Genomic DNA, 54,790 nt, shown 5'->3' on the forward strand with positions numbered 1-54,790 from the left:
GCCCGCCGCGACGGCGGGGCCGCGGTGGCGCCCCGGCGCCGGGCCTCCAGATAGGCCGGCCCCGCCCAGCCCAGCACCCCTTCGGCCAGCGCCTCGGGCAGTCCGCCGCCGAGCGGGGTCAGGCACACGGCCGCCCGCGCGCACTCGGCGCACCCGCGCAGGTGCCGGCGCAGGTCCCCGGGTGCCGCCTCGACGGGCATCCGGGTGGCCGCGTCCAGCAGCCGGGCGTACCCCTGGCACTCGTCGGAGGGCGGTTCCTCCTGGTGGGCACGGAGGCAGCGGTCGCGGAAGTCCTCGCGGGCCCGGTCGATCTCCCGCTCCACCGCGGTGACGTCCACGCCCAGCGCGTGTGCCGTCACGGCCGCGGGGCGGCACTCGACCTCGGTGGACCACAGCAGTGCCGCGTCCGGTTCCGCCATGGCGCGCAGTCCGCGCAGGGCCAGCGGTTCCGGGCGCGGTGCCCTGCCCCGGCGCGCGGCGCGTTCCGCGTTGAGCCAGATGCGGAACTCCGGCTGCAGGCTGTCGCCCTCGCCCCGGGCCTGCCAGGACGCGGCGGTGTCCCGTACGGCGGTCAGCAGCAGCGGCAGGGGCGGCAGCCCCGGTCCGGGTGCGCCGTCCGCCGCGTCGGGCGTCAGGTCCAGACCGCGGTCGAACGCGTCGGCGGCCAGTCGGCCGCCGTCCTCGGGGGAGAGCGAGCACAGCTGGGCGAAGCACAGCGCTTCCGCCCAGTACTCGGACAGCGGTACGGCCTCGGGGACCGGGGCTGGGGCAGTCATCGAGTGGTGAACCAACCCTTCGGCGTCGGGAGGCGGTTGCGCCTGCGCCTGGTGGTGCGGGGAGCCTTTCACGGTTTCCACACAAGTAGCAAGGCGCGACTTCGTTTGCCGAAGGGGTAGTTGGGGCGTGAGCGGTGATGTCCGCTTCTGCCCCCTTGTGAACGGCGGGATCAGCCGTGGTGGACGAAGCGGGCGGCGACCGAGAGGGTCGCGGCGCCCTTGATCATGCCCATCCGGTTCCAGGTGAGGCCGAAGTCGGCCCGGTCGACGACCGCATCGGCGGTGAGCACGACGGCGTCGGCGGAGGAGGACTCGACGCGTCCGGTGAGGGCGAGCGGGCGGGTGGTGCCGCGGACGGTCAGCTCGCCGTCGACGGAGAGGGCGCCGTCGGTGCCGGCGGTGACCCGGCGGGCGGTGAAGACGATCGCCGGGTGGGTCGCGACGTCGAGGAAGTCGGCGGAGTGCAGGTGGGTGTCGCGCTGCTTGTTGCCGGTGTCCAGGGAGGCGGCGCCCACGGTCAGGGTGCCCTGCCCGGTGCCGTCGGCCGCGAGTTCGCCCTCGCCCCCGACCTCGGTGAACGCGCCCTTCACGGTGGCCATGCCCCACATCGTCCGGTGCGTGAGCCGCACGGCCGAGCCCGCGGGGTCGAGGGCCCAGGAGCCCGTGCGCAGACCGGTGGGGGTGGTCGTCGAGTCGCTCATGGGGTGTCGCACCCTTCGATAGCTCGCCAGATATTAAGTAGCCAGTTAGACAATAACTGGCGTTGGTACCCTGGGCAATGTGACGGCGGAGATCCACGCGGAGACGGACGGCCGGTGCCCGGACACCGCCGACCTGCACCTGCTCGCGCGGTGGGACGCGCTGCAGTCGGGCTTCCGGCGGCTTACGGACCAGTTGCTGGCGGACGTCGAGGCGCGGTCGGGGCTGGCCCCGTCCTCGTTCCAGGCGCTGTGGTTCCTGATGACCACGCCGGAGCGGTCGGCGCCGATGTACCGGCTCGCGGGGACGCTGGGCTTCACCACGGCGGGCACCACCAAGGTCGCCGACCGCCTCACGGAGGCGGGGCTCATCGAACGCCGTCCCTGCCGGGAGGACCGGCGCGTCACCCTGGCGGTGCTGACCGAACGCGGCCTCCAGGTGGCGATGACGGCGGCGCTCACGCTGGCCGACGCGCTGCGTGAGCGCGTGGTCGGGCCGCTGGGCGGCGCGGAGCGGTTCGACGCGCTCGCGGTGGCGGTCACCGCCGTCGACCCGGAGCCGCCGTCCCGGCCCCCGTGCGGGGGCTGAGGCTCAGGCCCGGACGGTGACCGAGCGGGGGTCGAAGCCGTAGGGCAGTTCGAGGCGGTGGGCGCGCATCAGGGCGTCGTCGGCGAGGAGCTCCTGGGTGCGGCCGTCGGCGACGACGGTTCCACCGCTGAGGACGACCGAGCGCGGGCACAGCTCCAGGGCGTACGGCAGGTCGTGGGTGACCATCAGGACCGTGACGTCCAGCGAGCGCAGGATGTCGGCGAGTTCGCGGCGGGAGGCGGGGTCCAGGTTGGAGGAGGGCTCGTCCAGGACGAGGATCTCCGGCTCCATGGCGAGGACGGTCGCCACCGCCACGCGGCGCCGCTGCCCGAACGACAGGTGGTGCGGCGGCCGGTCGGCGAACTCCGTCATGCCGACCCGCTCCAGCGCCCTGCGGACGCAGGCCTCCAGCTCGGCGCCGCGCAGACCGGCCGCGGCCGGGCCGAAGGCGACGTCCTCGCGGACGGTGGGCATGAAGAGCTGGTCGTCCGGGTCCTGGAAGACGATGCCGACCCGGCGCCTGACCTCGGCCACGTTCTTGCGCTCGCCGACCGGGAGGCCGGCGACGGTCACCGAGCCGGCGCCCGCCTCGAGGATGCCGTTGAGGTGCAGCACGAGGGTGGTCTTGCCGGCGCCGTTGGGGCCGAGGAGGGCCACCCGCTCGCCGCGGGCGATGGTCAGGTCGACGCCGAACAGCGCCTGGTGGCCGTCGGGGTAGGCGTAGGCGAGGCCCTTGACCTCGAGCGAAGGTGTCACAGGAACCATCCCATCAGACGGACCAGCAGCGCCGCGGCCGGGAGCGCGGCGGCGTACGACCACTGGGCGCGCGAGGCCGTCACCTCGTCGATCACCGGCATGCTGCCGGCGTAGCCCCGGCTGACCATGGCCAGGTGGACGCGTTCGCCGCGTTCGTAGGAGCGGATGAACAGGGCGCCCGCGGACTTGGCGAGCACGCCCCAGTGACGCGGGCCGCGCGCCTCGAAGCCGCGCGAGAGGCGGGCGACGCGCATCCGGCGCATCTCGTCGGTGATGACGTCCCCGTACCGGATCATGAACGAGGCGATCTGCACCAGCAGCGCCGGCAGCCGCAGCCGCTGCAGGCCCAGGAGCAGTGCGCGCAGCTCGGTGGTGGACGCCAGCAGGACGGAGGCGGCGACGCCGAGGGTGCCCTTGGCCAGGATGTTCCAGGCGCCCCACAGGCCGTTCACGCTGAGGGACAGGCCCAGCACCTCGGTGCGCGGGCCCTCGGCGACGAACGGCATGAGGAAGGCGAAGGCGACGAAGGGCACTTCGATCAGCAGCCGCCGCAGCAGGAATCCGGCCGGGACGCGCGCCACGGTGGCGACCGTGGCCAGCAGCACCGCGTACAGGCCGAAGGCCCACATCGCCGTGCGCGGGGTGGAGACCACCACCAGGACGAAGCAGAAGACCGCGGCGATCTTGCACTGCGGGGGCAGCGCGTGCACCGGCGAGTGGCCGTGCCGGTAGAGCCGGTGGGCGTGCCCCGCTCCCACGGCTAGACCTCCTCCGCGCGCGGACGGCGGCGGACGACCCAGAAGACGCCGGTGCCGAGCGCGAGGGTGACACCGACGCCGATCACACCGGCGAGGCCGCCGGAGAGCCGGGCGTTGCCGACGTCCTCGGTCCGGTAGTCGGCGAGCGGGGAGTCCTTGGCCGCGTGGTCCTCGGCCTTCTTGTCGATGCCGTGGTCCGCCGCGACCTTCTCCAGGCCGTCCGGGCTGGCGGAGGCGTAGTAGCTGACGAATCCGGCGAGCAGCACGGCGGCGATGAGGCCGGCGATCCACAGCGGCCGTATGCCGCCGCGCTTGGGGGTGTCGGTCACGGCCGCCATCAGACGGTCGCCTCCTTGAGCTCCAGCGGGCGGCGCAGGCCACGGGCGCCGTGGACGAGGTCGGGGCGGACGGCGACGACGGCGCCCACCGTCGCCGCGGTGATCACCGCCTCGCCGATGCCGATCAGGACGTGCACGCCGACCATGGCGGTGAAGACCTTGCCGAGCGAGACGTCGGTCGTCCCGCCCAGCGCGTAGATCCCGGTGAAGGCGACCGCCGCCGCGGGGACGGAGAGCAGGGCCGCGACGAAGGCCGCGCCGGTCACCCCGCCGCGTCCGTTCGGCAGCACCTTGACCAGCCCACGGAAGACGGCGTAGGCGACGACCACGGTGACGATCGCCATGTCGGTGATGTTCACGCCGAGCGCGGTCAGGCCGCCGTCGGCGAAGAGCACGCCCTGGATCAGCAGGACGACGGACACGCACAGCACCCCTGTGTAGGGGCCGACGAGTATCGCCGCCAGCGCGCCGCCGAGGAGATGGCCGCTGGTACCGGCGGCCACGGGGAAGTTGAGCATCTGGACGGCGAAGATGAACGCCGAGACGAGTCCGGCCAGCGGCGCGGTGCGCTCGTCCAGCTCGCGCCGCGCACCGCGCAGGCTCACCGCTACGGCTGCGGCCGCGACGGCACCGGTCGCCACCGACACCGGGGCGTCGATGAATCCGTCGGGTACATGCATGGGGGAGCTCCAGGTCGGGTCCGGCCGGCGGCCGGTCGGGTCGGCGAATCAGGGCGCTCAATCATAGGGTCTTATTGCGACCTGTTTGCAAGAGCCTGTTCGCCGCTGGAGCGCACCCCGCTCAGCCCAGCGGGCGTCCCGCCCGCAGGTTCCAGCGTCCGGACCGCCCGCTGAATTCCGTCGCCGTCAGCGGGGGCACGTCGATCCGCCAGAAGGCGGCCTCGGGCGTACCCAGGACCCGTACCGCGCAGGCCCGGACGATCTCCGGCTCGACGACGGCGAGCACCCGCCCCGGCGTCGCGGCGAGCCCGTCGAGCCAGGCGCCGGCCCGGGCGCACAGTTCGCGCAGCGACTCGGCGTCGTGCGGTGCGGCGTCCGGGTCGGAGAGCCAGGCGGCGACGGCCTCCGGCTCCTCGGCGCTCACCTCGGCCAGTGTCCGCCCCCGCCAGCGGCCCAGCGCCCACCCCGCGGGGGCCGTCTCCCGCGCGGCGAGGCCGAGCGCCTCGGCGGTCGCGCGGCAGCGCACGGTGGGCGAGACGAGCACGGGCCCCGCGGAGGGCAGGGAACCGGCCAACGCGCGGGCGGCGGCGAGCGCGTGCTCGTCCGGCGGCACGTCGTCGTCGAAACGCGCCTCGCGCAGCGCCGCGTTCACCACCGGTGAGATCAACATCACCCGGGTCGTCATGCACCCTCCTCGCCCTGCGGCGACCCCTCGGAATCGCCAACTGCCGCCTCACACCTGGCCGGTCGGTCGCACGGAAGCAGCTCCCGCGCATGCCGGGGCGCATACACGCGCCCTTGGCCGGATCACCGGATCGCGGTACCGTCACGACGACATTCACGACGACACGGCGGAAGTCCGGTGCAAATCCGGCACGGTCGCGCCACTGTAAGCCCAGCCCAGCGCCAGGCGAGTCAGACCCGCAGTCGTCCGACAGAGCTCCACCGACCGGGACGCGAGTTCCCACCAGGAGGTCATGCCATGGCGCAGTCCGCTGTTCCGCCTGCCGTCGCCCCTTCCGCCGTCCCCGTGACGCTGCCGATCCGGGCGATCCTGCCCTGGGCGGCCTTCTTCGGCGTCCTGATGCTGGTCCTGCTCTACTTCGTGGGTGCCGAGCAGGGGGCGACGTCCCTCCTGTCCGGTGAGAACGTCCACGAGTGGGTGCACGACGGGCGTCACCTGCTCGGCTTCCCCTGCCACTGACAGGGGCGCCGCGCCGATGAACCCCGCCGCCTCCGCCACCCCCGTCAACTCCGTCACCGTCAGGCAACTGCTGGTGCGGGGCATGCTGGCCGGCCTCGCCGCCGGCGGGCTCGCCCTGGTCGTCGCCTACCTGCTGGGCGAGTCCCGGGTCGACGCCGCCATCGCGTTCGAGGAGTCGCACGCCCACGAGCACGGCGGCGCCGAACCGGTCAGCCGTGCCCTGCAGTCCACCGCAGGCCTGGCCACCGGCATCCTCCTGTATGGCGTGGCGCTGGGCGGCATCGCCGCCCTCGCCTACTGCTTCGCCCTCGGGCGGATCGGCCGCTTCGGTGCCCGGCCGACGGCGCTGCTGCTGTCGGCCGCCGCGCTGGTCGCGGTCTACGTCGTGCCCTTTCTGAAGTACCCGGCCAACCCGCCGGCCGTCGGCGACCCCGACACCATCGGCAAGCGCACCACGCTGTACTTCCTGATGATGCTGCTCAGCGTGCTGCTCGCGGTCGCCACCGTGATCCTCGGCAAGCGCCTCGCGCCGCGCCTGGGCAACTGGTACGCGACCGTGGCCGCCGGTGGGTTCTTCGTCCTGGCCGTGGGGCTCGCGTACGCCTTCCTGCCCGGGATCAACGAGGTGCCGGAGCACTTCCCGGCGGCGCTGCTGTGGCAGTTCCGCCTGGCGGCGCTGGCGATCCAGCTGACGCTGTGGACCTCCTTCGGGCTGGTCTTCGGCCACCTGGCCGGACGCCTGCTGGAACCGGGTCCGGCGGCCGCCCCCACGGGGCGCGACACCGTGGGCGCGGGCACGGCGGCCTCCGTCTAGGCCTCCGCCGCACCGGCCGTGACCGCCCGTACGACGCTCAGCGCGTCGTGCGGGCGGTCGTGTGTGCGTCGGTCCGTACGTCGGTCCGCGCGTCCGTCCGCGCGGAGATCAGCGTGTGCAGGCGCTCCGCCGCGGCACGGCCGAAGGCCGGGTCGTTGATGTGCGTGTCGTACTCGGCGAGTTCCACCCGGCTGCCGCGCAGCTCCTCGCGGAGGGTGCGGAACAGCACCCCGTCCACCGCACGGTCGTGGTACGGCCCGCCCGGCGCCCCGAGGGTGGACAGCCCGCGCAGCGGCAGCAGGAGCGCGGCCGGGCCGGTGGCCGCGCGCAGCTTCGCCGCGACCTGGCGGCCGAGTTCGGCGCACTCGGCGGCGGAGGTGCGGATCACCGTCACCGACGGGTTGTGGACGTGGACGTGCCGGGCCCGGAAGCGGTCCGGCAGCGAGGCGAGCGGGCCGAACTTGACCATGTCCAGCGCGCCGGGGCTCACCACCTGCGGCAGCCCGGCGCGCCCTGCGGTGCGCAGCCGGTCGGGCCCCGCGCCGAAGGCACCGCCGACCAGCTCGTCGGCGAGCTCGCTGAGCGTCAGGTCCAGCACCCCGCTGAACATGCCCTCCCCGGTCAGTGCCTCCAGGGAGCGGCCGCCGGAGCCCACGGAGTGGAAGACCAGCACCTCGTAACCGAGTTCGGTGAGCCGTGCGCGGGCGGCGTCGACCCCGGGGGTCGTCACCCCCGCCATGCTCGCCGCCACCAGCGGCCGGTCCCCGGCGGGCGCGGCGGGTGCCCCGGCGAAGCCCCTGGCCATCCCGGCGACGGCGTCCGCCGCGTTGGCCAGGATCGGCGCCGAGACCCGGTTGACGCCCGCGATGTCGACGACGCTGTACATCATGGCGATGTCCGTCGAGCCGACGTACGGGGAGACGTCGCCCGCGGCCATCGAGGAGACCATCAGCTTCGGCACGCCGAGCGGCAGCGCCCGCATCGCACGGGTCGCGATCGAGGTGCCGCCGCTGCCGCCGATGGCCAGGACGCCGTGCAGCCGGCCCTCGTCGTACAGCCGGCGCACCACCCGCGCCGCCCCCTCGGCCATGACCGTCACCGCGGCGCCGCGGTCGCCCGCCCTGCGCAGCCGTTCGGCGTCCGCGCCCGCGGCCGACGCCACGACGCTGCGGGGGATGTCCGGGGTGACCAGGGGCTCACCGGCCACGCCCGCGTCGATCAGCACGACCTCCACGGCGCCGCGCAGCAGGCGGTCCCGCAGCCAGCCGTACTCCGTGCCCTTGGTGTCCAGCGTTCCCAGCAGCGCGACGACCGGCATGGACAACAGTGTTGGGCCCGATCCGGGAAGTGACAAGGCCTCATGACGGGGGCACGGGGCGCAGCAGCAGGAGCGCGGTGTCGTCGGTGCGGTCGGTGGCGGGACCGTCGTGGTGCACGAGCACCTCGGCGAGTTCGTCCAGTGGGAGCCGGCCCCGGCAGGACAGGGCCACGGCCAAGGAGGCGATCGCCTCGTCCAGGTCGCGGCCGGGGGTCTCGATGAGCCCGTCGGTGTACAGCGCGAGCACCGCGCCGCGGGGCAGCGTCAGCGTGGTGGTGGGGTACTCGGCGTCCGGGTCGATGCCGAGCAGCAGCCCGGTCGGCAGGCTCAGGATGTCGGTGCGGCCGTCGGGGAAGCGCAGCAGGGCCGGCGGGTGGCCAGCGGAGGCCAGCCTCAGGGCGCCGTCGGTGAGCCGGAGGTGGGCGTAGAGGCAGCTGGTGAAGAGCCCGGTGTCGAGCTCGTCGAGCAGCCGGTTGGTGCGGGACAGCACCTGGTCGGGGGAGGCGCCGGCGGTGGCGTGCGCGTGCACCGCGGTGCGCACCTGGCCCATCAGGGCGGCGGCGTTGACGTTGTGGCCCTGGACGTCGCCGATGACGGCGGCCGCGCAGGTGTCGTCCAGCCGGATCAGGTCGTAGAAGTCGCCGCCGACCTCCATGCCGCTGGTCGCCGGCAGGTAGCGGGCGGCGACCTCCAGACCGGGCAGGGAGGGCAGGGTGTGCGGCAGCAGTCCCGACTGGAGGCTGTGCGCGAGGTGGTGCTTGGCGTCGTAGATCCGGGCCCGGTCCAGGGCCTGGGCGATCAGCCCGCTGAGCGAGGTCAGGGCGGCCCGTTCGTCGGCGGGGAAGGAGCGCTCCCGGGCGAAGGCGAGGATGCAGCAGCCCACGGGACGGCCGGAGGCGATCAGCGGCAGGAACGCCCAGGCCGCCATGCCCGACTGCAGGTCCAGGTCCGGGTAGGTCCGTATGAGGTCCTCGCGTGAGCCGAAGAAGCTGGGGACGCCGTTGGTGAGGGCCCTGGTCGCCGGGAGGCGCGCGGTGAGCGCGGTGCCGTCCAGGGCCGCCATGACCTCGGGCCGGTAGCCGCGGTCGCCGATGACGCGCAGCCGGCCGCCCTCCGCGACGCACAGTACGAAGGCGTCGGCTCCGATGGCGGCCGGGAAGAGGTCGGCGACCAGGCGGACGACGTCGTCCACGCCGACGGCCTCGGTGAGGGCCGTCGCGAGGTGCATGAGGTGGTAGATCGCCCCGATCCGGACCGGCACCGCGGCCTCGTCGTAGGGCGGGGCCGACGGGGCGGGGCCCGCAGCCGCATCGGTGGGGGAGATCCGCACGCTGACCCCGGTCGCGTCCGGGTAGAGCTGGACGAGCAGCCAGTGGTCGGGCGGCCGCAGGGCGGTGAACGAGACCGGCTGTCCGCTGAGCACGGCGGCGCGGTAGCGGTCCTCGTGGGCGGGATCGCGCAGCCAGCGCAGGCTCTCCCAGGGGAAGGTGCCCACGAGCCGCTCGACGGGCACGCCGACCAGCTCGGCCGCGCGGGGGGTGACGTAGGTGAGCCGCCCGTCGAAGTCGAGCGCACAGGCTCCCTCGGGCAGCCGCCGGGCCCAGTGCGCCGCGGCCAGTGCCTGGTCCGGGTCCACCGGGACCGCCCGCGCGGTCCGCAGCACGCGCGGCTCGGGCCCCGGCAGGATCGGCTCTCCGCCGGCGCCGGCCCGTGCGAGCCGGCCGGACAGGCGCTCGCGGGCGTGCTCCAGCAGCGCGCGCTCCGCGGGCGGCGCCTCGGCGGGGCGCGGCCGGGACCAGATCAGCACGAGCGTGCCGAGCACGGCCTCCCCGTCGGTGAGCGGGGCGGCCACCATGGACAGGTCGTACGGCATGACCAGGGCCGTGCGCGGATAGCGGTCGGCCAGTTCCTCCCGGGAGCCGATCCGGATCGTCCGGCCCTCCCGCACGGCGTCGGCCACCGGGGTCGAGCGCTCCATGGGCAGCCGCGACCAGGGCATCGACAGCTCCCGGGGTGCCCCGGTGATGACCTCCATGCCCAGTGCGCGGCCCCCGGGCATCACCAGGAAGACCGCACCGACATGGGCGCCCGTCTCACGCACCACTTCGGCGAGCACCTGGTCCAGCAGCTCCCGCGCGGGGGCAGTCACCACCATGTGTGGCTCCACCATCGGGCCGACACCACCTATAAGGGGACGATACGCCCCTCCCCGCCCCGCCTCCTCTTGCCGGAAGCGGCACCCTGGCGACGGGCGCGCCGCTCGGCCGGTGGGCCGGGGACGGGTGCCGTTGGTGCGCGGAGGTGTTGCGCCGCGGCGGGGCGACAGGCGGTCGCTCCAGGCCGCCGGGGTTGCTCGGGCCATGGGCCGCGCCGGGCGGGTGTTGTCGACGTGGCGGCCCAGGCGGGGCGGGATCGTCAGCCTCGGCGGCGCGCTCGCCCGTGTCCCCGGCTGCCGCCGCGCGGCGCACGATGCGGCGGGCGACGGTGCGCGGCAGCAGAGCCGACACGTGCGACGAGGCGGGTGGGCCCGACACCGGGCCGTCCCATGGCGGCGTGGTCTGCCCAGGGGCGACAGGCGGCCTCCCGGCGCCCTCCGGGGCCGCGCTGGGCGGGGGTGTGCGGGACCGGGTGGTCGCCCCCGCGGAGCGGGTCAGCGGGCCGGGGCGGCCGGGGTGGCGGCGATCGCGCCGCCGGCCTGGTCGGCGAGGGTGACGGCGACCAGACGGGCCTGGCGGGAGGGGACGGTGCCGGGGGTGGGGAGCAGCATGAAGCGGCCGTGGAAGTGGCCGTTGTGGAAGACGCGGAGCTCGACCTCCTGTTCCGGCAGTCCCAGCGTGTCCGCGTCCCAGGGGCGGCGGCCCCGCACCACGGTGCCGTCCTGCTCGATCCGCGGCGGGTGCCCGACGAGGGTGCCGTACTCGAAACGGCAGCCGCGCAGGTGGAGCAGGCTGACCAGCTGGTCGCGGACGTGCTCGACCACGACGTGCGGGGAGACCGCGGACTGGGCCAGCCGTGCGGTCTCGTGGATGCGCGCGAGGTGGTCGGCGTCGGTGATCGCGATCACCGCGAGCCGCCTGGTGCGGGCGGCGAGCTGGGAGACGGCCAGGCCCACGGCGAGCAGCAGGACCGCCGTCGCCACGTCGCCCGGCCCGCTGATGGTGAACCGCTCGTAGGGCGGGGCGAAGAAGAAGTCGAACCAGGCCGCCGCGGACAGCGCGGCGAGCGCCCCGGCGCGACGGCTGCCGAGGACGGCGACCGCCACGACGGCGACCACCAGCACCAGGGCCACGAGCGTGTTCGACACCTGGGTGCGGAAGGGGACGAGCACCAGGCACACCAGCGGCGGCAGGAGGAGCGCGGCGGGCAGGGCGAGCCGCGTCGGGTGGGGGAACGGGAAGGAAGGGCGCGTCATGGTCATCGCCTCCGTCGAGGGGGCCTGCCGGGCCCCCGTGGTCACCGCAGTGGCGTGGCGGCGTGCAGCGGCAGCCGCCAGGCGTTGCGGCGGTGCACGTCGTCGAGGACCTCGTGGAGCGGGGAGCGGGGTACGGCGAGCACCGGGCAGGCCGCGTGGACCAGGCAGTGCCGGGCCACCGAGGGGCTCAGCAGGCGGCGCAGCCGGCCGCGGCGTCCGGCGCCGACGACCAGCAGGTCGTCCGGGCGGTCCGCGACGTGGGTCAGCGCCCATCCCGCGGGCCCGCGCACGAGGAGCGCGCGCATGGGGAGGTCCGCCGGGAGGCCGCCGAAGGCGGACTCGACGGCGCCGACCAGCTGCTGCCGGGCCCGGTCCTGCCATTCCCGCAGCATCGGCGGGCAGGGGGAGCGCCGGTAGGCGAACTCCCCGCCCGGCGGTTCCCAGGCGAGCACGGTGACCAGCACCGCGCCCGTGCGGCGTGCCTCGGCGGCGGCCCGGTGCAGCGCCGTGAGGCTGCCGAGGGAGCCGCTCACCCCCACGACCACGCGGTGGTTTCCGGCGTCATCCATGCCTTCCATGGAACGACCCGGGCGGGGTGCCGCGGGGGCTTCTTGTCGTCCTCTTGTCGCCGGGCGGCGCACCCCTGACGCCGCCCTGACCCCGCCGGTCCCGACCCGCCGGTCCCGACCCGTCGGCCCTGACCCGCCGGGGTTCAGGCCGGATAGGCGTGCGCCTGGGCCGCCTTGACGGTGGCCCACACCTCGGCGCCGGGGTGCAGTCCGAGTTCGGCGGTGGCCACCGTGGTGAGGTCGGCGGCGAGCGGGAGTTCGCCCCGGACGTCGACGCGGATCTGGTCGCCGTGCGACTCCAGGCCCGCGACCCGGCCGTGCCACAGGTTCCGGGCGCTGGAGCCGGTGGGGCGGTCCCGGTGGAGGGTGACGGCGCCGGGCGGGAAGGCCACGAAGGCCGGGCCGGAGAGTTCCTCGGTGGTGGTGATGGCCGGTCCGCCGTCGATCCGTACGGTGTGCCCCTCGGCGCGGCCCCGGTAGAGGTTGAGGCCGACGAGGTGCGCGATGTAGTCGGTGCGCGGGCGGCGGGCGATCTCGGCGGGGGTGCCCTCCTGGACGGAGCCGCCGTGCTCGATGACCACCAGCCGGTCGGCCAGCACCATGGCGTCCAGCGGGTCGTGCGTGACCAGGACGGCCACCGCCTCGAAGTCGGCCAGGTGGCGGCGGAGCTGGGAGCGGACGTCCAGGCGGGTGCGGGCGTCGAGCGCGGCCAGCGGCTCGTCCAGGAGCAGCAGGCGGGGCCGGGTGGCCAGCGCCCGGGCGAGGGCGACGCGCTGCGCCTGGCCGCCGGAGAGCCGGCGGGGCCGGGCGGCGGCGTGCTCGGCCAGGCCCATCCGCTCCAGCCACGCGGCGGCCTCGGCGCGGGCCCGCGCCTTGGGCACGCCGTGGCAGCGCGGGCCGAAGGCGACGTTGTCCAGCGCGGACAGGTGCGGGAAGAGCAGGTAGTCCTGGAAGACCACGCCGACCGGGCGGGTCTCGGGGGGCGTGCCGTCCAGGGCGGCGCCGTCCAGCCGCAGGTGGCCGGCGGTGAGCGGGGTCAGCCCGGCCAGGGCCCGCAGCGCGGTGGTCTTGCCCGCGCCGTTGGGCCCGAGCAGGGCGAGCACCTCGCCGGGGGCGGCGGTGAGCGTCACGTCGAGGCGGAAGGCGCCGCGGTCGACGACCAGCCGGGCGTCCAGGCCCTCGGGGGCCGGGCTGCCGGAGGTCGCGGGTGCTTTGTCCAGGGAGGTCATGGCGTGGTCATCCAGCGGTCGCGCAGCCCGGCCAGGACGGCGATCGAGACGGCGAGCAGCACCAGGCTGAGCGCGATGGCGGCGGCCGGGTCGCTCTGCAGGGCGAGGTAGACGGCGAGCGGCATCGTCTGCGTACGGCCGGGGAAGTTGCCCGCGAAGGTGATGGTGGCGCCGAACTCGCCGAGCGCCCGTGCCCAGGCCAGGACGGCCCCGGCGGCGATGCCCGGGGCGATCAGCGGCAGCGTCACCCGGCGGAAGGCGGTGAAGCGGGAGGCGCCGAGGGTGGTGGCGGCCTCCTCGTAGCGCGGGTCGGCGGCCCGCAGGGTGCCCTCGACGCTGATGACCAGGAACGGCATCGCGACGAAGGCCTCCGCGACGACGACGCCCGCCGTGGTGAAGGGCAGCGTCACCCCGAACCACTGGTCCAGCCACCGCCCGGCGATGCCGTTGCGGCCCAGCGCCAGCAGCAGCGCGACACCGCCGACGACGGGCGGCAGCACCAGGGGCAGCGTCACCAGGGCGCGCAGCAGCCCGCGCCCGGGGAACTCGGTGCGGGCCAGCAGCCAGGCCAGGGGCACGCCCAGCACGAGGGTCAGCGCGGTGGCGAGGGTGGCGCAGATCAGGGAGAGCCGAAGCGCCTGCCACACCCCGGGACTGGTGAGCTGCGCGGGCAGTTCGCTCCACGGGGTGCGGACCAGCAGTCCGGCGAGCGGCAGCACCAGGAAGACGAGACCGAGCAGGGCCGGCAGCAGCAGCGGCAGGGGCACCGGGGAACGGTGACCCTGCCGGCGGCCGGCGCGGCGCGGCCGGGACTCCAGGAGTTCGGGCGCGCCGCCGCTGTGGTCGGTCATGGGTTGAGGAAGCCCGCCTCGCTCAGCACCTTCGCGCCCTGTTCGGACCGGACGAAGGCGATGAAGGCCTCGGCGGCCCCGGCGTTGGGCGCGTCCTTGAGCAGGACGATCGGGTAGTCGTTGACGGCACCGGCGGACTCGGGGAACTCCACGCCCTCCACCTTGCCGGCGGCGGCCTTCACATCGGTCCTGTAGACCACGGAGGCGTCGACCTCCTTGAGCTCCACCTTCGTCAGGGCGCTCTTGACGTCCTGCTCGTAGGAGACCGGGGTGAGCTTCAGGCCGGCGCCGTCCAGCGCCTTCTGCGCCGCGGCGCCGCAGGGCACCTCCTTGGCGCACAGGGCGACCTTGATCCCGGAGTTGGTGAGGTCCTTGAGGGACGTGACGTCCTCGGGGTTGCCCGGGACGACGGCGATCTCCAGCTGGTTGCGCACGAAGGTCGCGGGCTCGCCGGCCGCGTCGTTGGCGTCGGTGACGATCTGCATGGTCTTGGGGGAGGCGGCGGCGAAGACGTCGGCGGGGGCACCGGAGGTGATGCTGGCGGCGAGCGCGTCGCTGCCGCCGAAGTTGAAGGAGACCTTGGTGCCGGGGTGGGCCGCCTCGAACTCCGTGCCCAGTTCGGTGAAGCTCTCCTTGAGGGAGGCGGCGGCGAAGACGGTGACCGTGCCCTTCAGGTCGCCCGCGGAGGAGGTGCCCGCCGAGGGCGAGGACGACGCGGAGGCGCCGGCGGAGTCGTCCGAGGAGGAACAGGCGCTCAGGGCCAGCAGCACCGCGGTGCCTCCGACGGCCAGCTGAAGGGTCCGGCGGTGCGTGAGACGGGTCATCACAGGGCTGCTCCTCCGAGTCTCTACGGTCTCTCGACGACCACGTTGGTCGACTTGATGACGGCGACCGCCGGGACGCCGGGCTCGAGCTCCAGCTCCTCGGCCGACTCCCGGCTGATCATGGACACCACGCGGAACGGGCCGGCCTGGATCTCCACCTGGGCGGAGACGTCGCCGAGGATCACCTCGGTGACGATGCCCGCGAAGCGGTTGCGGGCCGAGGAGCCGGTGTGCTCGCGTTCGGTGCGGTTGAACTCCCGGGCGAAGGCGGCCAGATCGGGACCCTCGATGATGCGCCGGCCCTGCTCGTCGCGCTCCGCCCGCAGCCGCCCGCCGTCGACCCAGCGCCTGAGGGTGTCGGCGCTCACGCCCATGACTGCGGCCGCCTCGCCGATCCGGTAGGTGTGCATGACTCGATCATAGTGACGCAGATGCGAGCGGGAAGCCCATTGTCGGATTGCATCAGCCGGATCACGGCGCGTGGAGGGTCGCATGTGCGTTTCCGCGACCGCCGTGCGTGGGTACGGTGACCGGGGGAGGTGGAAGCCCGTGACCGTGTCCGTTCCCGCGCCGCCGCCGGGGCTCGCCGGCTTCAGCCTGAGCGGCGACCTGGCCCGCCCCGCGCCGCTCACGGTGCCCGACCTGCGCGCCTGGCCCCAGCACACGGCCCGGGTGAGCTTCGAGTGCCGCACCAGCGGTGTGCAGCACCACCGTTTCGAGGGCCCGTTGCTCCACGAGGTGCTGTGCTCGGCCGGTCCCGGCTTCGACCCCGGCCGCCGCAAGGACCGGTTGCGCTTCCTCATCGCCGTGACCGGGGCGGACGGTCACCACGCGTTGCTGTCCTGGGCCGAGATCGACCCGGACTTCGGGCACGCCCCCGTGCTGCTGGCCACCCGCATCGACGGCACCCCGCTGGACGCCTGCGGCCCGCAACTGGTGCTGCCCCAGGACCGCTGCGGGGCCCGGCACATCAGCGGCATCACCGCCATCCGGGTGGACGGGGGCTACGGCGGCGGGCCGGCGGCGGGGGGCGACCAGGGCGTCTGAGCGGACACTACGATCGGCGGAATGCGATCCTCCCCCGCCGGCCTGGTCCGTGAGTTCCACACCGCCTTCGGCCTCGACGTCCGCCCCCGTCCGACCGAGATCACGCCCGAGCACGCGGCGCACCGTCAGGACCTGCTCGCCGAGGAGGTGGCCGAGGTCGCCGAGGCCTCCGGGACCGGTCCCCTGGACCACCTCGCGCACGAACTGGCCGACGTGGTCTACGTCGCGTACGGCACCGCGCTGGTGCACGGCATCGACCTGGACGAGGTCATCGCGGAGATCCACCGCGCCAACATGAGCAAGCTGGGCCCCGACGGCCGGCCCACCCTGCGGGCCGACGGCAAGGTCCTCAAGGGCGAGCACTACCGGGCGCCCGACGTCGCAGCGGTGCTGCGCGCCCAGGGCTGGACGCCCGCCGGGGAGTAACGCGGCAGCGCGGCGTGTGCAACCGTGAGCCATGCTGCTTCGCCAACTGGAGTACCTGGTGGCGCTCGCCAGGGAACGGCACTTCGCCCGCGCCGCCGACGCCTGCTTCGTCTCGCCGCCTCGCTGTCGGCCGGCATCCGCAAGCTGGAACGCGAGCTGGACGTGCCGATCGTGCGGCGGGGCCGGCGCTTCGAGGGGCTGACCCCGGAGGGCGAACGGGTACTGCTGTGGGCGCACCGCATCCTGGCGGAACGGGACGCGCTGCGGCAGGAACTCGCCGAGATGCGCGGCGGGCCGGCCGGCACGCCGCGGCTCGGCGCGATACCCACGGCGCTGACCGCCGCGTCCCTGCTGACGACGCCGTTCTGCGAGCGGCACCCGGGGGTGCGGGTCAGCCTGGAGTCGCTGTCCTCACGGGAGATCAGCGACCGGCTCGCGGAGTTCGAGCTCGACGCGGCGATGACGTACCTGGACGACGACGCCTGCGCCACGTGCGCCGCTTCCCGCTCTACGAGGAGCGCTACCTGCTGCTCGGCCCCGCGGACGCGCCGCCGGCCGGGCTGCCGGTGGCGCGTTGAGCGCAGGCGGCCGCGCTGCCGCTGTGCCTGCTGTCGTCGCGGATGCGCAACCGCCGGATCATGGACGAGTGCTTCGCCGCGGACGGGGTCACCGCGTCACCGGCCGTCGAGACCGACTCGGTCTCAGGGCTGTACGCGCACCTGGCGGGCTCGGGCGGGCGTTGGTCGAGCGTCATCTCGCACGCCTGGCTGCACATGTTCGGGGTGCCCGCGGGGATGCGCGTGGTGCCGTTGGAGGGGCCCGCGCACGGTCCCCGGGCGGGGCTGGTGATCGCGGACCGGCGGCCCGGCCGGCGCACGTCGCCCCCGCCCACCCCGCCCTTCCCGCCCCGGGCCGGCGGGAGGGAGAATCGACCCCATGACGGAGCGCAAGCCACCGGGCGTCCCCTTCGAGTCCTGGGTCGACAAGCAGATCCGGGAGGCGGCGGAGCGCGGCGCCTTCGACAACCTGCCCGGCGCGGGCAAGCCGCTGGCCGGTCTGGACCGGCCCTACGACGAGCTGTGGTGGATCAGGGAGAAGATGGCCCGTGAGGGGCTGTCCCACCTCCCGGCCAGCCTCAGGCTGCGCAAGGAGGTGGAGGACGCGATGGACGCCGCCTCCCGTGCCCCCTCGGAACCCGAGGTGCGCCGCATCGTCGAGGAGGTCAACGACAAGATCCGCACGGGCCTGCGCACCCCCATGGACGGCCCGCCGCTCAACCTCGTCCCGTACGAGGTGGAGGACGTCGTCGCGCGGTGGCGCGCGGAGCGGGGCTGAGGGCGCACACAGGCGGCCGCCCGCCGGTGGCCCGGGGCGCGGACAACTCGCGGCGGCCCGCTTCAGGTTCGCCCGGGCGGTCGGCGGGCCGGCGCCGGCGCCCCCGGTTGCGGGGCCCGGCGGGCTGAAAAATAGTCGGACTGTGAAAGGGCGGCCACGGGTCAGGTTCCCGGAGGGGCTCCGTGCGCGGTTCGCGGACCTGCCGGGGCGGGTGCGCGCCCTGCGGGCCGACACGGAGCGGCGGTTCCCCATCATCACCCGGCTCGCCGCCCGGCTGCTGAGCGTCAACGTGCTGGACGCCGCCACCCGGCTGGCCGCCCAGGCCTTCCTGACCGCCGTGCCGCTGCTGTTCGTCATCGCGTCCCTCGCGCCGGAGGGCGTGCGCAAGGAACTCCTGGACTCGCTGGTGCGGGTGCTGGGGCTCTCCGGTCCCGCCCGTGACCAGCTGCGCTCGGTCTACGAGTCCGATCCCGGGAACCTGCGGGGGACGGTGGGCGTGGTGGGCACGCTGATGGCCCTGCTGTCGGCGACGGCCTGCAGCCGGGCGATGCAGCGGGTGTGCGAACGCGCCTGGCACCTGCCGAAGTCGGCGGCGCGGATCGCGGCCTGGCGCTGGTTCGCCTGGGTGTGCGCGGCACTGCTCTACCTGGCGGTCCAGGGGCCGCTGCGGGAGGGCTTCGGCGCCGGCCGCTGGCTCGGCGTCCCGCTGTCCCTGGTGAGCGCGGTGGGCCTCTGGTGGTGGACCCAGCACCTGCTGCTGGGCGGCCGGATCGGATGGTGGCCGCTGCTGCCGGGTGCGGTGCTCACCGCGGTGGTCCTGGAGACGGCCGTCTTCGCCGCGCCGCTGTACGTGCCGACGGCGCTCAACCGCAGCCTGCAGACGTACGGCTCGCTGGGCTCGGTGTTCACCCTGCTGTCCGGGCTGATCGCGTTGTGCGTCGTGGCGACGGTGTGCCTCACCGTGGGCGCGGTGTTCCACGGCGACCAGCCCGGGGGCGGCGGTCAGGCGGCCGGTGAGCGCTCCGGCCGGTAGTGGGCGAGCGCCCAGATGATGAAGATGTCGAGCGCGATCAGGATGACCGACCAGAACGGCAGGTAGGGCAGGTACAGGAAGTTCACGATGATGCCCAGGCCCGCCAGGACGACACCCATGATGCGTGACCAGAGCGCGGCGCCGCTGAGCAGCCCCGTTCCGGTGACCACCAGGAGCACTCCGAGGACCAGGTGGATCCATCCCCACCCGGTCAGACTGAACTTGTAGACGTAAGTGCCGACGCGCGCGTACACGTTGTCGGCGGCGATCCCCGAGATGCCCTGGAAGATCGCCAGGACACCGTCGACCAGCAACAGGACGCCGGCGAAGGTGACCCCGCCGCTGACCCAACCGTTGCGGTGGTTGCCGGTCCTGGGTGTCGTGCCGGTGGCTGCCATGGCTGCCTCCTCGCGGTGATGGTGCTTCAGTGCCGCAGCGCCCGCTCCACCTGGGCCTTGACCGTGCCCGTCAGGTCGCGGTTGCTGCGTACCGTGGCCTCGCCGGACTTCTGCGGGGCCACGTCGGCGACGTTGACCACGGCGGCGTCGAGGAGGTTCCCGCTGGTGTCGCGGAAGGTCACCTCGACGGTGTACGTGGCCTGCTTGTCGCCGCTGTTGGTGGCCGTGACCTTGGTGGTGGCCTTGCCGCCCTCGACGGTCACGGGGTCGAGCTTGACGTCGTCCTTCGCGTTGACACCGTTCTTGATCTTCGCCAGCTGGGACTGCGCGGCGGCGGTCGCCGAGGCGACGGCCTCCGCGCCCTCGGACACCAGCGAGGACGCGGCGGACGCGGCCTTCGACGCCTTCTCGGCGGGGGTGCTGTCGTTGTCCGAGCAGGCGCTCGCGGTGAGCGCGACGGCGGACAGTACGACCGCCGCGCACACCGCGCGGCCCCGGTACGGCCTCGTCATTGCCTACCTCCACAGACTCATGCGCCTCAAATGGCACATCATTCACCATACGTATTAAATTGCCGTGTCGCGTGGTGAAGGAGAGGCGGCGGTGGCATGGCGGATTCAGCGCCCCGGAGGCGTGACGATCTCGCCGAACTGCGTGCCCGGCTGTCGGCACTGGAGGCGCGGGAGACCGTTCCCGCACACGCCGGACCGCAGGCCCCGCCGCCTCTCCGACGACGGCCGGTGCGGGCCTTCTTCTCCGCCCTGTTCATCGTCGTGGCCTGCGTCCTGGTGCCGCTGAGCGCGCTGGCGGTCTGGGTCGACTCCGAGATCGGGGACACCGACCGCTACGTCGCCACCGTGGCGCCCCTGGCGAGCGACCCCGCCGTCCAGAACGCCGCCGCCAACCGCATCACGTCCGTGGTGATGCAGCAGATCGACGTCAAGAGCCTCCTGGACGAGGTCGCCCCGCAGGACCGCCCCCGCCTGGACGAACTGCTGGGCCGCGTCTCCGGCCCCCTGACCAGCGGCATCCAGAGCCTGGTGCACTCGACGGCGGACAAGGTCGTGCGCAGCGACGTCTTCGAGAAGGCCTGGACCGAAGCCAACCGCAGGATCCACGACTCGCTGGACAAGGCGCTGACCGGCCAGGGAGGCGGCGCGGTCAAGCTCACCAACGACACCGTGGCCATCGACCTCGCCCCGGTCATCGACCGGGTCAAGCAGCGGCTGGTCGACGCGGGCCTGACGATCGCCGCGAAGATCCCCGAGATCCACACCGACTTCACCGTCGTCCGCTCCGACAAGGTCGGCAAGATCAGGACCGCCTTCCGGCTCCTGCAGCTCGCCGGTTTCTGGCTGCCGATCGTCGCCGTCGTCGTCGCGGCCGCGGGTGTGCTGCTCGCCGTCCGCAGGCGGCGCGCCCTGGTCGCGGCCGCGCTGGGCTTCTCGGCCGCCGCCCTCGTGCTCGGTGCTGCGCTGACCGTCTTCCGGGCGATCTACCTCGACGCGCTGCCCGCGAGCGTCGACCAGCAGGCCGCGGGGACGGTCTACGACACCCTGATCCGCTTCCTGCGCGGGACCGTCCGCGCCGTGTTCGTGCTGGGCGTCGTCGTCGCGCTGGGCGCCTGGCTGAGCGGGCCCGGGCGGTACGCCCGCCGCACCCGCGGGGTGTGGGAGTCCGTGCTGGGCGGCGCGGGCGACGCGGCGCACCGGGTGGGGCTGCGGACCGGTCCCGTCGGCCCCTGGCTCGTCCGCCACAAGGTGCTGGTCGGCTGGATCGTCGTCGCCGCAGGGGCCCTCGCGCTCGCCTTCTGGTCCTACCCGACCGGCTGGGTCGTCCTGGGGCTCGCCCTCGCCGTCGTGTTCGTCCTCGCCGTCGTGGAGTTCCTGGCCCGGCCGGACTGACCGCTCACCCGATCGGCCGCTCCGCGCTGCGCCGGGAAGGCCGCCGCCGGAGGCTGACGGGAGAGCCCGCCGGCGGAGGAGACCAGCCATGAGCCAGACGCAGCCGGCGGGCGGGCGATGACCTTCGGCCTGGCACGCGGCCAGGAGCGGCCCAGGGTGCCGCTGCGGCACGGCGAGGGGGACCGCTCCCTGCTCACCAGCGTCCAGGGGCTCGCCGCGCTGTCGCTGGACGCCCTCAGCTCGGTGGCGTACGGCCCCGAGGCCATCGTCCTCGTGCTGATCGCCGCCGGCACCGCGGCGCTGACCGTGACGCTGCCCGTCATGCTGGTCATCGCGGGGCTGCTGGTCGTCCTGGTCATCTCGTACGGGCAGGTCATCGCGGTGCACCCGGACGGCGGCGGCTCCTACGCCGTGGCCAAGAAGGACCTCGGGAGGCGGGTGAGCCTGCTCGCGGCGGGCAGTCTGGTCGTCGACTACGTGCTCACCGTCGCCGTCAGCCTGGCCGCCGGCGCCGCCAGCCTCGCCTCGGCGTTCCCCTCGCTCACCCCCTACCTGCTGGAGATCTGCCTGGGCGGGCTGGCCCTGCTCACCCTGGTGAACCTGCGCGGCGTCGCCGACAGCGCGCGGGTGCTGATGCTGCCCGCCGCGCTGTTCGTCCTGTCCATCGCGGGGATCGTCGTCGCCGGCCTGCTGCGCGACCACCCCGCGGCCGTCGTCGGCACCCCGCAGCCCGTCCATGTCACCGAGGCGCTGAGCGTCCTGCTGATCCTGAAGGCCTTCTCCTCCGGCTGCTCCGCCCTGACCGGGGTGGAGGCCATCGCCAACGCCGTGCCCTCCTTCCGGCCGCCCAAGGTGCGCCGCGCCCAGCGCACGGAACTGATGCTCGGTGCGCTGCTGGGGCTGATGCTGATCGGGCTGGCGTTCCTCATCCGCCGGGACGAGGTCGCCCCGCGCGGCGGCGTGACCCTGCTGGCCCAGCTGACCGCGGGCTCCTTCGGCACCGGGTGGCCGTACTACGTCAGCAACCTCCTGGTCACCCTCGTCCTCGGGCTGGCCGCGAACACCAGCTTCGGCGGCCTGCCGGTGCTGATGAGCCTGCTCGCCCGGGACAACCGGCTGCCCCACGTGTTCGGGCTGCGCGCAGAGCGGCCCGTCTACCGCTACGGCGTGGTCGCCCTGGCCGTGGTGGCGGCGCTGCTGATCACCGCCGTCGACGCGCAGACGCAACGTCTCATCCCGCTCTACGCCATCGGGGTGTTCACCGGCTTCACCATCAGCCAGACCGGGCTCGTCCGGCACTGGGCGGGGGCACGCCCGCGCGGCTGGGTGCGGCGCGCGGCGCTCAACGGGCTGGGGGCCCTGCTGACCGCGCTGGCCGGGGTGATCCTGGTGACCACCAAGTTCACCGAGGGCGCGTGGATGGTCGTGGTCGTGGTGCCCCTGCTGATGCTGCTCTTCGCACGCATCGAGCACTACTACGCGGAGGTCGGCAGGGAACTCGGCCTCGGTACCGTCCCCGACCGGCCGCGGCGCACCAACAGCCTGGTCATCGTGCCCCTCGGCGGGGTCAGCAGGCTCGCCCGGCACGCGCTGACCGCCGCCATCGCCCTCGGCGACGAGGTCGTCGCGGTGACCGTCGAGCCCGACCAGGACAAGGCGCGCGACCTGCTCGACACGTGGGCCCGCTGGCAGCCCGGCGTCCGCCTCGACGTCATCGAGAGCCCGCACCGCTCACTGGTGCTGCCGATCCTCTCCTACGTCCGCCGCATGTCGCAGGACGGCCGGCAGATCGCCGTCCTCATCCCCGAGATCCAGCCGCGCCACGCCCGGTACCGCATCCTGCAGAACCAGCGCGGCATCCTCCTCGCCACGATCCTGCGCGCCCGCACCGACGCCGTCGTCTGCCTCCTTCCGTACCGGCTGGACATCTGACCCGGCGCCCGCTCCCGGGGCCTGCTCGTGGCCGGGCGGTTGCGCCTACCATCGCGGCCGTGAGAACCGATGCGCACACGGGTGGCCGGGTCCTGGTCGCCGACGACGACGCGGCCATACGCCGGTCGCTGCAGCGGGGGCTGCGGCTGGACGGCTTCTCGGTGAGCCTGGCCGACGGCGGCAGGGCCGCGCTCGCCGCCGTACGCGAGGGGGCGCCGGACGTGGTGGTGCTCGACATCTCGATGCCCGACCTCAGCGGGATCGAGGTGTGCCGCGCGCTGCGCGAGGAGGACAACGACGTCCCGGTCCTGATGCTCTCCGCCCTGGACGAGGCGGCCGACCGGGTCGCCGGGCTCCAGGCCGGCGGGGACGACTACCTGGTCAAGCCGTTCGCGCTGCAGGAACTGGTGCTGCGGTTGCGGGCGCTGCTGCGCCGCCGTCCCCCCGCCGCGGGCGGGCGGGTGCGCGCCGGGGGCCTGCTGGTCGACCCCGCGACGCGGGAGGCCCGGCTGGACGGGGAGCCCCTGGCGCTGACCCGGCGGGAGTTCGAGCTGCTGGAGGTCCTCGCGCGCAACGCCGGGCTGGTGCTCACCCGCGACCAGTTGCTGGACCGGGTCTGGGGCTACGACTTCGACGTGCGCACGGACGCCGTGGACACCTTCGTCAGCTATCTGCGGCGCAAGATGGAGGCGGGCGGGCGGCCGCGGATCCTGCACACGGTGCGCGGCGTCGGCTTCGTCCTGCGGGACGACCGGGACGACCGGGGTGACCGGTCGTGAGGCTGTCCACGCGGGTGGCGCTCGCCGTGGGCGTGGTCGTCCCGCTGCTCGTCCTCGCCTCCGGGGCGCTGCTGATCCGGCTGGTCGCCGCCGACCTGCACGCCCAGCAGGACGCCCATCTGCGGGAGCGCGCCACGGCCGTCGCGACGGACGCCAAGGCCCTGCTGCGGGCCACCGCCGCGGACCGTCCGGCCGCCGAACAGGCCCGCACCCGCAGGCTGTTCAGCTCCGCCCTCGACGTGGGGATCCGGCTGACCGGTCCCGAGGGCACGGTGTCGGGCGGCCCCCAGCCGGACGCGTCGGCGCCGCTGCCCGCCCGCGCGTCCGCACCGGTCACGATCCGGGCCGGGGGTGCCCGCTGGCGCGTGCTGTCGGTACCGGTGAACGGCGGCCGCAAGGGGGTCCGGGGCACCTTGTGGCTGTTCTCGCCGGACGCCGCCACGAAGACCCAGCTGCAGCAGGTGCGCCGCCGGGTGGTGACGGTGGCGTTGCTGGCCGCCCCCGTGTCCGGGCTGCTGGCCTGGACCGCGGCGGGCCGCGCCGTCCGCCCGCTGCGCCGGCTCCAGCAGCGCGCGAGCGGCCTCGACCCGCGCGTCAGCGCCGTCCGCCTGGACCACACCCCGGCCCGGATCACCGAGGTCGACGACCTGGCGCACACGCTGCAGACCGTGCTCGCCCGTTACGACGAGCAGGCCGCCAGGACCGGCGAGGCGCTCGCCACCGCCCGCTCGTTCGCCGCGGTCGCCTCCCACGAGCTGCGGAACCCGCTGATGAGCATGGGCACCAACCTCGACATCCTCGCCGGCCACCCCGGCCTGCCGGACGACGAACGCCAGGAGGTCGTGGACGACCTGCGCGCCGAACACGCCCGCGTGCTGGGCCTGCTGGTCATGCTGCGCGCCCTGGCCCAGGGCGACCTCGTCGAGGAGGACGCCTTCGGCCCGGTCGACGCGGCCGAACTCGTCGACGCCTCCGCGGCCGGCCTGAGGCGCCGCCACCCCGAGGCGCGGGTCGAGGTGACGGCCGCGCCGGGCCTCCTCGTCCACGGCTGGGAGCAGGGGCTGCGCTCGATGACGGACAACCTGCTGGCCAACGCCGCCGTCCACGGCCGCGCTCCGGGAGGGCGGCCCGACGTGGAGGTGCTGCTGCGGCGCAGCCGCGACGAGCGCGCCCCGGCCGTCGTCCTCACCGTCGACGACCACGGCCCCGGCATCCCGCCCGAGGCGCGGGCCGCCGTCTTCGCCCGCTTCCACCGGCGTCCCGACAGCCCCGGTTCCGGGCTCGGACTGACCCTGGTCGCCCAGCAGATCGCGCTGCACCGGGGGACGATCGCCGTGCTGGACCGGCCCGACGGCACGCCCGGCACCCGTTTCGAGGTGCGGCTCCCGCTCAGCGGCGTCCGCGACCCGGAACCGACCCTGCCGCTGCCGCGCCGCGACTGGCTGTCGGAACGCTCCGGGGAGCCACAAGGTTTCCACAAAGACGGTCCCTAGCTTCCGTGGTGAAGGCGCTTCGCGCTTCCGACCCGAGGGAGGACCTCATGCGAGCCCGCACCACCGTCGTGGCCCTGGCCACCGTCGTCACCCTGCTGGGCCTCGCCGGCCCGGCCACCGCCGACAGCGGCAACCCGTCCCCGGCCGCCGCGCCCACCGGGGACGGCGCCAAGGGCCTGTGCAAGCGCGCCGGGAAGATCGACGCGCGCATCGACCGCGCGCTCAAGCGGCTGAACGGGCCGGTCACCCGGCGCGGTTCGGTCGAACGGCTGGAGAAGCGGGTCGCAGGCGCCAAGGCCGCCGGGCACGACGAGATCGCGACCTACCTCAACGACCGGCTGACCTTCCGCAAGTCCCTCGTGCCGACCCTGGAGAAGCGCCGCACCGACCTCGCGCGGGTCCGCAGCTGGTGCGCCTCCCACGACAACGGGGCCGCCTCGTGACCCGCCGCCTCGCGGCACTGGCCGTGGCCGCGGCGGCCTGCGCGGGACTGCTCACCGCCTGCGGCCCGTCCGGCGGTTCCTCCTCGGCCCCGACCGCCCCGGCAGCTCCGTCGGCTCCGGCGGCTCCGGCGGCTCCGTCCGGTTTCTCCCGCATCGTCGACGGCGCGGAGAGCGCGGCCGCCGCGGCGGACGCCGACGCGGCGCGCGGGGACGGCTGATCAGGCCGGGTCGAACAGGGCGCTGACCGACTCGCCGTCGTGGATCCGCCGCACGGCCTCGGCCAGGGCGGGCGCCACGGAGAGCACCCGTAGCTTCTCGGTGTGCTGCTCCTCCGGCACGGGCACCGTGTTGGTGCACACGATCTCCAGCACGTCGGGCTGCTCCGACAGGCGCTTGAGGGCGCCCGCCGCGAACAGGCCGTGCGTGCAGGCGACGCGGACCGAACGGGCGCCGAGCTCCCGCAACCGCGCCAGCAGTTCCAGGACCGTGCTGCCCTTGGCGATCTCGTCGTCCAGGACGATCACGTCCCGGCCGGCGACCTCGCCGATCACCGATCCGATGCTGACCCGGTCGCCGGCGAACCGCTGCTTGGCCCCGGCCGCGACCTGCACCCCCAGCATCCGGGCGAAGGCGGCCGCCTCCTTGGCGTTGCCCAGGTCCGGGGAGACCACCGTGGTGCGCGACAGATCGTCGCCGCGGAAGTGGGCGGCCAGCTCGCGCAGCGCGTGCAGGTGGTCGACGGGGACGCTGAAGAAGCCGTGCACCTGCGGGGAGTGCAGGGTCATGGTGAGCACCCGGCTCGCGCCCGCCGCGACCAGCAGGTCGGCGACGAGACGCCCCCCGATCGAGATCCGGGGGGCGTCCTTCTTGTCCGAGCGTGCGTAGGCGTAGTGCGGCATGACGACGGTGATCCGGCCCGCGGAGGCGCCCCGTGCGGCGTCGCACATCAGCAGCAGTTCCACCAGGTGCTCCTGGACCGGGGCGACCAGCGGCTGGATCAGGAAGACGTCCCGTTCACGGCAGTTGGCCTGCAACTGCACTTCCAGGCAGTCGTTGGCGAAGCGGCTGACGCGCGCCGGGCTGAGCGGCACGCCCAGATGGGCGCAGAGCTCCGCGGCCAGTCGGGGGTGGGCACTGCCGCTGAAGACCGCGATGTCGCGCACGGGGTCATCCTAGGGGCCGGGCTCACCCAGACGGCGCAGCACCGTGTCCCAGTCGGGGGCGGGCGGCGGCACGCGCAGGGTACCCACTTCGATGTCCTTGAAGCCGCTGGACGTCGACACGCACACCACGGGGCCGTCGAAGCGGTCCGCGCCATACTGGCGGAGCCCGGCCAGCCCGGCCGCGGCGGACAGCTCCGTCCACAGGCCCGCGCGGGCCAGCTCGGCGCGCGCCGCGGCCAGTTCGGCGTCGGTGACGAGCAGGGCCTCGCCGCCGCTGTCGCGTATCGCCGGGACCCCGCGGTAACTCCCCACCTGGCAGGCGATGGAGTAGGCGCCCGTCGGGGCGACCGGCACGGTGACCGCGGGCAGTCCCCGGCGGAGGGCGGCGGCGAGCGGGCCGCCCGCGGCAAGTTCGCAGCTGAACAGGCGCGGGACGGCGGAGGTGAGGCCGAGGCGGCGGAGTTCGGCGAAGCCCTTGGCGATGCCGAAGAGCAGCTCCCCGTAGCCGGTGGGAACGAACACCGCCGCGGGGACGCCGACGTCGCCGAAGACCTCGTACGCGACGGTCTTGTAGCCCTCCGCGCCGAAGGGGTGCCCGGTGTGCGTCGGGGTCAGGTTGCTCACCGGGTGGAGGCCGTACTCCACGCTGATGCGGCGCACCAGCGGCCGGCGCGCTTCCACGGGCACGGGCAGCACCTCGGCACCGTAGGCGTGCAGGAAGGAGACGACCGCCGGGGGCGCCTGCGGGGAGGTGAGGACGACGCAGCGCAGTCCGGCCCGGGCGGCGTACGCGGCGGCGGAGGCACCGTGGTTGCCGGAGGAGGCGACGACGACGCCGGGCGCGCCGCAGGCGAGGGCCGCGCTGACCGTGCAGCGGTTGAGGCGGTCCTTGTGGCTCCAGGTCGGATTGCGCGACTCGTCCTTGACCAGGACGCCGCCGCCCAGGTCGATCAGTGGGGTGCCGCCCTCGCCCAGTCCCGGCGCCGCGAGCGGCGGCAGCAGGGGCGCCCAGCGGTCCAGGCCGTGCCGGGGGGCGGTGCCCGGGGTGCCGAACAGGCCGTCCGGGACGCGGTCGTAGGCGTAGTCGACCTCGACGGGGTAGGAGACGGTGTCCGTGCTGGTCCGCGGGCAGCCCTCCGTCAGCGGCGGCCACAGGGGGTAGCCGACGGCGGGGTCACCGAGCGAACGCTGGCCGACGGCCAGGGAGTCCGTTGCCACGCGTCCGAGGGTATGCCACAGGGAACGCCCCGGGCCCGGGGCCCACCTGGCACTTCACGTAGAGTGCGGCTGCTGTGCCCGACCGTTCCCGCCGACCTCCGAGGTGACCGTGATGGACGACGACGCGTCCGCCCCCGTGGCCGTCGTCGGGATCGGCGCCGACGGCTGGCCCGGTTTGCCCGGGGCGTCGCGCGAGGCGCTCACCGGGGCCGGGGTCGTCCTCGGCGGCCCGCGCCAGCTGGAGCTGCTGCCCCCCGAGGTGACCGCCGAGCGGGTCGCCTGGCCGTCGCCGCTGCGGCCGGCCGTGGCGGGGCTGATCGCGGCGCACGCGGGGCGGCGGATCGCGGTGCTGGCCAGCGGTGACCCCATGTTCCACGGCATCGGCCGGACCCTCACCGAGGTGCTGGGAGCGGACCGCCTCCGGGTGCTGCCCCAGCCCTCCTCGGTGTCGTACGCCTGCGCGCGGCTCGGCTGGGCGGTGGAGGACACCGACGTGGTGAGCCTGGTGGGGCGGCCACCGGCCACGCTGGCGGGCGCGCTGTACGACGGGCGCCGGGTGCTGGTGCTGAGCCGGGACGCGGACACCCCGGCCGTGGTGGCCGGGCTGCTGCGCGAACGGGGCTACGGCGCCAGCCGGTTGCGGGTGCTGGAGCAGCTGGGCTCGCCCCGCGAACGGATCCTGGACGGCACCGCCGGCGACTGGCCGCACCCGTCCGGCGATCCGCTGAACGTCGTCGCGGTCGAGTGCGCCGCGGAGCCGGCCTCCGCGCCGCGTCCTGGCCTGGTCCCCGGGCTGCCCGACAGCGCGTACGAGCACGACGGGCAGCTCACCAAGCGCCACGTACGGGCCGCGACCCTGGCCGTGCTCGCGCCCGCGCCCGGCGAGCTGCTCTGGGACGTGGGCGGCGGCTCGGGCTCGATCGCCGTCGAGTGGATGCGGGCGCACCGCACCTGCCGCGCGGTCACCGTGGAACGTGACGCCGTCCGCGCGGAGCGCATCGCCCGGAACGCGGCCGCGCTCGGCGTCCCGGCGCTGCGGGTGGTGACCGGCGCCGCCCCGGCCGCGCTGGACGGACTGCCCGTCCCCGACGCCGTCTTCGTCGGCGGCGGGCTCACCGCGCCCGGCCTCCTGGAGGCCTGCTGGGCGGCCCTGCGGCCGGGCGGGCGGCTGGTCGCCAACACCGTCACGCTGGAGTCCGAGGCCCTGCTCGCGCGGTGGTACGCCCGGCACGGGGGCGATCTCGTCCGGCTCGCCGTCGCGCACGCCGCCCCGGTCGGCGGCTTCACGGGCTGGCGCCAGGCCATGCCCGTCACCCAGTGGTCCGCCGTCAAACCCGCGGGAGTGCAGCCATGACCGTCCACTTCATCGGCGCCGGACCCGGCGCCGCCGACCTGATCACCCTGCGCGGCCTGCGGATCCTGGCGGCCAGCAAGGTGTGCCTCTACGCCGGGAGCCTCGTCCCCCGCGAACTGCTCGCCGAGTGCCCGCCGGACGTCCGGCTCGTGGACACGGCCCAGCTCACCCTCGACCAGATCACGCAGGAGCTGGTCCGCGCCCACGAGGAGGGCCACGACGTGGCCCGGCTGCATTCCGGCGACCCCTCCGTGTTCAGCGCCGTCGCCGAGCAGATGCGCCGCCTCGACGCGGCCGGCGTCCCGTACGACGTCGTCCCCGGCGTCCCCGCCTTCGCGGCGGCCGCCGCGGCCCTGAAGCGGGAGCTGACGGTGCCGACCGTCGGCCAGACCGTCATCCTCACCCGCATCGCGCAGCAGGCCACGCCCATGCCGCAGGGGGAGGACCTGGCGACGCTGGGCCGCAGCGGTGCGCTGATCGTGCTGCACCTGGCGGCCCGCTACGTCGACCGCGTGGTGGCCGAACTCACCCCGCACTACGGGGCCGACTGCCCGGCGGCCGTCGTCGCGATGGCCTCGCGCCCCGACGAACTGGTGCTGCGCGGGACGCTCGACGACATCGCGGAGCAGGTCAAGGCGGCCGGTGTGGTCCGCACGGCGGTCATCATCGTCGGCCGCACGCTGGGCGCGGAGCAGTTCCGCGACAGCCACCTGTACTCGGCCGAGCGCGTCCACCGGCACGCGGCGGACTGCGGCGCATCCTCCTAGGGTTCCCGCCCGGGGCCTCGGCCGAGGTCGTAGTCGAACCAGATCCGGTGGGTGCCGTCCTCATCGACCGCGAGCCCACCGGTGCCGGTGATGCCGGTCAGTGCGGCGGTGCCGCTCGTGGGGACGATGACGAAGAACTCGGCGGCGCGGTCGCTCCCGGAGGTCGTCGCCGAGTGCGCGAAGTTGAAGGTGCCCTCACGGCCGTTCAGCGTCCCCTCGAAGGACTCCATCGCCACGTACGTCCCGATGCCGCTCGCCTGGTCGTATGCGGCGGTGAACAGGGTCGACGAGCGGCCGGTGACCTCGCCCTCGAAGGTCTTCCCGATCGTGGCGACCCCGACCGGGGTCCCGGTGGTCACGGCCGGCTCCGGCACGAGCTCGGTCGGCACGAATGCCGTGACGGTGAACGTTCCCGCGGCTCTCATGCGCCGAGCCTAGCGACGGGTCCGGGCCCGCGCGGCGGGTCAGCCGGCGCGGCCGACGATCGTCCCGGCGCGGTCGACGCAGATGACGTCGACGCCGACGGGGGCCTCGCGCAGGACGCCGACGGCGGTGCGGCGGGCGGCCTCGGCGACCAGGTCGCCGAGGGGGACGCCGTGGGCGAGGCACGACTGGACCGCCTGGAGGCCGGTGTTGGCGGTGGCGACGGCCTCGGCCAGGGCCTCGTCGGCGCCGCCGCGGCGGGCCAGGTCCGCGAGGAAGGCCTTGTCGACCTGGGAGCGGGAGGAGTGCAGGTCGAGGTGCCCGGCGGCCAGCTTGGACAACTTGGCGAAGCCGCCCGCGATGGTGAGCCGCGGCACCGGGTGGCGGCGCAGGTACTTCAGCACGGCGCCCGCGAAGTCCCCCATGTCCAGCAGCGCGTCCTCGGGCAGCCCGTGCACGGCGACGGCGACCTTCTCCGACGTCGACCCCGTGCAGCCCGCGACGTGGGTGCGGCCCGCCGCCCGTGCCACGTCCACACCGCGCCGGATGCTGTCGATCCACGCCGAGCAGGAGTAGGGCACGACGATGCCCGTGGTGCCGAGCACCGACAGCCCGCCGAGGATGCCGAGCCGTGGGTTCCACGTGCTGCGCGCCAGCTCCTCGCCGTCGTCGATGGAGACGGTGATCTCGGCGTCGCAGGCGGCGCCGTGGCGGGCCGCGACCTCGGCGAGGTGGTCGCGCATCATCGTGCGCGGGACGGGGTTGACGGCGGGCTCGCCGACGGCGAGCGGGAGCCCGGGCCGGGTGACGGTGCCGACGCCGGGGCCGGCACGGAAGACGACCCCGCTGCCGGGGGCGCCGTGGCGCACGGTGGCCCGGACGAGCGCGCCGTGGGTGACGTCGGGGTCGTCCCCGGCGTCCTTGACGACGCCCGCGGTGGCCCAGCCGGGGCCGCGCTCCTCCACCGCCAGGGCGAAGGCGGGGCGCTGCCCCTTCGGCAGGGTGATCGTCACCGGGTCGGGGAACTCGCCGTCCAGCAGGGCGGTGTACGCGGCCGTGGCGGCCGCCGTCGCGCAGGCGCCGGTGGTCCAGCCGTGCCGCAGCCCGGTCCGCTCCAGCTGGGCGCTCCGGCCGCCGCTCACGGCGCACCGTAGGGTGCGGGGGTGACCGGCAGACAGCAGCACGTCCTCGTCCTGGGCGGCACCACGGAGGGACGCCGCCTCGCGGAGGCGCTGGCCGCCGAACCGGCGGCGTGGCGGGTCACCAGCTCGCTCGCGGGGCGGGTGGAGCGGCCGCGGCTGCCGCCGGGCGAGGTGCGCACCGGCGGCTTCGGCGGCCCGGCGGGGCTCGCGGCGTGGCTGCGCGCGCACGCGGTCGACGTGGTCATCGACGCCACCCATCCTTTCGCCGGGACGATGTCCTTCAACGCCGCCGAGGCGGCCTCGGCCACCCATGTTCCCCTGCTCGCGCTGCGGCGCCCCGGGTGGGTCGCCGGTCCCGGCGACCGCCGGCACCCGGTGGCCTCACTGGCGGAGGCGGCCCGGGTGCTGCCGGAGCTCGGCCGGCGGGTCTTCCTCACCACGGGCCGTACGGGGCTGGCGGCCTTCGCGGGGGTCACGGACCTGTGGTTCCTGGTGCGTTCGGTGGACGCCCCGGAGCCGCCGCACCCGCCGCGGATGGAGGTGCTGCTGGACCGCGGCCCGTTCACCCTGGACGGGGAGCTGGAGCTGATGCGCCGGCACCGCGTCGACGTGCTGGTCACCAAGGACAGCGGCGGCACCGCCACCGCGCCCAAGCTCGCGGCCGCCCGCGAACTGGGCCTGCCCGTGGTCGTCGTGGAGCGCCCGCCGGTCCCGGCGGGCGTCCCCGTCGTCCCGGACGTGCCGGGCGCGCTGGAGTGGCTCCGCGCGCGCACGGCCTGAACGGGGTCCCGGGCGTCAGGCCGGGTAGCGCCGCGGCGTCCACACCACCGTGGTGCCGTCGCCGCGCCGCACCGCCCTCGTCTGCGACGAGCCGACGAGCAGCACGCACCGCATGTCGACGGTCGCCGGGTCCAGGTCCTCCAGCGTCGTGACCCGTACGGCCTGCTCGGGTCCACCGACGTCCCGGGCGACGACCACGGGCGTCCCCGGCACACGGCCCTCGCGGAGCACCTTCAGCGCGGTCTCCAGTTGCGTCCTGCGGCTGTGGGAGGCCGGGTTGTACAGGGCGAGCACGAGGTCGGCGGCCGTGGCGGCGCGCAGCCGCTCCTCGACGACCGTCCAGGGCTTGAGCCGGTCCGACAGCGACACGACCGCGTAGTCGTGACCGAGGGGCGCGCCCGCGAGCGCCGCCGCCGACTGGGCGGCGGTGATGCCCGGCACGACCCGTACGCGGACGCCGAGGTAGGGCTCGGCGGAGGCGGCCTCCAGCACCGCCGTGGCCATGGCGAAGACGCCCGGGTCGCCCGAGGACACCACGGCGACCCTCCGCCCGCGCCGGGCGAGGTCGAGGGCGAACTCGGCGCGTTCGGCCTCGACGCGGTTGTCGGAGGCGTGCCGGGACTGCCCGGGGCGGACCGGGACGCGGTCCATGTAGGTGGTGTAGCCGACGAGTTCGTCCGCCCCGGCGAGCGCGGCCCTCGCCTCCGGCGTCAGCCACATCGGCCCGGCAGGGCCGAGGCCGACGACCACGACCTCGCCGTCCGCCGGGGACGGGTCGGGGGCGGGCCGTTCGTCGACGCGGCTGGGCAGCACGGCGACGGCGAAGTAGGGCACCGACTCCGGGTCGACGTCGGCCAGCATCTCCAGGCGCTCGGCGTCCATCGTGGCCCGCTCGACGTAGTGCGCGTCCGCCAGCCGCCCGGCGGTCCCCAGGGCCCGGCGCACGGCGGGGAACGTGCGGCCGAGCTTCATCACGGCCGCCGCGTCGGCGGTCGCCAGCCGGGCCGCCAGCTCCTCCTCCGGCAGCGTGCCGGGCAGGATCGTCAGGACCTCCTCGCCCTCCACCAGGGGCCGCCCGATGCGTGCGGCGGCGGCGCTGACGGAGGTGACGCCGGGGATCACCTCGGCCGGGTAGCGGTCGGCGAGCCGCTTGTGCATGTGCATGTACGAGCCGTAGAAGAGCGGGTCGCCCTCCGCGAGCACGGCGACGGTGCGCCCGGCGTCCAGGTGCGCGGCGAGCAGCTCGGCCGACTCGGCGTAGAAGTCGTCCAGCGCGCCGCGGTAGCCGCCGGGGTGGTCGGTGGTCTCCGTCGTGATGGGGTACATCAGCCGCTCCTCGATCTGCTCGGGGCGGATGTGCGCCGCGGCGATGGAGCGGGCGATGCTGCGGCCGTGCCGGGCGCAGTGGTACGCGATGACGTCGGCGGAGCGGATGACCTCCACGGCCCGCACGGTCATCAGGGAGGGGTCGCCGGGGCCGAGGCCCACTCCGTAGAGACGGCCGGTGGTCATAGGATTTCGCTTTCGGTCGCAATGGCGTTGAGGGCGGCCGCCGCCAGGGCGCTGCCGCCGCGCCGGCCCCGCACCACCAGGTGCTCCAGGCGCGAGGGGTGCGCGGCCAGGGCGTCCTTGGACTCGGCGGCGCCGACGAAACCGACGGGCACGCCGATGACCGCCGCGGGGTGCGGGGCGCCCGCCTCGATCATCTCCAGCAGGCGGAACAGGGAGGTCGGGGCGTTGCCGACGGCGACGACGGCGCCCTCCAGCCGGTCCCGCCACAGTTCCATCGCGGCGGCGCTGCGCGTGGTGCCGAGTTCGGCGGCGAGCGCCGGGACGGCGGGGTCGGAGAGGGTGCAGACCACCTCGTTGTCCGCGGGCAGCCGCTTGCGGGTCACGCCGCTGGCGACCATCTGCACGTCGCAGAGGATCGGTGCCCCGGCGCGCAGCGCGGCGCGCGCGTCCGCGACCACTGAGGGGCTGTAGGCCAGGTCCCGTACGAGGTCGGTCATGCCGCAGGCGTGGATCATGCGGACGGCGACCTGCGCCACGTCCGGTGGCAGGCCGTCGAGTTCCGCCTCGGCGCGGATGATGGCAAAGGACTGACGGTAGATCTCCGGTCCGTCCTTCTCGTACGCGGTCACGTCGTCCTCGGGGGTGGTGGGGTGCTGGTGCTGGCGCGGCGGGCGGTGTGCAGGGCGGCGGGCAGGTCCGCGGTGACGTCGGCGGGTTCGGCGGAGGCGGCGCCGGCCACGGCGACGCGGTAGCGGCCGTCGGCGCCGGCGACCGCGTCGACCCACGAGCCGTCCGGGTGGCCGCAGCGGCGTTCACAGCCGGAGAAGTGCACGGGCAGCAGGCGGTGCCCCGGTTCGGGGGCGGCGTCGCGCAGCGCGGCCCCGGCGTCGGCGCGTACGTCCGCCAGCGACTTGGCGCACCCGGGCCGCCCGGCGCAGGCGGTCACCCCGCGCCACGGGGAGTCCTCGCCCGTCAGGAACCCGGCGGCGGCCAGGCGTTCCAGCGCCTCGGGGGCCGCGTCAGCCGGGAGTCCCGGCAGGACGGCGCCGCGCCAGGGCGTGATCCGCAGCTCGCCTTCGCCGGAACGTGCCGTCTCCGCGAGGAGCCGCCAGGCCCCGGTGGTGAGGCGGCCCAGGCGTACGCTCACGGACAGCGCGCAGGTGGTTCCGCCCGGGTGAGGGACGGGACCGAGCCGGGGAGGGCCGCCCGCGGTGGCGTCCGAGGGGCCTGCGGGAGGGGCGCCCGCCGCGTGCAGCAGCACGGCGAGGGCGGTGCCGTCCGGGTCGATGTCGGTGACGCGCCAGGCACGGGCGCCGCGTTCGGCGGCGAGGGTGAGGAAGGTCTCCGCGGTGCGTACCGCCCAGCGCGGCGCGTCGTCGGCCGGTACCTCCGCGACGGGCCGCCCGGCGATGCGGAGTTCGGCCGTGGCGGTGCCGGACCGCGCGATCAATGTCACATCGGCGCCGAGCGCTGCGGTGTCACCGCGGCCGTCGTCGAGGGCGAACAGGAAGCGGCCGGAGAGTCCCGCGGCGGCCGGTGAGGCGCACAGCAGGGCGTCCAACTCGCTTATCCAGCCCCGCAGGTCGCCGTGGCCGCGGCCGTCGAGCCCGGCGAGCGGCGAGGCGACGACGTTGCGGGCCCGTTCGTGGGCCCACGAGGGCAGCAGTCCCACCGCGCCGAGCAGCGCCGCCAATTCCGTCCCCGCGCCGGGATCGCGCAGCCCGCGCACCTGCAGGTTCCCGCGGGAGGTGAGGTCGATGCGGCCGTCGCCGAGGCGGTCCGCGGCGGCCGCCAGGGCCTCGGACTGACGTACCGTCAGCAGCCCGCCGGGGATGCGGATCCGGGCCAGCGCACCGTCGTCGGCGGCGTGCAGCCGCAGTGCGCCGGGGCAGGCGTCGTCGCGTCCGCGCCCCGCCGTCGCTGCGGCGAAGGCGCCGCTCACGGGGGGATCGGAGGGCGACGGCATGGCCGCGAGCATACCCGCGGGGTACTCGGGGACCTACGGGCCGCGGGGCCCGTGCGAGCGGCCCAGCGCTTACTATGCTGCGCGGGCAGGTCACCCAGCCGCGCCCACGCCATCGACGGCATCAGCGGAGGAAACCGGTGCGATTCCGGTGCGGTCCCGCCACTGTCACCGGGGGCCGGCGCACGAGCGCCGGGCCTCGGGAGCCAGGAACTCCCGCCGTCCTCCACCGGCCCGGGGCGCGGACCCCGAGGAAGGCACGCCTGACGTGATCCTGCTGCTGTCGACCTCCGACACCGACCTGCTCAGCGCCCGCGCCGCGAACGCCGCCGGCGGTGCCGTCCCGTTCCGCTTCGCCAACCCCGCCCGGCTGGGGCCGGAGGACCTGCCCGGCCTCCTCGACGGCGCCGACCTGGTCGTCGTACGGCTCCTCGGCGGACGCCGCGCCTGGGAGGAGGGCCTGGACGCGCTGCTCGCTGGGCCCCGGCCGGTGGTCGTGCTCACCGGTGAACAGGCCCCGGACGCACAGCTGATGGAGCTGTCCACCGTGCCCGTCGGCATCGCGGCCGAGGCCCACGCGTACCTCGCGCACGGCGGCCCGGCCAACCTGGAGCAGCTGGCCCGCTTCCTGTCCGACACGGTGCTGCTCACCGGGCACGGCTTCGAACCCCCCGCCTCCGCCTCCTCCTGGGGCAGGCTGGAGCGCGCCGCGACCGTCACCGACGGCCCGCTGGTCGCCGTCCTCTACTACCGGGCCCACCACATGAGCGGCAACACCGCGTTCGTGGAGGTCCTGTGCACCGCGATCGAGCAGGCCGGCGCCCGGGCGCTCCCGCTGTACGTGGCCTCGTTGCGCGCGCCCGAACCCGAGCTGCTCGACGCCCTGCGCGGTGTGGACGCCGTCGTCACCACCGTGCTGGCGGCCGGCGGCACCCGCCCGGCCGACGCCTCGGCGGGCGGCGACGAGGAGGCCTGGGACGCGGGGGCGCTCGCCTCGCTGGACGTGCCGGTGCTGCAGGCGCTCTGCCTGACCTCCTCCCGTGGGACGTGGGAGGGCAGCGACGAGGGCCTGTCCCCGATGGACGCCGCGACGCAGGTCGCCGTCCCCGAGTTCGACGGCCGGCTGATCACCGTCCCGTTCTCCTTCAAGGAGGTCGACGAGGACGGCCTGCCCATCTACGCCGCCGACGCCGAGCGCGCCGCCCGCGTCGCGGGCATCGCCGTCCGCCACGCGCGGCTGCGGCACATCCCGGTCGCGGAGCGCCGTCTGGCGCTCGTGCTGTCCGCGTACCCGACCAAGCACTCCCGGATCGGCAACGCGGTGGGCCTCGACACCCCCGCCAGCGCGGTCGCGCTGCTGCGCCGGCTGCGCGCGGAGGGCTGGGACTTCGGGCCCGGGCACGAGATCCCGGGCCTGGTCTCCGGTGACGGCGACGAGCTGATCCGGGCCCTGATCGACGCGGGCGGCCACGACCAGGAGTGGCTGACCGAGGAGCAGCTGGCCGCCAACCCGGTGCGCATTCCGGCCGCCGACTACCGCCGCTGGTTCGCCGCGCTGCCGCAGGAGCTGCGGGACGCGGTGACGGAGCACTGGGGCCCGCCGCCCGGCTCGATGTTCGTCGACACCAGCGCCGATCCCGAGGGCGACATCGTGCTGGCCGCGCTGCGCCGCGGCAACCTGCTGATCCTCATCCAGCCGCCGCGCGGCTTCGGCGAGAACCCGATCGCCATCTACCACGACCCGGACCTGCCGCCCTCCCACCACTACCTCGCCGCGTACCGCTGGATCGCCACCGCGCAGGCCGACGGCGGCTTCGGCGCCGACGCGATGATCCACCTGGGCAAGCACGGCAACCTGGAGTGGCTGCCCGGCAAGAACGCGGCCCTGTCCGCCGCCTGCGGCCCCGACGCCGCCCTCGGCGACCTCCCGCTGATCTACCCGTTCCTCGTCAACGACCCCGGCGAGGGCACCCAGGCCAAGCGCCGCGCCCACGCCACCCTCGTCGACCACCTGGTCCCGCCGATGGCCCGCGCGGACTCCTACGGCGACATCGCGCGCCTGGAGCAACTGCTCGACGAGCACGCCGCGATCGCCTCCATGGACCCGGCCAAGCTGCCCGCCGTGCGCGCCCAGATCTGGACGCTGATCCAGGCCGCGAAGCTCGACCACGACCTGGGCCTGGAGGACCGGCCGCACGACGCGGAGTTCGACGACTTCCTGCTGCACGTCGACGGCTGGCTCTGCGAGATCAAGGACGCCCAGATCCGCGACGGCCTGCACGTGCTGGGCCAGGCCCCCACCGCCGCCGCGCGTGTCAACCTGGTGCTGGCGATCCTGCGTGCCCGGCAGATCTGGGGTGGCACCACCGCGCTGCCGGGGCTGCGCGAGGCCCTGGGCCTCGACGAGTCCGCGGCCACCCGCGTGACCGCGGACGCGGCCGAGGAGCAGGCCCGCGCGCTGGTGCAGGCCATGGAGGACGCGGACTGGGCGCCGGAAGCCGTCGCCGAGACCGCCAAGGGCCTGCCAGAGGACGTGGCCCGCGTGCTGGAGTTCGCCGCCCGGCAGGTCGTGCCGCGGCTGGCCCGTACGACGGACGAGACCGATGCCGTCGTGCACGCCCTGAACGGCGGTTTCGTGCCCGCCGGCCCGTCCGGCTCGCCGCTGCGCGGCCTGGTCAACGTGCTGCCGACCGGCCGCAACTTCTACTCCGTCGACCCCAAGGCCGTGCCCAGCAGGCTCGCCTGGGAGACCGGCCAGGCCCTCGCGGACTCCCTCCTCGCCCGCTACCGCGAGGACAACGGCGGCACCTGGCCGGAGTCGGTGGGCCTGTCGCTGTGGGGCACCAGCGCGATGCGCACCGCGGGCGACGACGTCGCCGAGGCGCTGGCGCTGCTCGGCGTGCGGCCGGTGTGGGACGACGCGTCCCGCCGGGTCACCGGCGTCGAGGCCGTTCCCGCGCAGGAGCTGGGCCGCCCGCGCGTCGACGTCACCCTGCGCATCAGCGGCTTCTTCCGGGACGCGTTCCCGCACGTCGTGGGCCTGCTGGACGACGCGGTACGGCTGGCCGCGGGCCTGGACGAGCCGGACGAGGTCAACTTCGTGCGCGCCCACACCCGCGCCGACCTCGCCGCGCACGGCGACGAACGGCGCGCCACCACCCGCATCTTCGGCTCCCGGCCGGGGACGTACGGGGCGGGTCTGCTGCAGCTGATCGACAGCCGCGACTGGCGCAGCGACGCCGACCTCGCCGAGGTCTACACGGTCTGGGGCGGCTACGCCTACGGGCGCGGCCTCGACGGGCGCCCGGCCCGCGAGGAGATGGAGACCGCCTACCGGCGGATCGCGGTGGCCGCGAAGAACACCGACACCCGCGAGCACGACATCGCCGACTCCGACGACTACTACCAGTACCACGGCGGCATGGTCGCCACCGTCCGCGCGCTGACCGGCCGTTCCCCCGAGGCGTACATCGGCGACTCCACCCGCCCGGAGACGGTGCGCACCCGCTCCCTGGCCGAGGAGACCTCCCGGGTCTTCCGCGCCCGGGTCGTCAACCCCCGCTGGATCGAGGCGATGCGGCGGCACGGCTACAAGGGCGCCTTCGAACTGGCCGCCACCGTCGACTACCTCTTCGGCTACGACGCCACGACCGGTGTCGTCGCCGACTGGATGTACGACAAGCTCGCCCGCACCTACGTCCTGGACCCGGAGAACCGCGCCTTCCTCCAGGAGGCCAACCCCTGGGCGCTGCACGGCATGGCGGAGCGGCTGCTGGAGGCGGAGTCGCGCGGCATGTGGGCCGAGCCGGACCCGGAGGTCGTCGAGCAGTTGCGGCAGGCCTTCCTGGAGACCGAGGGCGACCTGGAGGGCGGGGAGTAGGGCGCCGCGGGCGTCACCCGACGGTCGGCGCCGCCGAGGCCGGGGGCGGCGCGGCCGAGGGGTTGACGATGAGCGTCGGCTCGCCCGGGACGGGTGTCGGCGCCATCAGGTCCTTGGGGTCCGTGGTCGGACTGGCGGTGGTCTGCGCGACGATCGTCGGGAAGTCCACCAGCCCGGTCCGCTCCATGACGGTGATGTGGTCCAGCACGGTGTCGTTGGCCTGGTCGGCCAGCTGCCGTACGAGGCTGTTCATGGTCGTGGAGCGGACCTTGGCGATCGTGTTGAAGATCTGGCCGTGGGTCAGCCGCAGGATGTTGGCGAGCTTGCTGTCGAAGTCGCCCCCGGAGGCGGAGGACAGGGTGCCGAGGAAGCCCATCTGCTGCGGCGTGGGCTGGTTGGGCAGCGGTATGCCGAGCTGCGCGGCCACCGTGCGGTCGGCGCTGTCCAGTGCCGTGTGCCCGTCGATGAGGTGCCGCCCGGCGGTCTTGACCGCCTGGGTGGTGCCCTTCTGCTCCGCCATCTGCCCGGCGGGGAACTCCCACAGCCCGGCGAGCCGCACCTTGACGACGAATTCCCGGTCGAGGGGGGTCAGCGGCCCGTACGGGGTGGTCACCGCCTGCGCCTCGGGGGAGGACGCCGCGACGTTCGCCCCGGACATCGCCGGGTACACGAGCGCGGCGATCGTGCACACCAGCGCTCCGGCGACCAGGGCGGTCCCCGCCGTGAACCGGTTGGCCTTCATCGCGCCTCCTGGGTGGGTCGGGATCCGTACGCGCTTCCGGACGGTAGGGCCCGTCGCGGCGCGGTGGTACTCCTGCGCGATTTCCCTGAGCGCGGGCGGTGGTTGTTGGTACGGTGCAATCTTTCGCCTGTGCAACGGAAAGTGCCCGGGGCGGCGCGGGCATGTCTCCCCCCGGTCTTGGGCGGGGCGACGGCCCCCCGTAACGCGGACGTCGGCCGGGGGCGCGAGCCTGGGCGCATGGACGCCACCGCGCTGGCACGTTCCCTGCTGGAACCGGTACCGGCCCATCGGACCGCGGGGATCCAGGTGCTGCGGGCCGAGGACTGCGCCGCCGAGGTGGCGCTGGACACCCCGCACGGGCTGACCAACGTGATCGGCAGCCTGCACTCCAGCGGGCTGATCGCCCTGCTCGACGCGGCGGGTCTGGCCGCGGTGATCGCCGCGGTCGAGGGCCCGGGGGAGTTCGACGGCGTGGTGCCGCTCGGGGCCGCGGCGACGGTGGAGTTCCTCGCTCCGGCACGCGGCCGGCTGGTGGGCTCCTGCGCGCTGGACGAGTCCGCGCGGCACACGCTGCGGGGCGTGCTGTCCGGGGACGGCGACCGGGCACGGCTGGCGACGGTCGCGGAGATCAGGGACGCGACGGGCGCCGTGGTGTGCCGCGGAGGCTTCGACTGGAGCGTCCGCCGGGTCCGCCGCGCCTGACCGGGAAACGCCCGGCGAACATCCGACGGCGGGACGGGGAAGGCGCCGCCGGGGCCCCGGCGGCGCCGTACGGTGACCGCACTGCAGGAGAGATCACCGGGGAGCGGGGCGAGAGGTGGGCGACTGGCTGAGCGCCGACAACGTGGTGGCGGTGCTGACCGCGCTGCTCGGTCTGGTGGTCTCCGTCGGCGTGGTCTGGTACGAGCGCCGCGTCCCGCGCCGGCGGCGCATCGGCTACCGCGTCCAGATGGACACCCCCATCGGCAGCGACGACCCCGACGGCGGGGGCGGCGGCCGCAGCGTACGGCTCGGGCTCTTCAACGACCTCCCCGACATGTCGGACGCCACGCTGGTCCTGATCCGGGTCGAGAACGACGGCGGCGAGGCCGTCACCGACACCGACTACACCAACCGCGACCCGGACCGGGCGCTCACCGTCGTCTTCGCCGGCCGCACGGTACGCGGCGTGGCCGTCACCGAGGCCGATGCCGGGCCGCTGATGGACCACTTCGCCCCCGCGGGGGACACCGGCGGCGTACGGCACCAGGGCAACGTGATCCACCTGCCCCGGGTCCCCCTCAACCGGGGCCAGCACTTCAAGCTGCTCGTGCTGCTCACCGGCGGCCACGTCGGCGGCGGCGTCCGGGTCACCGGCGGCGTCCGCGACGGCGTGGTGGTCCCCAACAAGGCCATGCCGGTGGACGCCAAGCCGCCGCTGTTCAGCCGGGCCGCCCGGTGGATCACCATCCTGCTCACCCTCTGCGTGACCGTCCTGGCCGGCATCATCGTCGTCCGCGAGGACCCGCCGCCGCCCATCGGCTGCGCCGCCGGACGGCTCACCGTCACCGGCTCCACCGCCTTCGCCCCGGTCGTGGACGAACTCGCCCGCCGCTACGCCGGGGACTGCCCCGACGCGAGGATCACGGTCGACGCGCACGGCAGCAACGAGGGCGTCCGCGAACTCGCCGACACCCGGGCCTCCGGCGTCGTCGCCCTCTCCGACGGCCCCAAGCCGGACGGCGAGCCGCGCCTGGAGGAGAACCGCGTCGCCGTCTCCGCCTTCGCGCTGGTCGTCAACGACGACGTCCCGGTCCGGGACCTGACCGTCGAGCAGATACGGCGCATATACAGCGGGTCCGTCGTCAACTGGAGGCAACTGGGCGGCCCCGACCTGACCGTCCTCCTCGTCAGCCGCAACGCGGACTCCGGCACCCGCGACCTGTTCCGCCGCCACATCCTCGGCGGCCACGGCGAGCCCGCCTTCACCTCGCGCGACTGCCGCACCCGCAACTCCCCCGACGACAAGGCCATCCGCTGCGAGCTGGACAGCACGGAACAGGTCCTCAAGACCGTCGCCCGCCTCCCCGGCGCCATCGGCTACGGCGAACTGCGCGCCGCCACGGCCTCCCAGGGCCTGCACACCCTGAGCATCAACGGCCGCACCCCCACCCCGGCCGCCATAGGCGACAGCAGCTACCCCTTCACGGAGATCGAGTACGCCTACACCTACGACCGCCCCGCCACGGGCTCGCTCGCCGCGAGCTTCCTCACCTACATGATCCGCGGCGCCGGCCAGGACGTCGTCAAGTCCCACGGCCACCTCCCCTGCTACAGCCCCGAAGGCCTGGAACGCTGCCGCCGCTGACCCCCGCGCCCCCGCCCCCGTGCGCCCGCGCCGAGGACGGGGGCACGGGAGATGTACCGGTGTACGTCATGCGGGGTTCGCCGGGGCGTGGGGCGGGGTGGCGGGGGGCAGCGTTACGGTGGGAAAGGCGTACGCCCGTTCCCGCGGACCCGGAGGTGAGAGGCGGCATGACGACGCTCCCGCACCCCGCGGACCTGGATCTGCTCGCCGGGATGCAGGTCGACTACACCGACCAGGACGACCCCGTGCTGATCCGGCCGGACGGCAGCCCGGTCGAGACGTGGCGCGAGAACTACCCGTACGACTTCCGCATGGAGCGCAAGGAGTACGAGTGGCACAAGCGGCTCCAGCAGATAGAGCTGCTGAAGCTGCAGAGCTGGATCAAGGAGACCGGCCGGCGGCTGGTGATCGTCTTCGAGGGGCGCGACGCGGCCGGCAAGGGCGGGACGATCAAGCGGTTCACCGAGCACCTGAACCCGCGCGGGGCGCGGGTGGTGGCGCTGGAGAAGCCGACCGAGCGCGAGCGCGGGCAGTGGTACTTCCAGCGGTACGTGGAGCACCTGCCGACCGCGGGCGAGATCGTGCTCTTCGACCGGTCCTGGTACAACCGGGCCGGCGTGGAGCGGGTCATGGGCTTCTGCACGGAGGACGAGTACCAGCGGTTCATGCGGCAGGCGCCCGCCTTCGAGCGGATGCTCGTGGACGACGGCATCGACCTGGTGAAGTTCTGGTTCTCCGTGTCGCGCGACGAGCAGCGGACCCGCTTCACGATCCGCCAGGTCGACCCGGTGCGGCAGTGGAAGCTGAGCCCGATGGACCTGGCCTCCTTGGACCGGTGGGACGACTACACCGAGGCCAAGGTCACGATGTTCCGGGAGACCGACACCGAGCAGGCGCCCTGGACGGTGGTGAAGAGCAACGACAAGAAGCGGGCCCGTGTGGAGGCGATGCGCGCCGTGCTGGGCCGCTTCGACTACGGCGACAAGGACGAGGAGGTCGTGGGCGTGCCCGACCCGAGGATCGTCGGTGCCGCCGCGAACCTGCTCGAGGCCGGCGAGGCCTGAGCCTTCGCCCCCGGCGCGGGCGTGGTGGATGATCCGTCCATTCCCGGCCGGCGGCCCGCGCGCCGGGACCACCGTCCACATCCAGCCCTGGACCTGGGATGATCCCCTGCGCCCACCCACCCCCGCGCGCCCCCAGGAGCCCGCTTTGGCCGACACCCCCACCCCCGTGCCGCCGGTCACCGGGCCCGGTGCGGACGATGCGGACCGGGCCGTCCTGGCCGGAGCGGAGGCATGAGCGTGGCGGCCGGTGGCCCGGGGTGGGTGGACCTGTCCGTGCCCGTGGTGACCGGCATGCCGGTGTACCCCGGCGACCCCGAGGTCGAGGTCGTTCCCGCCCTGCGGGCCGCCGAGGACGGGGTGAACGTGCTGCGGCTGCACCTGGGCTCCCAGTCCGGCACGCACGTCGACGCCCCCTTCCACGTGGACGACGCCTGGCCCGCCCTGGACGAGCTGCCGCTGGACCGCTTCGCGGGACCGGCCGTCGCCGCCGACGTGCGCGGGCTCGCCCCGAGGGCGGCCGTCACGCCCGGGGCGCTGGCCCCCGCGCTGGCGGCGGCCCGCCCGGGCTCGGTGCTGCTGCTGGCCACCGGCTGGTCCGCCCACTGGGGCACCGGCCACTACGCGGCCCACCCCTGGCTCACCCCGGAGGCGGCGCGAGCGGTGGTGGACGCCGGGATCCGCACGGTGGCCGTCGACGCCCTCAGCGTCGACCCGACGCCCGATCCAGGCGACCCGGACCCGGACTACTCCCTCCCCGCCCACCGCGTGCTGTGCGGGGCGGGCGGGGTCATCGCGGAGAACCTCACCAACCTGGCCCCGGTCCTGGCCGCCCTGGCCGAGGGCCGCGCGGTCGACGTCGCCCTCTTCCCCCTCCGGCTCGCCGCCGCGGACGGCGCCCCGGTCCGCGCCGTCGCCCGCGTCCACGGCTGACCCGCGACGCGGGCGAGGCCGCCCCGGAAACCTCCGGGGCGGCCTCGCCCGTGTGCGTCGTGCCCGTGTGCGTCCGCCGGACGGCGTCACTTGGTGAAGTACAGGTACTTCCACGGGCCGTAGGTGGTGGCGTTCAGGCTGTCGCCCGAGCTGCCCTTGATGTACGAGGAGCGCATGCGGGCCCGGATCCCGGCCTCGCCCGGGGCCCCCAGCTGCACGCGGCACTTGCCGTCGGTCCCCAGCTGGAAGTACTCGGTGCCCGCGGAGTACCAGCGGCCCTGGTAGTAGACCTGCAGCTCGAACCGCTGCGAGCGGCCCGCGTGGTAGGTCATCGACGTCGTGAGCAGCGGGTCGGTGTTCTTGTGGAACCAGTAGTACGTGGTCGAGCCGATCTTGCCCGTCTTGTAGTGATGGGAGACGGACGTGGAGACCTTGACCTGCGTGCCGATCGAACGGGACACCGACTTCGGCGCGTAGGAGAAGTCGCCGCCGAACGACGCCCAGAACGTGGTGTTCCGGGTGACCTTGTACGTCACCTTGAAGTCGCCGGAGGAGTTGACCTTGCCGGTCTTGACCAGCTTCTTCGTGCCGTCCGACGCCTTGGCGTAGATCGACAGCACACGGCTCTTGCCGGTCTTGCCGAGGTGACCCGTGACGGTGGCGGTCGAACCGTAGGAGTAGGTCGAGTGGTTGGTCTTGATGCTGACCGAGGTGGCCGCCCGGGAGACCGCGACGCTGTCCTTGCCCAGGGCGGCGACGTGCGTGGCGTCGCCCGCGAAGTGCGCGGAGTAGGTGACGGTGCCGCCGGTGTACGGGGTGTCCGTGAAGCTGAACGTGCCGTTGGACGCCACCGTCTTGGTGCCGAGCGACTTGCCCTTCGGGGTGGTGAGGTCGGTCCGCGTCACCGTGACCTTGGTACCGGCCGGGAAGGGCGCGGAGGCCGTGAGCTTGCCGCTGACCGTGATCTTCGTGGTCCGCTTGGCGGTGGCGGGGGCGTTCACGGTGAGCGTGGTGGCGGCCCGGGTGACGTTGACGGTCCTCTTGGCGGTGGCGGCGGCGTGGGTGGCGTCGCCCGCGTAGCTGACCGTGTAGGTGTTGTTGCCCTGGACGGCGGGGGTGTCCTTGAGCTGGAAGACGTTGTACTCGCCGATCGTCGCGGTACCCAGCGGGGTGCCGGTCCCGCCGTGGCTGTCGGTGCGGGTGATGGTGACCGCGGTACCCGGCGCGTAGTCCTCGGTCGAGCCGAGGGAGCCGCTGATCGTGACCTCCGCGCCGGGCAGGGCCGTCGCCGGGGCGGACACGTTGAGGGTGGTCGAGGCCCGGGCGACGGTGACGGTGGCCGTCGCGCTGGCGGCGGCGTGGGTGGCGTCGCCCGCGTAGCTGACCGTGTAGGTGTTGTTGCCCTGTACGGCCGGGGTGTCCTTGATCTGGAAGGTGCCGTCTTCGGCGATGGCCGCGTTCCCGAGCGCGGTGCCGGTCGTGTCGGTCGGGTCGGTGCGGGTGACGGTGACCTCGGTGCCGGCCGCGAACGGCTCGGTGGAGCCGAGGATGCCGGTGACCGTGACCTCCGCGCCGGGCACCACCGTGGCGGGGGCGTTGACGGTGAGGGTGGTCGCGGCCTCGGCGACGTTGGCGGTGTCCCCGGCGGTCGCGACGGCGGTGGGGCCGTCGGCGGCGGCCGGCGTCGCCGTGACCCCGAGCAGGGACGCGGTGGCGAGCAGGACGGACAGAGCCGTCCCGCCCGCGAGGTGGCGGGTGCGCAAGCTGGTTCCCCCCAGGCAGGCGTGGGTGGCCGGAGGTCTTCCGGCGAGACGTGGGTGCGCCGCGGGGCGCGGACCCCGTGGCGGGCCCGGCGCGCCTTCGTCGGCGGCAAGAGGGAACGCTACGTCATGCCTCTGACAGCGGGCCACCGCATTGTCGGCCCGCGCCGATCCGTAACCGGCGCTTCGCCCGGCGGTGGGGATACCGTGGCCGATTCGATGCCCGGCTCCGTACAACCTCCTTGCCGGGAAGGCGTGTTCACCGGTCGGCGACCCGCACGGTGACGGTCCACTCCCGCAGTCCCAGGCAGGCCACCTGGTCCGGGGCGGTGGGTGTGGCGCACAGCGGCTGGGTGGCGGTGAGCCGCGCCGTGCCGGGGGCGGTGGCGCGGTAGGCGGCGATGGTGTCGCCGCGGGGGGCGCCGATGCCCGCGTTGGTGGGGGCGAGGGCGCCGCCCTCGCCGGTGACGGGGGACCACGGGCGGTCCGGCGTGCCGTCGAGGGTGACGCGGACGGTGCCGCCCGCGGTGACGCAGACGGTGCGGCCGGTGTCCGCGGCGGTGAGCGCGGCCCCGGCCGCGCAGGCCCCTCCCGAGCCCGCCCCGGAACCGTGGCTGCCGGTGGCGCCCGGGGCGCTGCTCCGGCCGCCGTCCGCGGGGCCGCCGGACTGCGTGCCGCAGCCGGTCAGCAGGAGTGCGGTCGCCGCGAGGACCGCGGCTGTCGTATGACGCATGGATGGCCTCCTTTCCTCTTTGACGTGTTCCAGGCGCAAAAGGGTCCCGGCCGCCTGCCGGCGGCCGGGACCCTTCCCGCGGGGGCGGTGTCGTCGACCACGAAGCCGGTCTGCAGGGAGGAGTCCTCGGTGCCGGTGAACTTCAGGGTCACGGTGGAGCCGGCGAAGGAGGACAGGTCGAAGGACTTCTGGGTGCACCCGGTGCCCTTGTCGAGGTTGGACCAGGTCGCCAGGGTGGTGGAGCCGGCGGTCAGGGTCAGCTTGTCGTAGGCGGTGGTGGTGGTCGTCTCGGCGGAGTCGACGTGCAGCCACAAGGTCAGCGTGGCACGGCAGCCGCTCGGCACGCTCACCGTCTGGGAGCGTGTCGGTGTGGGTGGAGCCGTAGCCGTCCAGCCAGGCCTTGTACGTGCCGCCGTGGGCGGCCTCACCGATGTCGCTGGTGATGACGCCGCTGGACGCCGTCCACGAGGTGCTGCCGGACTCGAAGCCCGGGTTGCCGAGCAGCTGGGCCGCGGTGCAGGTGCCGCCGCCCGCGGGGGAGACGGTCCAGCCGAAGGAGGCGGAGCCGGAGGCGCCGGTGCCGTCGGTGGCGGTCACCGTGGTCTGGCAGGTGCCCGCGGCCGTGGGGGTGCCGGAGATCAGGCCGGTCGAGGCGCTGATGCCGAGCCCCGTGGGGGCCAAAGGTCCGGGGCCGGATTTCCCCAGGGTTTTCCCTGTATGCCCGGCCCGCGCCGTCCGGTCCTTGACCTTGTCGCAGCGTCAAGGTCTCTACTGGGCTCATGCGCATCGGAGAACTCGCCGCCCTCGCCGGGGTCACCACCCGCACCGTGCGGCACTACCACCGCATCGGGCTGCTGCCCGAGCCCGCGCGCCGGGTCAACGGCTACCGCGACTACGGTCTGCGCGACGCCGTCGAGCTCACCCGCATCCGGCGCCTGACGGAGCTCGGCCTCGGCCTCGACGAGGTCAGGGACGTGCTCGCGGACGACGCGGGCAAGGAGCTGCACGAGGTGCTGGCGGAGCTCGACGCGGACCTCGCCCGGCAGGAGGAGGCCATCCGGTCGCGGCGGGTCCGCCTCGCCGAACTCCTCGCGCAGGCCGAGGCCGGCGGCGGACTGCCCGCGGAGGCACCGGTCTCCCCGGAACTGGCCGTGCTCTTCGCCGAGATGGCCCGGACCTCGGCGGAGCTGGCCGGGCCCGAGCCCGCGATGGCCGTGAAGGAGCGCGAGTTGCTCGCGCTGCTGGACACGGCGGCCACCCCCGAGGCCCGGGGCTGGCTCACCGGCCTGCTGCGCTCCATGGGCTCCGATCCGGGCGCGATGCGCCGCGCCTACGAGGTGTACGCGCGGATGGACGAACTGGCCGGGGCGGCCGTGGACGACCCCCGGGTCGCGGAGGTGGCCCGGGCGATCGCCGACTCCGTCCCGGACGAGGTCGCCGCCTCGATCGACGCCGCCGGTGAGGACGGCACGGTGGAGGGCGGTGCGGAGGGCGGCTTCGCCGCCGCGTTCTTCGACGACCACGCGCCCGCCCAGGCCGAGGCCGTACGGCAGGCGATCCGGCTGCTGCGCGAGCGGGCCCGGTGAGCCGCCGGGGGGCGTGGGCGCTGGGCACCCTGGTGGTGGCCGAGGCGGTGCTCGCCGCGTGCCTGGTGGCGGGCGTGCCGGTGCCGGAGCCGGTGCTCTGGGGCGCGGAACTGTGCATGACCGCCGTGCTGCTGTGGCGGTTGCCGAAGGTGGTGCGGGCGCACCGGGACGCCCGGCGGCGGGGCCTGTCGCGCCGCCGGGCCGCGTGGACCGCCGTGCGGGACACCGTCCCGGTGCCCGCGCGGCGCCTGATGCGCCATGAACTCGCCCTGTCCGTGAGCCTGGTGCGCTGGATCGCGCGCCGTCCGCACGGGGTGGGCGAGGGCGCCGTGGCCGTCCCGTACACCGGGGCGCAGACGGCGACGATGTACGGCTTCCTCTTCGTCTCCGTCGTCGAGACGGTGGTGCTCGCGCTGGTCATCCCCTGGCCAGCGGTGCACGCCGTCACCCTCGTCCTCGACGTCTGGGGCTGCTTCTTCGTCCTGGCCCTGCACGCGGCCTGCGTGGTGTGCCCGCACGTCGTGGGGGCGGACGGCTCGCTGCGGCTGCGGTACGGCGCTCTCGTCGACGTCCGTGTACCCGCCGGGCGCATCGCCGCGGCCCGTGTCGACCGGCGCTTCCCCGACGGACGGCTCGTCACGCTCGCCGGGGACGGCACCGTCGACCTGGTCGTCGGCGGCCAGACCACGGTGACCGTCGAACTGACCGAGCCCGTCACGTTCCTGCGCCCCCTCGGGGTGCCCGCGCAGGCCCGCGTCCTGCGCTTCCACGCCGACGACCCGCGCGCCGCCGTGGCGGCCCTGGGGGTGGGCGCGGTGCCGGGGGCTCGGGTAACGTTGCCGTCCCCAGTAGCGGACGTACCGAGGAGGTGAGACCCATTACCGCCATGTCAGGTTGGGTGCTCTCCCCCTGCGGCCCCGCGGTCCGGACGACCTAGGCCGTCGAGAGCGCCCCGCGGCGCCCCGAAAGGCCCCCATGTCCTACGCTTCACGCGCTCCTTCCGGCTCGTCTCCCGCCGGCTCCTCCTCTTCCGCCCTTCCGTCCCCCGCGTCGCTCGCGCCGGTCGTGTCCGTGCTCCGGGCGGCCGGCTGCGTGTTCGCCGAGGACGAGGCCCGGCTGCTCGTCTCCGCCGCCCGGACACCCGACGAGCTCGCCACCCTGGTGGAGCGCCGGGTGGCCGGGCTCCCGCTCGAACACGTGCTGGGCTGGGCCGAGTTCTGCGGCCTGCGGATCGCCGTCGGCCCGGGGGTCTTCGTCCCGCGCCGCCGTACGGAGTTCCTCGCCCGCGAGGCCGTCGCGCTCGGGCGCGCCCTGGGCCGGCCCGGCGCCGTCGTCGTCGACCTGTGCTGCGGCTCCGGCGCGGTGGGCGCCGTCCTGGCCGCCACGCTCGACCGGCCCGTGCTGCACGCGGTCGACATCGACCCGGCGGCGGTCGCCTGCGCCCGCCGCAACCTCGCCGCGGCGGACGGCCGCGTCCACGTCCACGAGGGCGACCTCTACACCCCCCTTCCCGCGGAGCTGCGCGGCCGCGTCGACGTCCTGGTCGCGAACGTGCCCTACGTCCCCAGCGAAGCCGTCGCCCTCCTCCCCCCGGAGGCCCGTGACCACGAGCCCCGCGTCGCCCTCGACGGCGGGGCCGACGGCCTCGACGTCCTCCGCCGGGTCGCGGCCGCGGCGCCCGCGTGGCTCGCGCCGGGCGGCCGCCTCCTCTTCGAGACCGGTGAGGAGCAGGCCCCGGACGCCGTCGCCGCGGTCGCCCAGGCCGGGCTGGAGGCGCGGGTGGCCGTGTCGGAGGAGCTGTACGCGACGGTCGTGATCGCCTCGGCCCCCGTGGTGTAGCCCACCGGGACCCGCGCCCGTCGGCCGGACCCCGTGCCCGCCCGAAATCCTCGCCGTGGGTGAAACCGCGGTTCCTCCGTGTGAATCAACGCCTTATTGGGTGACGCAGGCCACATGGCCTGCGTCACTCAATGGGCGATTTGTCTGGGTCTGCGTGTGACGTGGCCGATATGACGTGCGCCACTTTCGCGGCTCCTTAGTAGAAGCCGTCCCGGAATCCCCTTCCCACGCCTGAGCGGCGGGACTTTCGTCCCTGGTCCCACAACTAATCCCGTTAGTAATAGGGGTGCATTGACCCCGGGATTTAAGTCGGCCAACAATTCATGGCGTACCCCACGGAAGAGGAATTACTCGAATGCAGATCTCCGCTATGTCGAAGCTCAACCGCGTCGCCAAGGCCAAGAAGATCTCCCTCGGCTGCGCCGCTGCCGGCGTCGCCGTCGTCGCCGGTGGCGTGGCCATGGCCCCCACCGCCTCCGCCGCCCCCATGGCGCAGTCGGGCTCCGTCAACACGTGGATCAACGAGTCCCTGAAGGTGATGCGTGCCAACGGCATCCCGGGCACGTACAACGGGATCTACAAGAACCTGATGCGTGAGTCCTCCGGCAACCCGAGCGCCATCAACGGCTGGGACTCGAACGCGGCCAAGGGAATTCCCTCGAAGGGTCTGATGCAGGTGATCGACCCGACCTTCAAGGCCTACCACGTCCCCGGTACCTCGTGGAACATCTACGACCCGGTCGCCAACATCACCGCCGCCTGCAACTACGCGGCCCACGTCTACGGCACGATCGACAACGTCAACTCGGCGTACTGATCGCCCGCGCGCGACGCTTTCCGCGCGACGCTTTCCCTGGGGACGCCCCCGGCAGCAATGGCTGCCCGGGGGCTTCCCCCTTTTCGCGTTCCCGGATTCCACGCGCTTTTCCGGGCACGGTTCCGCCCCGGCTTTTCCTCCCCGGACCTGGACAGACGAACCGTGCTGGTCCACGCTGTCCGACCATGACCGTCGCCCCTGACCGCCCGGCCGAGGCCGAGGCCCTGCACGCCGCCGCCGAGGACATAGCCGCCCTGCTCCGCGGGTGCCAGGACACCTCGGTGCCGATCCCCGGTGCCGAGTGGACGGTCGGGGAGGCCGCGGCGCACCTGGTGCTCGCAGGCGAACTCATGGCCGCCCTGGCGGAGGGCCGTGAGCAGCCGTACGGCGACGGCACCCCCGGCAGCCTCGCCGCCGCGAACGCCGCGTCCCTCGACGCCTTCCCCGAACGCGACGGCGCGATCCTGGCCGACGGGATCGTGCGGCACGCCCGCGCGTTCACCGACGCGGCCGCGACCCGCGCGCCCGGCATGCCGGTGGTCACCCCGCTCGGCCCCATGGACCTGGCCACGCTCGGCTCGTACCTGCTCACCCACATGCTCGGCCACGGTTACGACATCGCGGTCGCCCTGCGCCGTCCCCACATGATCGACCGCGAGCGCGTCGCCCGCTGCATGCCCTTCCTCAAGGCGGCCATGCCCCGGGTCGTCGACGCGCGGGCGGCGGCCGGATTCTCCGCCTGCTACGCGCTGCGCGTCCCGGGGATCACACGCTTCGCCGTGACCTTCACCGACGGTGCGGCCGAGCTCGCGGACGAGCCGCCGCGCCGACCCGACTGCACCATCACCACCGAGCCGGTCACCTTCTTCCTGATCGCGCTCGGTCGCCGGGGCGCCACCGCCGCCATGGCCCGCGGCAAGATCGCCGCCTGGGGCCGCCGCCCCTGGCTAGCCCCCCGCTTCCCCACCCTCTTCACCGCTCCCTAGTTCCGGCCGGGTCCCGGTCCGGCCCCGGCCAGTCGCCGGGGAGGGTGTACGTCCAGCCCGGCTGCCAGACGAAGGGCGCCAGGACGCTCTCCGTTAGGGGGATCCCGCCCAGCAGGCAGGCCAGGGCCCAGCGGTTGGCGGAGTGGGCGATCAGCAGGACGCGCCGGCCGTCCCACCGCCGGGCCAGGTCGTGCAGGAGCGCGTCGGTGGCGGCGAGCACCTGCCGGTAGCTCTGACCGCCGCCGGGGAATGGCTCGTCGACGCGCCGCAGGCGCTGGGCCGCGACGAGCCGGACCGGGCGTCCGTTCAGCGCGCCGTAGTCGCACTCGCGCAGCCGGGGGTCCTGGTGGACCGGCGGCCGCCCGTCGGGGAAGGCGAGGGCCGCGGTCTCCACGGCACGGTGCAGGTCGGAGGTGTACACCGCCGCGATGTCCTGGCCGCGGCGGCGTTCGCCCAGCTCCCTCGCCTGCCGGCGGCCGCGCTCCGACAGCCGGCCGGGCAGCCGGCCGGTGGCGATGCCCGCCTCGTTGTCGGTGGTCGTGGCGTGCGTCTCGTAGATCAGCTCCACAGCCATCGGGGCCTCCCCGGGGTCGGGTGCGTCAGAGGGTGGCGGCAGCCCGGAAGGTGCGCCGGTAGGCCAGGGGGGAGACGCCGATGGCGGCGTGGAGGTGCTGCCGCAGGGACGTCGCGGTGGCGAAGCCCACCTCGCCGGCGATGCGGTCGACCGGGAGGTCGCTGGACTCCAGCAGGTGCCGGGCCCGGGCGACCCGCTGCTGGATGAGCCACTTGCCCGGGCTCGTGCCGACCTCGTCCCGGAAGCGCCGGGCGAAGGTCCGCAGGCTCATCCGCGCGTGGTCCGCGAGGTCGTTCAGGGTGAGCGGCAGGTCGAGGTGCTCCAGCGCCCACTGCCGCGTCGCCGCGGTGCCGGCGTCCGCGGTCTCCGGCACGGGCTGGTCGATGTACTGCGCCTGGCCGCCGTCCCGCCAGGGCGGCACCACGCAACAGCGGGCCACGAAGTTGGCCACCGCGCTGCCGTGGTCCTCGCGCACCAGGTGCAGGCAGACGTCCACGCCGGACGCGGCCCCGGCGGAGGTGAGGACGTCGCCGTCGTCGACGAAGAGCACGTCCGCGTCGAGCGCCACACCGGGGAACATCCGCCGGAAGCGTTCGGCCAGCGCCCAGTGGGTGGTGGCGGGGCGGCCGTCGAGGAGACCCGCGGCGGCGAGCGCGAAGGCCGCCGTGCAGATGGAGACGATGCGGGTGCCCGGCCGGATCGTGCCGAGCGCGGCCGCGACCGGGGCGGGGAGCTCGGCGGTGATCCGCGACTGGTCGTACGGCGGGATCACGACGGTGTCGGCGGTGGCCAGCACCTCGGGGCCGTTCTCGACGGCGACCGAGAAGTCGGAGTCCGTGCGCACGGGGCGCCCGTCGACGGTGCAGGTCAGCACCTCGTAGCGGCCCCCGGCGGAGCCGAAGACGCGGTTGGGGATGCCCAGCTCGAAGGGGTAGACGCCGTCAAGGGCGAGGACGACCACACGATGCATGGCACGATCTTATCGGAGGATGGCAATCAGGCCATTTCCCCGCGCCCGCGCGGTCGGCAGGCTGGGGTCCATGACCGAAACACCCCGCACCATGCGCGCGATCACCCAGGACGTCCTCGGCGGACCCGAGGTACTGCGGGAGGCGGAGCTGGAGCGCCCCACCCCCGGCGTCGGGCAGTTGCTCGTCCGCGTCCACGCCGCCGGGCTCAACCCGACCGACACCAAGCACCGGCAGACCGGGCTCTTCCTCGGCGGCCCGCCGCCCGTCCTCGGCTGGGACGTCTCCGGCGTCGTCGAGGAGACCGGGCTGGGAGTGGCCCTCTTCCAGCCCGGCGACGAGGTCTTCGGCATGCTCCCCTACCCGCACGGTGTGGGCTCCCACGCCGAGTACGTCACCGGGCCCGCCCGCGCCTTCGCCCGGAAGCCGTCCGGCATGAGCCACGTGGAGGCCGCCGCGGTCCCGCTGGTCGCGCTCACCGCCTGGCAGGCCCTCGTCGACGTCGCCGCCGTCCGCCCCGGGCAGCGCGTGCTCGTCCACGCCGCCGCGGGAGGCGTCGGCCACGTCGCCGTACAGATCGCCAAGTCCCGCGGCGCGTACGTCATCGGCACCGCGAGCGCCGCCAAGCACGACTTC

General features: G+C 74.6%; 55 protein-coding genes, 4 pseudogenes and 1 riboswitch (1 of these 60 cut by a window edge). Of the genes and pseudogenes, 29 read left to right on the forward strand and 30 right to left on the reverse strand.

From position 1 onward, the window contains the following. Together PV410_RS04335 and PV410_RS04340 are read right to left on the reverse strand one after the other, a co-directional pair. Positions 1–776 (reverse strand): annotated as a pseudogene (locus PV410_RS04335) (cellulose-binding protein); the annotation flags it as partial. 170 nt (positions 777–946) lie between these two features. Beyond that, positions 947–1,477 carry a YceI family protein gene (locus tag PV410_RS04340; RefSeq protein ID WP_500322411.1) on the reverse strand — a complete coding sequence of 177 codons (531 nt, stop codon included), beginning with the start codon at positions 1,475–1,477 and terminating at the stop codon, positions 947–949. A 79-nt stretch (positions 1,478–1,556) separates the two neighbouring features. Between PV410_RS04340 and PV410_RS04345 the strand changes: the two genes are divergently transcribed. Then, positions 1,557–2,063: a MarR family winged helix-turn-helix transcriptional regulator gene (locus PV410_RS04345; RefSeq protein WP_500322412.1), complete on the forward strand. Its 507-nt coding sequence runs from the start codon at positions 1,557–1,559 to the stop codon at positions 2,061–2,063. A gap of 3 nt (positions 2,064–2,066) precedes the next feature. Here the strand turns inward: PV410_RS04345 and PV410_RS04350 are convergent, their stop codons facing one another. From PV410_RS04350 to PV410_RS04365, 4 genes and pseudogenes are all read right to left on the reverse strand, one after another. After that, positions 2,067–2,828 (reverse strand): energy-coupling factor ABC transporter ATP-binding protein, encoded by a 762-nt coding sequence (locus PV410_RS04350; protein WP_500322414.1) that lies wholly within the window; start codon positions 2,826–2,828, stop codon positions 2,067–2,069. Next, a complete protein-coding gene (cbiQ, locus tag PV410_RS04355) occupies positions 2,816–3,577 on the reverse strand; it encodes a cobalt ECF transporter T component CbiQ (RefSeq protein ID WP_500322416.1) in 762 nt (253 codons plus the stop codon). Before cbiQ ends, PV410_RS04350 begins: the two co-directional genes overlap by 13 nt. Positions 3,578–3,579: 2 nt before the next feature. Beyond that, a pseudogene (locus PV410_RS04360) lies at positions 3,580–4,595 on the reverse strand (energy-coupling factor ABC transporter permease). Between the two features lie 121 nt (positions 4,596–4,716). Then, entirely contained in the window at positions 4,717–5,280 is a 564-nt protein-coding gene (locus PV410_RS04365) for a histidine phosphatase family protein (protein ID WP_500322418.1), read from the reverse strand. Positions 5,281–5,577: 297 nt separating this feature from the next. Here PV410_RS04365 and PV410_RS04370 point away from each other — a divergent pair, with 297 nt between their 5' ends. Both PV410_RS04370 and PV410_RS04375 read left to right on the forward strand, forming a co-directional pair. Further along, on the forward strand, positions 5,578–5,799 hold the full coding sequence (locus tag PV410_RS04370; RefSeq protein ID WP_500322420.1) for a CbtB domain-containing protein: 222 nt from the start codon (positions 5,578–5,580) through the stop codon (positions 5,797–5,799). A 16-nt stretch (positions 5,800–5,815) separates the two neighbouring features. Beyond that, complete coding sequence (locus PV410_RS04375; protein WP_500322422.1) at positions 5,816–6,613, forward strand: CbtA family protein; 798 nt, start codon at positions 5,816–5,818, stop codon at positions 6,611–6,613. 37 nt (positions 6,614–6,650) lie between these two features. Here the strand turns inward: PV410_RS04375 and PV410_RS04380 are convergent, their stop codons facing one another. The 8 genes from PV410_RS04380 to PV410_RS04415 form a co-directional block, all read right to left on the reverse strand. Further along, positions 6,651–7,931 carry a Tm-1-like ATP-binding domain-containing protein gene (locus PV410_RS04380; protein ID WP_500322424.1) on the reverse strand — a complete coding sequence of 427 codons (1,281 nt, stop codon included), beginning with the start codon at positions 7,929–7,931 and terminating at the stop codon, positions 6,651–6,653. A gap of 40 nt (positions 7,932–7,971) precedes the next feature. Beyond that, a complete protein-coding gene (locus tag PV410_RS04385; RefSeq protein WP_500322426.1) occupies positions 7,972–10,086 on the reverse strand; it encodes a SpoIIE family protein phosphatase in 2,115 nt (704 codons plus the stop codon). Positions 10,087–10,581: 495 nt separating this feature from the next. Continuing rightward, positions 10,582–11,343: a DUF4118 domain-containing protein gene (locus PV410_RS04390; protein ID WP_500322427.1), complete on the reverse strand. Its 762-nt coding sequence runs from the start codon at positions 11,341–11,343 to the stop codon at positions 10,582–10,584. A 41-nt stretch (positions 11,344–11,384) separates the two neighbouring features. Further along, positions 11,385–11,921 (reverse strand): universal stress protein, encoded by a 537-nt coding sequence (locus PV410_RS04395; protein WP_500322429.1) that lies wholly within the window; start codon positions 11,919–11,921, stop codon positions 11,385–11,387. Between the two features lie 134 nt (positions 11,922–12,055). Next, entirely contained in the window at positions 12,056–13,141 is a 1,086-nt protein-coding gene (locus tag PV410_RS04400; protein ID WP_500322431.1) for an ABC transporter ATP-binding protein, read from the reverse strand. Continuing rightward, positions 13,138–13,992: a molybdate ABC transporter permease subunit gene (modB, locus tag PV410_RS04405; RefSeq protein WP_500322432.1), complete on the reverse strand. Its 855-nt coding sequence runs from the start codon at positions 13,990–13,992 to the stop codon at positions 13,138–13,140. Before modB ends, PV410_RS04400 begins: the two co-directional genes overlap by 4 nt. Beyond that, on the reverse strand, positions 13,989–14,816 hold the full coding sequence (gene modA, locus PV410_RS04410) for a molybdate ABC transporter substrate-binding protein (RefSeq protein WP_500322434.1): 828 nt from the start codon (positions 14,814–14,816) through the stop codon (positions 13,989–13,991). Before modA ends, modB begins: the two co-directional genes overlap by 4 nt. A gap of 23 nt (positions 14,817–14,839) precedes the next feature. Then, positions 14,840–15,226: a TOBE domain-containing protein gene (locus PV410_RS04415; protein ID WP_500322436.1), complete on the reverse strand. Its 387-nt coding sequence runs from the start codon at positions 15,224–15,226 to the stop codon at positions 14,840–14,842. A 139-nt stretch (positions 15,227–15,365) separates the two neighbouring features. On the opposite strand from PV410_RS04415, the gene PV410_RS04420 reads away from it, so the two are divergent. From PV410_RS04420 to PV410_RS04435, 4 genes and pseudogenes are all read left to right on the forward strand, one after another. After that, positions 15,366–15,863 (forward strand): molybdopterin-dependent oxidoreductase, encoded by a 498-nt coding sequence (locus PV410_RS04420; RefSeq protein WP_500322438.1) that lies wholly within the window; start codon positions 15,366–15,368, stop codon positions 15,861–15,863. Positions 15,864–15,884: 21 nt separating this feature from the next. Beyond that, the gene (locus PV410_RS04425; protein WP_500322439.1) at positions 15,885–16,289 is read left to right on the forward strand and encodes a pyrophosphohydrolase domain-containing protein; all 405 of its coding nucleotides are present in this window, start codon (positions 15,885–15,887) and stop codon (positions 16,287–16,289) included. 31 nt (positions 16,290–16,320) lie between these two features. After that, entirely contained in the window at positions 16,321–16,491 is a 171-nt protein-coding gene (locus tag PV410_RS04430) for a LysR family transcriptional regulator (protein ID WP_500322440.1), read from the forward strand. 80 nt (positions 16,492–16,571) lie between these two features. Next, positions 16,572–16,706: pseudogene (locus tag PV410_RS04435) on the forward strand (LysR family transcriptional regulator); the annotation flags it as partial. Positions 16,707–16,809: 103 nt separating this feature from the next. Here the strand turns inward: PV410_RS04435 and PV410_RS04440 are convergent. Beyond that, positions 16,810–17,043, reverse strand: coding sequence for a hypothetical protein (locus PV410_RS04440; protein WP_500322769.1), 234 nt, complete (start codon positions 17,041–17,043; stop codon positions 16,810–16,812). Positions 17,044–17,225: 182 nt separating this feature from the next. On the opposite strand from PV410_RS04440, the gene PV410_RS04445 reads away from it, so the two are divergent. Together PV410_RS04445 and PV410_RS04450 are read left to right on the forward strand one after the other, a co-directional pair. Further along, positions 17,226–17,624 carry a DnaJ family domain-containing protein gene (locus PV410_RS04445; RefSeq protein WP_499512782.1) on the forward strand — a complete coding sequence of 133 codons (399 nt, stop codon included), beginning with the start codon at positions 17,226–17,228 and terminating at the stop codon, positions 17,622–17,624. Positions 17,625–17,766: 142 nt separating this feature from the next. After that, complete coding sequence (locus PV410_RS04450) at positions 17,767–18,657, forward strand: YhjD/YihY/BrkB family envelope integrity protein (protein WP_500322442.1); 891 nt, start codon at positions 17,767–17,769, stop codon at positions 18,655–18,657. Here the strand turns inward: PV410_RS04450 and PV410_RS04455 are convergent. Together PV410_RS04455 and PV410_RS04460 are read right to left on the reverse strand one after the other, a co-directional pair. Then, positions 18,627–19,055 carry a DUF7144 family membrane protein gene (locus tag PV410_RS04455; RefSeq protein WP_499512780.1) on the reverse strand — a complete coding sequence of 143 codons (429 nt, stop codon included), beginning with the start codon at positions 19,053–19,055 and terminating at the stop codon, positions 18,627–18,629. The two genes, PV410_RS04450 and PV410_RS04455, sit on opposite strands and share 31 nt — an antisense overlap. A 26-nt stretch (positions 19,056–19,081) precedes the next feature. After that, positions 19,082–19,567 carry a hypothetical protein gene (locus tag PV410_RS04460; RefSeq protein WP_500322443.1) on the reverse strand — a complete coding sequence of 162 codons (486 nt, stop codon included), beginning with the start codon at positions 19,565–19,567 and terminating at the stop codon, positions 19,082–19,084. 96 nt (positions 19,568–19,663) lie between these two features. Between PV410_RS04460 and PV410_RS04465 the strand changes: the two genes are divergently transcribed. The 6 genes from PV410_RS04465 to PV410_RS04490 all read left to right on the forward strand — a co-directional run bounded on the left by PV410_RS04465 (position 19,664) and on the right by PV410_RS04490 (position 25,824). Further along, positions 19,664–20,959, forward strand: a complete 1,296-nt coding sequence (locus tag PV410_RS04465; RefSeq protein WP_500322445.1) for a hypothetical protein — start codon at positions 19,664–19,666, stop codon at positions 20,957–20,959. Between the two features lie 117 nt (positions 20,960–21,076). Further along, positions 21,077–22,891 (forward strand): APC family permease, encoded by a 1,815-nt coding sequence (locus tag PV410_RS04470; protein ID WP_500322447.1) that lies wholly within the window; start codon positions 21,077–21,079, stop codon positions 22,889–22,891. Positions 22,892–22,950: 59 nt separating this feature from the next. Continuing rightward, complete coding sequence (locus PV410_RS04475) at positions 22,951–23,670, forward strand: response regulator transcription factor (RefSeq protein ID WP_500322448.1); 720 nt, start codon at positions 22,951–22,953, stop codon at positions 23,668–23,670. Then, on the forward strand, positions 23,667–25,163 hold the full coding sequence (locus PV410_RS04480) for a sensor histidine kinase (RefSeq protein ID WP_500322449.1): 1,497 nt from the start codon (positions 23,667–23,669) through the stop codon (positions 25,161–25,163). Before PV410_RS04475 ends, PV410_RS04480 begins: the two co-directional genes overlap by 4 nt. Positions 25,164–25,210: 47 nt before the next feature. Next, the gene (locus tag PV410_RS04485) at positions 25,211–25,606 is read left to right on the forward strand and encodes a hypothetical protein (protein ID WP_500322450.1); all 396 of its coding nucleotides are present in this window, start codon (positions 25,211–25,213) and stop codon (positions 25,604–25,606) included. After that, complete coding sequence (locus PV410_RS04490; protein WP_500322451.1) at positions 25,603–25,824, forward strand: hypothetical protein; 222 nt, start codon at positions 25,603–25,605, stop codon at positions 25,822–25,824. Before PV410_RS04485 ends, PV410_RS04490 begins: the two co-directional genes overlap by 4 nt. Here PV410_RS04490 and PV410_RS04495 read toward each other — a convergent pair whose 3' ends face one another. Both PV410_RS04495 and PV410_RS04500 read right to left on the reverse strand, forming a co-directional pair. Then, the gene (locus PV410_RS04495; protein ID WP_500322452.1) at positions 25,825–26,769 is read right to left on the reverse strand and encodes a ribose-phosphate diphosphokinase; all 945 of its coding nucleotides are present in this window, start codon (positions 26,767–26,769) and stop codon (positions 25,825–25,827) included. It abuts the gene before it with no gap. A gap of 9 nt (positions 26,770–26,778) precedes the next feature. Further along, positions 26,779–27,987, reverse strand: coding sequence for a threonine synthase (locus PV410_RS04500; protein ID WP_500322453.1), 1,209 nt, complete (start codon positions 27,985–27,987; stop codon positions 26,779–26,781). 112 nt (positions 27,988–28,099) lie between these two features. Here PV410_RS04500 and cbiE point away from each other — a divergent pair, with 112 nt between their 5' ends. Further along, a complete protein-coding gene (cbiE, locus tag PV410_RS04505; RefSeq protein ID WP_500322455.1) occupies positions 28,100–29,341 on the forward strand; it encodes a precorrin-6y C5,15-methyltransferase (decarboxylating) subunit CbiE in 1,242 nt (413 codons plus the stop codon). Next, positions 29,338–30,108, forward strand: coding sequence for a precorrin-4 C(11)-methyltransferase (gene cobM / locus PV410_RS04510; protein ID WP_500322456.1), 771 nt, complete (start codon positions 29,338–29,340; stop codon positions 30,106–30,108). Before cbiE ends, cobM begins: the two co-directional genes overlap by 4 nt. On the opposite strand, the gene PV410_RS04515 is transcribed toward cobM, so the two are convergent. Next, positions 30,105–30,533, reverse strand: a complete 429-nt coding sequence (locus tag PV410_RS04515) for a DUF3224 domain-containing protein (RefSeq protein WP_500322458.1) — start codon at positions 30,531–30,533, stop codon at positions 30,105–30,107. The two genes, cobM and PV410_RS04515, sit on opposite strands and share 4 nt — an antisense overlap. Positions 30,534–30,572: 39 nt before the next feature. Next, positions 30,573–31,673, reverse strand: coding sequence for a cobalt-precorrin-5B (C(1))-methyltransferase (locus PV410_RS04520; RefSeq protein WP_500322460.1), 1,101 nt, complete (start codon positions 31,671–31,673; stop codon positions 30,573–30,575). A gap of 21 nt (positions 31,674–31,694) precedes the next feature. On the opposite strand from PV410_RS04520, the gene PV410_RS04525 reads away from it, so the two are divergent. After that, positions 31,695–32,453 (forward strand): cobalt-precorrin-6A reductase, encoded by a 759-nt coding sequence (locus PV410_RS04525; RefSeq protein ID WP_500322461.1) that lies wholly within the window; start codon positions 31,695–31,697, stop codon positions 32,451–32,453. A 15-nt stretch (positions 32,454–32,468) separates the two neighbouring features. Here PV410_RS04525 and PV410_RS04530 read toward each other — a convergent pair whose 3' ends face one another. The 3 genes from PV410_RS04530 to cobG are packed head-to-tail and all read right to left on the reverse strand — an operon-like array spanning position 32,469 to position 35,931. Beyond that, entirely contained in the window at positions 32,469–33,965 is a 1,497-nt protein-coding gene (locus tag PV410_RS04530; protein ID WP_500322463.1) for a precorrin-2 C(20)-methyltransferase, read from the reverse strand. After that, the gene (locus PV410_RS04535; protein WP_500322465.1) at positions 33,962–34,594 is read right to left on the reverse strand and encodes a precorrin-8X methylmutase; all 633 of its coding nucleotides are present in this window, start codon (positions 34,592–34,594) and stop codon (positions 33,962–33,964) included. The genes PV410_RS04530 and PV410_RS04535 overlap by 4 nt, the downstream gene beginning before the upstream one ends. After that, positions 34,591–35,931 (reverse strand): precorrin-3B synthase, encoded by a 1,341-nt coding sequence (cobG, locus tag PV410_RS04540; protein WP_500322467.1) that lies wholly within the window; start codon positions 35,929–35,931, stop codon positions 34,591–34,593. Before cobG ends, PV410_RS04535 begins: the two co-directional genes overlap by 4 nt. Positions 35,932–36,058: 127 nt before the next feature. Then, a riboswitch (cobalamin riboswitch) is annotated at positions 36,059–36,144 on the forward strand. A gap of 52 nt (positions 36,145–36,196) precedes the next feature. Between cobG and cobN the strand changes: the two genes are divergently transcribed. Beyond that, positions 36,197–39,808: a cobaltochelatase subunit CobN gene (gene cobN / locus PV410_RS04545; RefSeq protein WP_500322468.1), complete on the forward strand. Its 3,612-nt coding sequence runs from the start codon at positions 36,197–36,199 to the stop codon at positions 39,806–39,808. A gap of 13 nt (positions 39,809–39,821) precedes the next feature. On the opposite strand, the gene PV410_RS04550 is transcribed toward cobN, so the two are convergent. Further along, positions 39,822–40,550, reverse strand: a complete 729-nt coding sequence (locus PV410_RS04550; protein ID WP_500322469.1) for a DUF4142 domain-containing protein — start codon at positions 40,548–40,550, stop codon at positions 39,822–39,824. Positions 40,551–40,787: 237 nt separating this feature from the next. On the opposite strand from PV410_RS04550, the gene PV410_RS04555 reads away from it, so the two are divergent. From PV410_RS04555 to PV410_RS04570, 4 genes are all read left to right on the forward strand, one after another. Further along, positions 40,788–41,252 (forward strand): DUF4442 domain-containing protein, encoded by a 465-nt coding sequence (locus PV410_RS04555; RefSeq protein ID WP_500322471.1) that lies wholly within the window; start codon positions 40,788–40,790, stop codon positions 41,250–41,252. Between the two features lie 115 nt (positions 41,253–41,367). Continuing rightward, a complete protein-coding gene (locus PV410_RS04560; RefSeq protein ID WP_500322473.1) occupies positions 41,368–42,897 on the forward strand; it encodes a PstS family phosphate ABC transporter substrate-binding protein in 1,530 nt (509 codons plus the stop codon). A 167-nt stretch (positions 42,898–43,064) separates the two neighbouring features. After that, positions 43,065–43,961 carry a polyphosphate kinase 2 gene (gene ppk2, locus PV410_RS04565; protein WP_500322474.1) on the forward strand — a complete coding sequence of 299 codons (897 nt, stop codon included), beginning with the start codon at positions 43,065–43,067 and terminating at the stop codon, positions 43,959–43,961. Between the two features lie 231 nt (positions 43,962–44,192). Continuing rightward, positions 44,193–44,891: a cyclase family protein gene (locus PV410_RS04570; RefSeq protein WP_500322476.1), complete on the forward strand. Its 699-nt coding sequence runs from the start codon at positions 44,193–44,195 to the stop codon at positions 44,889–44,891. Positions 44,892–44,977: 86 nt separating this feature from the next. Here PV410_RS04570 and PV410_RS04575 read toward each other — a convergent pair whose 3' ends face one another. From PV410_RS04575 to PV410_RS04585, 3 genes and pseudogenes are all read right to left on the reverse strand, one after another. Next, positions 44,978–46,654 carry an Ig-like domain repeat protein gene (locus tag PV410_RS04575; RefSeq protein WP_500322477.1) on the reverse strand — a complete coding sequence of 559 codons (1,677 nt, stop codon included), beginning with the start codon at positions 46,652–46,654 and terminating at the stop codon, positions 44,978–44,980. Positions 46,655–46,910: 256 nt separating this feature from the next. After that, a complete protein-coding gene (locus PV410_RS04580; protein WP_500322479.1) occupies positions 46,911–47,384 on the reverse strand; it encodes a hypothetical protein in 474 nt (157 codons plus the stop codon). Next, positions 47,336–48,059, reverse strand: a pseudogene (locus PV410_RS04585) (Ig domain-containing protein); the annotation flags it as partial. The pseudogene PV410_RS04585 and the gene PV410_RS04580, both read right to left, overlap by 49 nt. 104 nt (positions 48,060–48,163) lie before the next feature. Between PV410_RS04585 and PV410_RS04590 the strand changes: the two are divergent. The 5 genes from PV410_RS04590 (at position 48,164) to PV410_RS04610 (ending at position 52,612) form a co-directional block, all read left to right on the forward strand. Further along, positions 48,164–48,970, forward strand: a complete 807-nt coding sequence (locus tag PV410_RS04590) for a MerR family transcriptional regulator (RefSeq protein ID WP_500322480.1) — start codon at positions 48,164–48,166, stop codon at positions 48,968–48,970. Then, positions 48,967–49,842, forward strand: coding sequence for a hypothetical protein (locus PV410_RS04595; protein ID WP_500322482.1), 876 nt, complete (start codon positions 48,967–48,969; stop codon positions 49,840–49,842). The genes PV410_RS04590 and PV410_RS04595 overlap by 4 nt, the downstream gene beginning before the upstream one ends. A gap of 103 nt (positions 49,843–49,945) precedes the next feature. Next, positions 49,946–50,809, forward strand: a complete 864-nt coding sequence (locus PV410_RS04600; RefSeq protein WP_500322483.1) for a putative protein N(5)-glutamine methyltransferase — start codon at positions 49,946–49,948, stop codon at positions 50,807–50,809. 355 nt (positions 50,810–51,164) lie between these two features. Next, positions 51,165–51,626 (forward strand): transglycosylase SLT domain-containing protein, encoded by a 462-nt coding sequence (locus PV410_RS04605; protein ID WP_499512750.1) that lies wholly within the window; start codon positions 51,165–51,167, stop codon positions 51,624–51,626. Between the two features lie 185 nt (positions 51,627–51,811). Continuing rightward, positions 51,812–52,612 (forward strand): maleylpyruvate isomerase family mycothiol-dependent enzyme, encoded by an 801-nt coding sequence (locus PV410_RS04610; protein ID WP_500322485.1) that lies wholly within the window; start codon positions 51,812–51,814, stop codon positions 52,610–52,612. Here PV410_RS04610 and PV410_RS04615 read toward each other — a convergent pair. Together PV410_RS04615 and PV410_RS04620 are read right to left on the reverse strand one after the other, a co-directional pair. Continuing rightward, the gene (locus PV410_RS04615; RefSeq protein WP_500322486.1) at positions 52,599–53,186 is read right to left on the reverse strand and encodes a histidine phosphatase family protein; all 588 of its coding nucleotides are present in this window, start codon (positions 53,184–53,186) and stop codon (positions 52,599–52,601) included. The genes PV410_RS04610 and PV410_RS04615 overlap by 14 nt on opposite strands. 25 nt (positions 53,187–53,211) lie before the next feature. Beyond that, a complete protein-coding gene (locus PV410_RS04620; RefSeq protein WP_500322487.1) occupies positions 53,212–54,156 on the reverse strand; it encodes a GlxA family transcriptional regulator in 945 nt (314 codons plus the stop codon). A 70-nt stretch (positions 54,157–54,226) separates the two neighbouring features. Here PV410_RS04620 and PV410_RS04625 point away from each other — a divergent pair, with 70 nt between their 5' ends. Then, positions 54,227–54,790 carry the 5' portion of an NADP-dependent oxidoreductase gene (locus PV410_RS04625; protein WP_500322488.1) on the forward strand. It continues 390 nt past the right edge of the window, so 564 of the gene's 954 nt are visible here — the first part of the coding sequence; its start codon is at positions 54,227–54,229; its stop codon lies beyond the right edge, outside the window.

Origin of the sequence: Streptomyces sp. PA03-5A (genome assembly GCF_033792725.1) — a bacterium.
GTDB lineage: Bacteria > Actinomycetota > Actinomycetes > Streptomycetales > Streptomycetaceae > Actinacidiphila.

Coding starts and splice junctions, on each gene's coding strand:
- ppk2 (WP_500322474.1), top strand. CDS start 43,065: ATGACGACGCTCCCGCACCCCGCGGACCTGGATCTGCTCGCCGGGATG.
- PV410_RS04395 (WP_500322429.1), bottom strand. CDS start 11,921: ATGGAAGGCATGGATGACGCCGGAAACCACCGCGTGGTCGTGGGGGTG.
- PV410_RS04550 (WP_500322469.1), bottom strand. CDS start 40,550: ATGAAGGCCAACCGGTTCACGGCGGGGACCGCCCTGGTCGCCGGAGCG.
- PV410_RS04620 (WP_500322487.1), bottom strand. CDS start 54,156: ATGCATCGTGTGGTCGTCCTCGCCCTTGACGGCGTCTACCCCTTCGAG.
- PV410_RS04470 (WP_500322447.1), top strand. CDS start 21,077: ATGACCTTCGGCCTGGCACGCGGCCAGGAGCGGCCCAGGGTGCCGCTG.
- modA (WP_500322434.1), bottom strand. CDS start 14,816: ATGACCCGTCTCACGCACCGCCGGACCCTTCAGCTGGCCGTCGGAGGC.
- PV410_RS04455 (WP_499512780.1), bottom strand. CDS start 19,055: ATGGCAGCCACCGGCACGACACCCAGGACCGGCAACCACCGCAACGGT.
- PV410_RS04390 (WP_500322427.1), bottom strand. CDS start 11,343: ATGACGCGCCCTTCCTTCCCGTTCCCCCACCCGACGCGGCTCGCCCTG.
- PV410_RS04555 (WP_500322471.1), top strand. CDS start 40,788: ATGGACGCCACCGCGCTGGCACGTTCCCTGCTGGAACCGGTACCGGCC.
- PV410_RS04580 (WP_500322479.1), bottom strand. CDS start 47,384: ATGCGTCATACGACAGCCGCGGTCCTCGCGGCGACCGCACTCCTGCTG.
- PV410_RS04370 (WP_500322420.1), top strand. CDS start 5,578: ATGGCGCAGTCCGCTGTTCCGCCTGCCGTCGCCCCTTCCGCCGTCCCC.
- cobM (WP_500322456.1), top strand. CDS start 29,338: ATGACCGTCCACTTCATCGGCGCCGGACCCGGCGCCGCCGACCTGATC.
- PV410_RS04340 (WP_500322411.1), bottom strand. CDS start 1,477: ATGAGCGACTCGACGACCACCCCCACCGGTCTGCGCACGGGCTCCTGG.
- PV410_RS04440 (WP_500322769.1), bottom strand. CDS start 17,043: ATGACGCTCGACCAACGCCCGCCCGAGCCCGCCAGGTGCGCGTACAGC.
- PV410_RS04350 (WP_500322414.1), bottom strand. CDS start 2,828: ATGGTTCCTGTGACACCTTCGCTCGAGGTCAAGGGCCTCGCCTACGCC.
- PV410_RS04425 (WP_500322439.1), top strand. CDS start 15,885: ATGCGATCCTCCCCCGCCGGCCTGGTCCGTGAGTTCCACACCGCCTTC.
- PV410_RS04365 (WP_500322418.1), bottom strand. CDS start 5,280: ATGACGACCCGGGTGATGTTGATCTCACCGGTGGTGAACGCGGCGCTG.
- PV410_RS04600 (WP_500322483.1), top strand. CDS start 49,946: ATGTCCTACGCTTCACGCGCTCCTTCCGGCTCGTCTCCCGCCGGCTCC.
- PV410_RS04385 (WP_500322426.1), bottom strand. CDS start 10,086: ATGGTGGTGACTGCCCCCGCGCGGGAGCTGCTGGACCAGGTGCTCGCC.
- PV410_RS04610 (WP_500322485.1), top strand. CDS start 51,812: ATGACCGTCGCCCCTGACCGCCCGGCCGAGGCCGAGGCCCTGCACGCC.
- cbiE (WP_500322455.1), top strand. CDS start 28,100: ATGGACGACGACGCGTCCGCCCCCGTGGCCGTCGTCGGGATCGGCGCC.
- PV410_RS04570 (WP_500322476.1), top strand. CDS start 44,193: ATGAGCGTGGCGGCCGGTGGCCCGGGGTGGGTGGACCTGTCCGTGCCC.
- PV410_RS04460 (WP_500322443.1), bottom strand. CDS start 19,567: ATGACGAGGCCGTACCGGGGCCGCGCGGTGTGCGCGGCGGTCGTACTG.
- PV410_RS04465 (WP_500322445.1), top strand. CDS start 19,664: ATGGCGGATTCAGCGCCCCGGAGGCGTGACGATCTCGCCGAACTGCGT.
- PV410_RS04415 (WP_500322436.1), bottom strand. CDS start 15,226: ATGCACACCTACCGGATCGGCGAGGCGGCCGCAGTCATGGGCGTGAGC.
- PV410_RS04400 (WP_500322431.1), bottom strand. CDS start 13,141: ATGACCTCCCTGGACAAAGCACCCGCGACCTCCGGCAGCCCGGCCCCC.
- PV410_RS04515 (WP_500322458.1), bottom strand. CDS start 30,533: ATGAGAGCCGCGGGAACGTTCACCGTCACGGCATTCGTGCCGACCGAG.
- PV410_RS04485 (WP_500322450.1), top strand. CDS start 25,211: ATGCGAGCCCGCACCACCGTCGTGGCCCTGGCCACCGTCGTCACCCTG.
- PV410_RS04615 (WP_500322486.1), bottom strand. CDS start 53,186: ATGGCTGTGGAGCTGATCTACGAGACGCACGCCACGACCACCGACAAC.
- PV410_RS04430 (WP_500322440.1), top strand. CDS start 16,321: ATGCTGCTTCGCCAACTGGAGTACCTGGTGGCGCTCGCCAGGGAACGG.
- cobG (WP_500322467.1), bottom strand. CDS start 35,931: ATGCCGTCGCCCTCCGATCCCCCCGTGAGCGGCGCCTTCGCCGCAGCG.
- PV410_RS04375 (WP_500322422.1), top strand. CDS start 5,816: ATGAACCCCGCCGCCTCCGCCACCCCCGTCAACTCCGTCACCGTCAGG.
- PV410_RS04590 (WP_500322480.1), top strand. CDS start 48,164: ATGCGCATCGGAGAACTCGCCGCCCTCGCCGGGGTCACCACCCGCACC.
- PV410_RS04605 (WP_499512750.1), top strand. CDS start 51,165: ATGCAGATCTCCGCTATGTCGAAGCTCAACCGCGTCGCCAAGGCCAAG.
- modB (WP_500322432.1), bottom strand. CDS start 13,992: ATGACCGACCACAGCGGCGGCGCGCCCGAACTCCTGGAGTCCCGGCCG.
- PV410_RS04380 (WP_500322424.1), bottom strand. CDS start 7,931: ATGCCGGTCGTCGCGCTGCTGGGAACGCTGGACACCAAGGGCACGGAG.
- PV410_RS04530 (WP_500322463.1), bottom strand. CDS start 33,965: ATGACCACCGGCCGTCTCTACGGAGTGGGCCTCGGCCCCGGCGACCCC.
- PV410_RS04445 (WP_499512782.1), top strand. CDS start 17,226: ATGACGGAGCGCAAGCCACCGGGCGTCCCCTTCGAGTCCTGGGTCGAC.